Origin of the sequence: Ruminococcus sp. B05 (genome assembly GCF_003628495.1) — a bacterium.
In the GTDB taxonomy this organism is placed as follows: Bacteria; Bacillota; Clostridia; order Lachnospirales; family Lachnospiraceae; genus Schaedlerella; species Schaedlerella hominis.
Window position 1 is genome coordinate 1 of record NZ_RBZR01000012.1, and the last position, 57,671, is coordinate 57,671.

Below are 57,671 nucleotides of genomic sequence, written 5' to 3' on the forward strand. Positions count from 1 at the left end.
AATCAAGATTTGACTTTCAATAAACTGGAGCAAGTGCTAATACAGGGAATGAACATAGAAAAACTGAATAGCGATATATTAAAGACATTGGAGTTATATTCAGATAAAACTGGGTTCAATGTTGCGGCAGAACTTCTTGCGGATAAGAATAGTTTTATGGGAATTGATGTAATACGTTTTGGGGAAAATATAGATGAAATTATGGAACGAAAGGTATTTGAATATATTTCTATTTTAGACGAATTAGAGCAAATGCTTCAAATGTTTCGGAGATATTACCAGTATGAGAAAATAGAAGGGACAGAAAGAAATGTAGTTGATAAGATACCAGAAAAAGCTTTTCGCGAGGCGATTGCAAATGCTTTGGTCCATAGAATGTGGGATGTAAAAGCTTCTATAAAGGTGAGCATGTATTCGGATCGAATTGAAATTAATTCGCCAGGTGGATTACCGGAAGGAATTAATGAGGAAGAATACCTAAATGGACAGATTTCAATATTACGAAATACAATTATAGGAAATGTGTTTTTTAGATTGAAATATATAGAGAAATTCGGAACCGGAATCATGCGAATTAATTACGCATATAAAGATGCAATCGAAAAACCAAAATATAAAGTGTTTTTGAATTCTATTCAGGTAGTACTCCCAGTTTTCACAGATATGAAAGATTTATCAACAGAAGAAAAGATGATTTGGAAGTTACTAAGAGAAAAGGATGAAATGACACGGTCAGAGCTTGCGAAGGCTACAGGTTTGGGAAAAGATAAGACAATAAGAGTTCTCAATGGTCTTCTGGATAAAAATGTAATTACACGAAGAGGAGCAGGACGCGGGGTAAAATATAGGGTGAATTAGAATGTATCAAGGTCTCTAAAATGTGCATAAACACATAAAAAATGCGAAAAATAAAACAAAACATACAATATGTACAAAAAATGATTACGCTTTTTGAATATAAAATCAATAGATAATTGTAAACAAATATAGTATGATTGTATTAAATTAATTAATGCGAATGCTATTATGTATATGCTGGAGATTGGTCCAGTGTTTCTACCAACTACCGTAAAGAGTTGACTACATAATCCTATGTGGTGACTCTTTTTTTATTTGCCTAAAAAGAGTTTTGTTTGATGACCCTTTTTAGGCTAATGTTTTTTATAGGGAGGGGGAATTTTTCATAACAAGAGCCGAACTGCATAGATGGCAGAATTGCAAAATGTGAAAGTGAGGTTATACTAATGGAAAAAAGGGATAGTTTTTTTGAAAGATTTTTTGGGATTTCACAAAGTGGTTCTACAATGAAAATTGAAATTTTAGCGGGAATAACAACATTTATTACAATCGCTTATATTCTCATTCTGAATCCACAGATTTTAGCAGACCCATATGTAATTATGGGAGATACTGTTATGGCAGGAAAGATTTCCAATGGTGTATTTATTGGTACTTGTATTGGTGCATTCATTGGAACAATATTATGTGCTCTGTATGCAAAGGTTCCGTTTGCACAAGCTCCGGGAATGGGACTGAATGCGTTTTTTGCTTATACCGTTGTATTAGCTATGGGATATACCTATAATCAGGCATTAGTAATTGTATTCATATCTGGTATTTTCTTTATTGTTATTACAGCAGTTGGACTTAGAGAAGCAATCATCCGTTCAATTCCGGATGCTGTAAAAATGGCGATAACGCCAGGAATTGGTTTATTTATTACGATTATCGGTTTGAAAAATTCTGGATTAGTTGTAGGAAATTCAGCAACACTTGTAAGTATGGTAGACTTTGCACAGTGGAGAAGTGAAGGTGGAGATGTTTCATTAATTTGTGGAGCACTTGTTGCGCTGATCGGTCTGATTGTAATTGGTGTATTAAATGCACGAAATGTAAAAGGTTCTATTATCATTGGTATTTTAGTGGCAACTGTAGCAGGAATTCCTTTGGGAGTTACACAGTTATCTTCTTTTGATATGAATTTGGGCGCAAAATTCAGTGATTTTGCAGAAGTATCATTATTTAAAATGGACTTTGCAGGTTTATTTGCAGGGGACAATATAGTAAGCACATTCTTTACAGTAGTAATGCTTGTACTTAGTTTTTCTTTGGTTAATATGTTTGATTCTATTGGAACTCTGATGGGTGCTGCAAGACAGTCTGGTATGATTGATGAGAATGGAGAAATCCTTCACATGAAAGAAGCATTGATGTCAGATGCGATTTCAACAGCAGCAGGTGCTATGGTTGGTACATCTACAGTTACAACAGTAGTAGAATCCAGTGCAGGTATTGCTGCAGGTGGAAGAACAGGTATGACAAGTTTAGTAACAGCAGTACTGTTCCTTGCTTCAATCATATTTGCACCAATAGTAAGTATCGTACCGGGTCAGGCAACAGCTCCAGCTCTGATTTTTGTAGGTATTCTGATGCTTAGTAATATTAAAGAAGTTGATTTCAGTGAAATGTCAAATGCATTGCCAGCATTCTGTACAGTTGTATTTATGCCATTTACATATTCTATTGCAAATGGTGTAGCAGTTGGATTAATCACATATTGCTTTATGAAACTGTTTACAGGTAAAGCTCGTGAAATCAAAGCTTTGACATGGATTATTTCAATTATATTTATCTTACGTTATGCCTTTATGACATTGGGATAAAGCGGAAGGACGTTATTATAGGAGGTTTAGTAGATAATGAATGAAAAAACAGATCCTAGAGCTTTAAGGGGGCAGATTGTATATTCTGAATCCTCTAACAAATTAAAGATTGAGATTTCACCTGTTTTAAGAGATTTAATAACTGTTATATTTTGTTATTAAATTCTCCGCAATTCCTTGAAAACACTGGATTTGTCGCAGGTGAGCTTTCCCTTATTGTTTCCCTTGTGTTATATCGTCCTACCAGTGTTTACGAACACTGATAAGGGAAAATACAAGGGCAAAAAAATTATATAAAACAGTATAACACAAAATAAAAGTGACATGGTGAACTGATTGAAATGCTTCTGATTTTTGTAACAGATGATTTATTGATCGATAAGGAGATAAGATACGATGAGAACAATATTTGCAGAATATAATCCCGGACGAAACAGCATTGATGTTTATACCAGTGCAGGCTATATGCTTCGCATTGACTGTTGGGAAGCAGAAAAGGACTTAAAAACCACACCAGGATCAGACTGTGCATTAAACGCACTCGCCATTGATGAACCTCTTGAATATGCAAGATTATATCTTGATGGAAATTTGCAGATGTGGGTAGATGCGGAAGATTCATTAGAATTATAAAATACAAGTAGCCTGTATTCTTTATTTCACATACAGGCTACTTAATCAAAATTACTATAATTGATGGTAAGCAAGTTTCTTAATATACCTTGTTTGAATAATACTGAGCCATTTGCATATTAATTTCAAATGAAAACTTTTTAGTTTTGATTCAGTATTTAATCAATGTTCCTATATTTTAAATATTCTGTGAACTTTTTAACTGCTGGAGTAATTTTGGTCCGATCTTTCATCGCCAATGCAATTTCTCTGAAATATGGTGTTTGAAATGGTCGGATTGCAATCTGATATGGTATACGTCTCAAAATCATTTCAGGAAGTATACCAAATGCGATTATTATTTATAAGTATTTCTTGAAGGTATTTTTCATCTTCAGGGCAACGTCCATCGCCCAATCGAACTGTTCAGACCACTTATCCTTATTTTAAAAATTTGCCGAATAAGATATAAGGATTCTGTTGGCTTTCTTGTCCAGTCATTAGGCTTTTCTACCACTTCAAATTTAACGGCGATATCCGAACTGCCTATTTGGTATAGTTTGATTTCTACCAAGAAGAGCGCAATATTCTCATCGATGTGATTATTCAGCCACTCAATTGCAGAGCGATGTTCTTCTCTGGCTCTCTTGACAACCCAAATTACAATATCGGCAGATTTGCCGGAGGCATATGTAATCAATTTACCAAGGTAATCATGGTCTGTATCTTCAAGCTGATTTTCAATAATGGTTTTTCTGTCCGTTCCTGTTTCAGTTGCATAAATGTCTACATTAAAATCTCCAACGCTGGACTCAGTTTCATCAAAGGTTATCTCCAAGCCAACGGCATCCGCCAGCAACGCAAGATTGTCCTCTTCTGCAAGCCAAAGAGTAAAGTTTATTGCCTAAAAAGTTGCTTGATCAAGAGGTGAGTGCTAATTATTTGAGATTTTTTTTGCACACCTTGATTTTGCTTGGTATGCAGCCATTTTTTCTTTCCAACTGCCAAAGATGGGATTTTACTATAACCGGATTTTTTATTTCGCGCACTCCATAATAACCGCTTCACATCTGCCATATCCAAGCTGTGAACTGTTCAGACACAACGTGTAATTGCTGGCCTTTCCCCACTTCTGCCCGGTATAAAAGTTATAATTTGTCATACGCCTTTTATCTGTATCCTCTATCAGCTTTGCTGCTTTCTGGTCACTGACATTATATAACCAGCTGATACGCTGTATGCATCATCCAGAAGCATTCCCTTGGTCTCAAGCAATTACCTGCAGTGTCTCTCCCGCTCCCTTTTTTAAACATATAATGATTTATAAAGCGTTACTTTTTTTCTCTGCACGGTCAAGATAAATATAAAATCCAACATTTAGCACGATTCCCACCATTGTCGATACTGGTGCCGCAAGACCGATCTTCGTCAGGCTTGCATTCGGCTGGATACTCATCACATAGGCAAATGGAAGACGTACCAGCAATGTCTGGATTAATCCCTGTGTCATTACCCATACCGTCTTGTTATTACCATTGAAATATCCGACCATACTGAACAGAATTGCTGTCACGATTGTTTCCAGTGCGAATCCTTTCAGATATGCATACCCTTTCTGGATAACGGCTACATCCGTTGTGAAGAACCCTGCCAGTATATCGCCTCCAAACATCACCAATAAAAATACTATACATCCCACAACCAGGCCAACACCGATTCCGGTAAACATGGATTTCTTCGCACGCTTTGCCTTGCCTGCTCCGATGTTCTGAGATACAAAGGATGCCATCGACTGCATCAGCGCACTTGGAACCAGCATCGCAAAGTTGACAATCTTACATGCAACACCGTAACCCGAAGAAGCTTCCAGGCCAAGCCGGTTCACAAATGCACAAAGTGCCAGGAAGGACATCTGTGTCAGGAACTCCTGCAGTGCAAGCGGAAGTCCGATCTTTAGGAATTTCTTACACTGACTATTCAACCCGAAATCTTTTCTGGTAATCTTAAATGGAAGTTCCTTTTTGATCAGAATAACAATAGCAAATACTACGCTGAGTGCCTGCGCTGTAACAGTTGCAATCGCCGCACCTGCTGCGTCCATATGAAATCCTGCCACAAGTACTATATCTCCGATCACATTTACAATACATGCAACAAATACAAATAGCAACGGTGATTTACTGTCCCCCAGTCCACGGAAAATTGCTGATAAAAGATTGTATGCAACAATAAAGAAAATACCGCCTCCGCAGATACGCACATATACCGAGGTCAGCTCAACCGCCTCTTTCGGAGCCTGCATCAGGACTGAGATTGGATGTGCAAATCCAACCATAACAATAAATAATCCGACTGCAATCATCGTAAATACAACTGCTGATCCGCCAATGACCGATCCAATCTGCTCTGGTCTCTTTTCACCGAGATATCTCGCAATCAGTACCGTAATACCCATTGCAAACTGTGTCACTACAAAAGTTACAAGATTCAATACCTGACTTCCCGTAGAAACCGCTGAAAGCCCGGATGTAGAACCGAATCTTCCAACTACCAGAAGATCCACTGCACCGTATGCCGCCTGCAGGATCAATGATCCCAGCACCGGTATCATAAATGCAATCAGTTTTTTAAGTATGCTTCCTTGTGTAAAATCTGCCTTATCGTTCATCGTAATGTTTTCTCCTTTCGCACATGATCTGATAAAATTTCTCTATCGTCCGTATCATACATTCTGCATCTTCGTCCGAGATTTCTTCCATGTAAGGGAGCAGACTTTTAAAATATTGTTCGTCATATTTCTGCGAAAGATTTGTTCCCTTTCTTGTAACAGCTATGTATGTGACACGTCCATCTGCTTCAGAAGCCATTTTCTTAAGGTATCCTTTTTCTTCCATCTCTTTGACAGTTCTTGTAACTCCCGGTCTTGGAAGCTCCATTGCATCACTGATATCCGACACCTTTACCTGTACGCCCTGTCCTTCCAAAGACTGTATCGTATCCAGATATTGAATAAAGGATGAACGAACACCTTCGGGCAACGGTGGGAGCATCTCCCGGGTCCGCTTTGCCTGATAACATGCATCGAACATCCTTTTTATTATTTCACTTGTCATATTCTGTCCTCCTTATATATTATCAGTAAAATCACCACTTATACTTTCTTTTGCATTCATGGCACTTCTAGTAATTATCACAGTTAATTACCTTTGATAATTATATAAAAATTTAGAAATTTGTCAAGCTTTTATTCCATTGTTAACAGCTGATCCGCTGAAAATTTATCATCTTCTTAATATCTTCCGGAATTTTTTCCCAGATTTCCGCAGACACATATTCCATATTTTTCCAAATCTACCCTTCCATTTATCACTTCAACTCCATCCGCTCGAAGAAGTTCTGCCTGTACATCCTCTCCACCAAACGCAAATGCCCCGGCCAGTTCACCTTTCGCATTGACCACTCTGAAGCACGGAATATGTTCCGGATCCGGATTCTTATGCAGTGCATTGCCCACGGCTCTTGCCATTCTGTGGTCTCCCGCCATCTCTGCGATCTTCCCATAAGTTGCCACATGTCCTTTCGGAATACGCTTCACTGCTTCATAGATTCTCTTTGTCGGACTGTCCGTAACCAGATCATACCCAGATAATCTGATCTTTCTCTTTATCCGGCAAAGGCTCTTTTTTCTCTAGCTGTTTCAGAATCACTTCTTCCCGTTCTCTGGCTGCCTTGTCTACTTCCAGAAGATGCTCTCCAATGGTGTCCTGCAGAAGCATCACCTGATAAGTTGAATTTCGATGATTCTTCAGATAATCTCTGTGAAGAAAACCATACTTGCCAAGTTGCTCCATCTGCTCACCGGATTTATAGGTGAGATTCGGGATCAGATATCCATTTACATTTGTATACGTTATATAAATAGGACATTCGCAATCCGCTTTCGCTACTTGCTCATGAACGCAGTTGCTTCGCTGCCTGCGTTCATTTTATTATGAGATTCCGACAGGTGTATTAAGAGGTACTGGGCACTCTTTATACCCGGCTATTGCAACTATCATAGGAACCTGTTGTTTTCGTATCCTCTGGATATATACTATTTTCAGGCAGCATTGCCAGTTAAATATTCTGTATTATGCTTTTCCTATTTCATGGATACTAACACTATTTCTTATTATAATTGGCTTTATTATAATAAAACCAATAAAGTAATATCCAAACGAATAAATTTTATTTTTATGCACAAATCGGACAGCTTTAAAAATTTAGCTGTCCGACCTACTCTTAATAATATCCCCGTTCTTCCTGCCAGTCTTTCACATAGCATCGAATTCCAATATAAATCACATGCACCAGTAGCAACAGCGTGATAAGATTTACAGGAATAACAGATTTTATCCATTCTCCAAAGTAAATTACAATAGCTGCACTCGTTATCGCCACTATTATACTGAGGATATCCCAGCAATATTTCCGGTAGATTTTTCCAACCTGATAGCCAATCCCAACTATCAGTAATCCGGTTATTATAAATAAAATTCCCATAACAATAGCTACGATCAGCCAGTACATAAGCCCGGAAAGGATACGGTTAGGTATTCCGCTGCTTAACTGTCCGAAAGAATCTGCACCTATGACAAACTCCCGAAACAAGCTTCCCATTCCTTTTCCTAACACACCGAAAAAGGTGATACAGTCGTTAAGGAAAACTGGCGAAAGAATAGCCGTAAACAGGGTTATTGTTATGCTGTACCATGCCAGTAGGAACAGGATACTTTCATAACCAGTTGTCATATTTTTAAATTTCTTTTCCAGCTGACTTTTGCGGTTATCGCATTTTTCTTTTGCTTTCTGGTAAGCAGTGCGGTCACATTTTTCACATTTCTCATAAGGCACTTTTTTCTCAACAGCTACCTCTACCGTCTTTTGGTGTGTCTGTGCATAAAGTTTCTCCTGTTCTGCTTTTTCATACTTAAATTTCCATGCCACGACTTCTGCGTCGGCTCTTTTCCTTCTGTCTGTCTCGTTGGTCAATCGCTCCTCTGTTTGCCTTAATCTTGTCCGCAATGCTTCGATATTCTCGACTCTGTTTTCGCTGTTCAATTTCTCGTTCAAGGTCAGCGATTCGCTTAGCTGCTTGTTCAGTTCCAAAATTGTCTGGTCTTTCTGATCCAGTTCGTCCTGCATCTGTTCTGTCATCAGCAAAAGTTCTTCCACCTGCCCGACGTTCTCTAAGTCTTTGCATCCGTTCATCAAGCTCCCTCACTTTCTCTATCTGCTGTTTAAGGTCAGCAATTCGGTATTCTGTTTCTGCAATAAGCTGTTCTCGCTGTTCAGCTTCTGCGTTAATTCCTGCCATTGCTGATTCTCGGTTTCCAACTGTTCGATTCTGGTTTTCTGTTGCTCGATCTGTGAGAGCAGTTCTTCTGTATCTGGCAAAAGATTCAGCAGCCCGGATAATTCGCTGTTTAAGTTTTTTAAACTCTGGTTCTGCTCCTGAAAAAACAGAAGCTGCCTGTCCCGTTCCTGTAATTCCTGTATCATCTCTGCCATAAGATTCTGCTGTTCCTCGATCTGGTTTATCATTGTCTCCATCATGGGAATGACTTCCCGGCTTTCTTCTAATGTCATCCAATCGCTCCTTCCATTGTGTCAATGCACCAGATACTTTTCCAAAAGAAATCTTTATTTTACCCAGCAGTGCATTTTGTCTTTTTATGATCTGGTTTTCCTCCACTTTCCATGAAGCGGAGGATGTCTGTCCGTTTTGAAATTTCTCATCAATTTTTCTGGCATCCGCACCCTCATGGATCGTTGGTATCTCAAATTTTCCCTGCCTTGCATAAGAACGGTGGTCAATGTGATTTTCCGTTTTCAAATGTGCATTACAGACATTTGCCCATTCGCTCCGCCATAGTTCACAATTTTTGGGATTGTTCCATCCGGTAGCATCGGTTAATACACGTTTCCACTGTTTACGATTCCTTGCACCGATTTTCGGATTACCGTTTTCGTCCAATACCGGGATTCGGATTCCATGACGGGCAGGGTTCTTTTTATCCTGCCACCAGTCCGGGTGAGACTCATCAACCACGATATTTCCATCATTATCTCTGACAAAATCCCAGTCTTTGACTTCTTTGTTTCCCCATGAATGGTCTGGATTGAATGGACGCATGGTAACAAGTAAATGCACATGTGGGTTTCCATCGCCCTTATCGTGAATGCTCCAATCTGCACACATGCCTTTGTCTACAAAGATTTTCTGAATATAATCCGTTGTATATTCAATCTGTTCCTTTCGGTTCCATTCTTTCGGTAGTGAGAACTCAAACGACCTGCCAAGCTGTGCATCCGCGGTCTTCTCAATCTTCAAAACTTCATTCCACAAACGCTGTTTCTGAAAAGTAAGTTTGAATTTTTCCAGTGCAGCTTCTTTGTTATCTGCTCTTTTATATCGGACTGATTTCTGGAACCGTCTGATAGTTTCAGCAGGTACATTCTGCCATTCCTGTGGTGCATTTTCACACATCATCAGGCTGGTATAAACGACTTCTTTTTTTGAAGTGTAGTAGCTGATCCTGCCTGTTTCTTCATTTTTCATCACATCGCCATTGAGATAAGCAGACGCCGATATGATGGATTTTCCTTTGCTGCGTCCAACAATCTTTACTGTATAATGAAAAATCGCCATGCTCCGTTTCCCCCTTTCTGCCGTATCCGGCTTTGATTTCCAGCAGGTAACCTTTTCCCTAAAAGAAAATGGTATCTGCCGGAACGCCCTCTGCATAAGAGTGCCTCCTGCGGCATGAGCAGGTCTGGCTGAAAGCCCCGCCGACGGAACGAGCCCGGCAAGCGTAAGCGCAGACCGGTTGCCATCTGTGGCAAACTTATACGGACGACCTCTGGTTGTCCATAAGTGCGCCCTTCATAAAAAAGCAATGAAGGGAATGGAAAACCCACTCCCTCCGGCATTACACTTCCTCCGTATTTGCAACTGGCTCTTTCTGCATTGCCTTTGAGAAAAACTTTCCGTTTGCTTCCTGCCTTTTTAAGAAGCCGATCAGCTTCGGGATATCTTCTTCCTCAATCGCAGAACCCAGCACCGATTCCACCGCACCGCCAATCTGGCAGAGCCTGTGTGTCCGCTTTTTGGTTTCCACATCTTTCTGACGTTTCTTCAGTTCCCGTTTCTGTGCTGCATACTGTTTTGCCTTCTCAAGGCTTTCCTGTTCTTTCTTTTCCAACTGGAGCATACGCTCCTCATAACTCTTTGTTGATCTTGCCATAAATATCATCGTCCTTTCATTTTTCTTCCAAACATAAGTTTCCTGTTGTCTATCAGACGAAGTACATGGTATAATCTGCTTGCGTGTAGGTATATCATGGCTCCGGTCTGATAGAACCTTTGGCGGTTTCTTCGGGAACCGCTTTTTTAAGTTGAACCGTTTCTTGTGACTGCTTTCACATTTCCCTTATCCCTCAAGTCCCTGCCCTCGTTGGCTTCCATAAAGAGTTCCAGCATATCTGTTTTGATCAGGACTTTTCTCCCAACCTTCAATACCGGAAGTTTCTTCCACTCTACCAACTTTCGCAGGGTGTTCCTGCCAATTCCCGTATAATCAGCAGCTTCCTCAATAGATAAGGCGATCTTTCTTTGCGTCATATGACCACCTCCTTATTGATTGCATTATGCAATTTCGTTTGTGCTGTCAGTATAGCGTGTTTGCATCTTGTTGTCAAGCATTATGAAATTATATTTCTTTTCTTTAAATTGCATATTGCAATATATGTTGTTACGTGGTATAGTAATGACATACCGAAAAAGGAGGCACATCAGCATGAAAGATAAAGAACTACGCAAGCTGATCGGCAGCAGGGCAAAACAGCGCCGTCTGGAATTAAATCTGACACAGCCTTATGTCGCAGAGAAGATGGGAGTTACCGCTTCCACAATCCTGCGTTATGAGAACGGTTCGATTGACAATACCAAAAAGATGGTACTGGAAGGTCTCTCGGAAGCACTTCATGTATCAATCAAATGGCTCAAAGGGGAAACCGATGAATATGAAACTGATATTACGGATAAGAAAGAATTGCAGATTCGTGATGCGATGGGCAACATTCTCAAACAGTTACCTCTTGACCTCAATAAAACAGAAGACGCTTTTTCTAAAGACTTACTGCTGTTACTGTTAAAGCAATATGAATTGTTTCTGGATTCGTTTCAGTTCGCCTGCAAAAATTACAAAGGCAGTACCAAAGATGCGGACATTGCCAAAGTAATGGGATTTGAATCGAAAGATGAATATAATGAGATTATGTTTCTCAGGGAGATCACGCATACTGTCAACGCATTTAACGATATGGCAGATGTGATAAGGCTCTATTCAAAGAAACCGGAAGCAGCAGAACAAAGGCTTGCCAATCTTTTATCCGAAGTTATGTATGAGGATTCTGAATCGGTATAGTAAGACAACCGGAGTTGTGATATACTTACACGCAAGAAGCATTTCAACAGTTCCGATTGTCTGATATCGAAAGGAGACATACGATTATGGCAAAAGGATCTGTTAGAAAAAAAGGAAAAAAATGGTACTATCGCTTCTATGTAGAAGATGCAAGCGGTAAAATGGTTCAGAAAGAATACGCCGGAACCGAGAGTAAAAGTGAGACGGAAAAGCTTCTCCGCAAGGCACTGGAAGATTACGAAAATAAGAAATTTGTCGCAAAGGCAGATAATCTTACCGTAGGAGAACTTCTGGACATGTGGGCAGAAGAAGAACTAAAAACTGGGACACTCAGCAACGGTACAGTAGAAAATTATCTTGGTGTAATCCGCTATATCAAAAAACACCCGATTGCAGACCGCAAACTGAAAACAGTTACTGCCGAACATTTACAGGCATTTCTTGATCTGCTTACATTCGGTGGTGAGTTTCCAGACGGGAAAGTAAGAAAAGGATACAGCAAAGATTATATCCATTCTTTTTCCGCAGTGTTACAGCAGTCATTCCGTTTTGCAGTATTTCCAAAACAGTTAATCAGTTTCAATCCGATGCAGTATATTAAGCTGAAAAAGCAGGCAGAGGAAGTTGACCTCTTTTCCGATGATGAAGTGGAAGAAGGTACACAGCCGATTTCACATGAGGATTATGAACGGCTTATCCAATATCTGGAAAAGAAAAATCCACCTGCTATTCTGCCGATTCAAATTGCGTATTATGCCGGGCTCCGTATCGGGGAAACCTGTGGTCTTACATGGCAGGACATTAACCTTGAGGAACAATGCCTGACCATAAAACGCAGTATCCGCTACGACGGCATGAAACACAAAAATATTATCGGACCAACGAAACGGAAAAAAGTAAGGATTGTTGATTTTGGAGATACGCTGACTGAAGTACTGAAAGCTGCCAGAAAAGAACAGCTCAAAAACCGGATGCAGTATGGCGAATTATATCACCGCAATTACTACAAAGAAGTGCATGTGAAAAACAGGGTATATTATGAATACTATCATCTTGACGGAACACAGGAAATCCCGACAGATTACAAAGAAATCTCCTTTGTCTGCCTGCGACCAGATGGCTCTTTGGAACTGCCGAGTACACTCAGCATTGTATGCAGATCAGTGGCAAAGAAGCTGGAAGGATTTGAAGATTTCCATTTTCACCAGTTGCGTCACACTTATACCAGCAATCTGCTTTCCAATGGAGCTGCACCGAAAGATGTACAGGAACTGTTAGGACACTCTGATGTCAGTACCACAATGAATATTTACGCTCACTCAACAAGAAAAGCAAAACGGGATTCCGCAAGACTTCTTGATAAAGTAGCGAGCAATGCTTAACTAAAAATTTCCCTTATTTCCCTTGCGGATTCCGCATAAGGGCAAAAATAAGGGAAAATACATATCATTTCACTATCTAAGGGGCTGTAAGCCTTGAAAAATAAGGAAAGTTCAGGAAATCTCTCCACAAATTAAAGATTTGCGAAAATGGATATCTTGTATATAAAGCAAATAAAATTGAAGGAGTGTATTCGATACTTCCGGAAGAATACGAGGGAATACTGGTAGAGAATTATGGAGACAGAATCATCGTTCCTGGATTTGTAGATTTGCATGTACATGCACCACAGTATGCTTTTCGTGGATTAGGTATGGATATGGAACTTTTAGACTGGCTGGAGACAAATACTTTTCCAGAGGAGTCAAAGTATAAAGACATAATTTATGCTCAAAAAGCTTATCAGATGTTTGTAGACAATCTGAAGAAAAGTGCAACAACAAGAGCGTGCATATTTGCAACGATTCATAAAGATTCAACTATTTTATTGATGGATATGCTTGAAAAAGCCGGGCTTGCTACAATGGTTGGTAAGGTGAACATGGATCGCAATTCACCGGATTATCTGCGAGAAGAAACAGAAGAAAGCGTAAATGAAACAATCTCATGGCTTGAAGAAGTGCAAAAGAAACAGTATCAACATACAAGACCGATTTTAACTCCTCGATTTATACCAAGCTGTACAGATGAACTTATGCATAAGTTGAAAGATATTCAAGTAAAATATCAGATTCCAGTACAGTCGCATCTTTCAGAAAATTATGGAGAGATTGCATGGGTACAGGAATTATGTCCAAAATCAGAATTTTATGGAGATGCATATGATCAGTTTGGGCTGTTTGGAAGAGACAGCAAGACGGTTATGGCTCATTGCGTACATTCAGATGAAAATGAGATCAGGAGGATGAAGGAAAATGGTGTGTTTATCGCACACTGTCCGGAATCAAATACGAATTTGTCATCAGGAGTGGCACCTATCAGACAATATTTGGCAGAAGGAATGCATGTAGGCTTAGGAAGTGATGTGGCTGCCGGATCTACGGAAAATATGTTTGTTGCTATGAGGTATGCAGTTCAGGCGTCAAAGTTACGTTGGAGATTGAAAGATGAAAAATTGACTCAATTAACTATGCCTGAAGTATTTTATATGGCTACAAAAGGAGGCGGAGAATTTTTTGGTAAAGTGGGAAGCTTCGAAGCAGGATATGAAATGGATGCAGTAGTGCTCGATGATAAACGATTGATTCATCCACAGGAGATGAATATGGAACAGCGTTTAGAACGAATGATTTATTTGGCGGATGAACGAGAAGTTTATGCTAAATATGTAGCAGGAGAAAAAGTAGCTGATTAAAAAAGAGATTCTTTATAATCAACTAAAGATTGGGGGTCGGCGATAAGAGTTCTCGCAAGAGGCAGCCCCCCAATCTGCCTCTTGCGAGAGAATACCTTTTTTACCTCTTGGATTAGTATTTAATTAATGCAAATCCAAGAGGTTTATTTATGCAATTTATGCGATTTTACAAAGAAGTACTTGACAAGACCTCTTAAAAGTGAGATGAGTTGATATGGCAAATGATATGGTACAAAATCGCAACAGGCGTTGAAATTACAACAGGAACAGAACAAGCAGGAACGCAAAGAAATTATTGCATCGTATGAACGGTGATATATTTTTAGTCAATTTTTAGATAATTTGAAGAACGGAATATAAAAAGGCGTATGGAAGTTTAAAGTGTTCGAATTCGAACACTTTAAGAGTTCCATAATTGGATAAAGGAGTTTTGGAATATGGATAAGAAAACAATATATGCAATGAAAAATGCTTTTGATGAAATTGTAAAGATAATACAAGAAGAAGCTGTTGAATTTTAGTATGTAAGGGATTTGATGGCTCTTCTTGGATATGATCGCTGGGAATATTTTCATAAGGCAATTGAAAGAGCGGTAGATTCTTGTAAGGCTTCTGAAATAGAGCCAGCGGACCATTTTCGCAACGTCACGAAAATGGTTCCAATAGGTAGTGGGGCAGAAAGAGCGGTAAAGGATTACATGTTTACCAGATATGCATGTTATCTTATTGCTCAAAATGGCGATCCTAGAAAAGAAGAGATTGCGTTTGCTCAGAGCTATTTTGTTGTTCAGACAAGAAAGCAGGAGCTGATAGAAGAAAGAGCCATGGACATAATAAAACATGAAAAATCAAAGAATGATAAAAAGGTATTTCAATATATTAAAGAACAGGCTGAAAAGAAATAATTTCATATAGGAGTAAAAAGAGTTCTGTTGGAAATACTTTAATTCAATTGAGGGAATCAATTCAAAACAAAAAGATGAATCGTTGCAATTAATTTGCAACGAAAAATAAAATCGTTGCAAATTAATTGCGACGATTTTATAATATAGAAAAAAGAATTCTTGTAGAATCCTAATTATGAAGGAGGCACAGAAATATGAGAGAAGGAAAACAATTAGAATACAAAGATAATCTAGATTCTAATACCTACATGAAAACAATAAGTGCTTTTGCCAACTATGAGGGGGGACAAATAATTTTTGGTGTCAAAGATAATGGAGAGACAGTGGGTGTTCCAAATACTATAGATGCCTGTTTAAATCTCGAAAATAAGATAAATGATAGTATAAAGCCGGTTCCGGAATATTCAGTGCAAATTCAATCGGATTCAACAATATGTCTTACAGTACAAGAAGGGCGTTATAAACCATATATCTTTAAGGGAAAGGCGTATAAGAGAAATGATTCTGCGACGATAGAAGTTGGAAGGATGGAGTATAATCGATTAGTTCTGGAAGGAGAAAATCAGTCGTTTGAAGAAATTACAGCAAGAAATCAAGATTTGACTTTCAATAAACTGGAGCAAGTGCTAATACAGGGAATGAACATAGAAAAACTGAATAGCGATATATTAAAGACATTGGAGTTATATTCAGATAAAACTGGGTTCAATGTTGCGGCAGAACTTCTTGCGGATAAGAATAGTTTTATGGGAATTGATGTAATACGTTTTGGGGAAAATATAGATGAAATTATGGAACGAAAGGTATTTGAATATATTTCTATTTTAGACGAATTAGAGCAAATGCTTCAAATGTTTCGGAGATATTACCAGTATGAGAAAATAGAAGGGACAGAAAGAAATGTAGTTGATAAGATACCAGAAAAAGCTTTTCGCGAGGCGATTGCAAATGCTTTGGTCCATAGAATGTGGGATGTAAAAGCTTCTATAAAGGTGAGCATGTATTCGGATCGAATTGAAATTAATTCGCCAGGTGGATTACCGGAAGGAATTAATGAGGAAGAATACCTAAACGGACAGATTTCAATATTACGAAATCCAATTATACGGAATGTGTTTTTTAGATTGAAATATATAGAGAAATTCGGAACCGGAATCATGCGAATTAATTACGCATATAAAGATGCAATCGAAAAACCAAAATATAAAGTGTTTTCGAATTCTATTCAGGTAGTACTCCCGGTTTTCACAGATATGAAAGATTTAGCAACAGAAGAAAAGATGATTTGGAAGTTACTAAGAGAGAAGGATGAAATGACACGGTCAGAGCTTGCGAAGGCTACAGGTTTGGGAAAAGATAAGACAATAAGAGTTCTCAACGGCCTTCTGGATAAAAATGTAATTACACGAAGAGGAGCAGGACGTGGGGTAAAATATAGGGTAAATTAGAATGTTATATGTTAAAGAGGCATGTGGAAACTATCTGAGCGGCAGCGAGTTTTTCGCATGCTTCTTTTATTGGATAGAAATCCTAAACCACCTGTTATGCAAGTGATTTAAAAATTAATGGGTGCCTGACACCAATGTGTTATAAGAATAAAAAACAGAATTGAACAATAGATGCCTCAATGATAAACTGATTGTATAAGCATATAATGATAAATATGATGCGCTAATAATAGGGACAACAGTGAAAGAGGTGAAAAATATGTTATCTTTACAGGACAGAGAAGTGAATACAGGTCGACAGCGGGAACTTGATCTGGTAAAAGGTTTCCTAATGATCATGATAGTATTTATACATTCATTTCAGATAATAGCAGGCGTGGAAGCAGCAGAATCGAATGTACATAAAATTATGTTTGCACTGTTTATGCCGACAGGTGCTTGCTTATATTTATTTACTATGGGATTTGGAAGTGTTTTTACACGACATTCTAAGCCAGAAGATATGGTTAAAAATGGTGTGAGACTGTTATTGTATCAGGGATTAAGTAATTTATGTTATGCCGCAGCTTTGTTAATTAGTTTCAATATTAGAAATGTGATTACAGGAGAAGTCGCAGGCAGCAGAGAATTATATGCACAAAACATGTATGCAGCACTTACATTTGTAAATATATTTTTTATATCAGGTATGTGTTATCTTGTGCTTGCGATATATAGAAAATTAAATGTAAAGATCAGTGGATATGTAATCAGTGCTGTAATAGTAGGAATCGTATCACCATTTACAAAGATGTTAGTTTCTGATAATCAGGTACTTAACTGGATTTTGGATATGACATTTGGCGGAAAAGGTGAAACAAGCTTTTGTTTCTTTCCGTATTTGAGTTATGTATTTTTAGGATATGTTTTTGGAAAAGTGATCAGAAGAGTTCCTGAAGATGAAAAAGGAGATTTTTATAAAAAGAGTGGTATAATATGTGGAATTATAGCAGTGATATGGTTTGCATGCTGCATAATGACACACCCTACAGTTGACAGATTTTTTAACTATATGATTGAACAGTACAGAACGCCGGGCCTGGCAAAAGTAGTCGGAAGCTTTTGCAGTATCATGCTTGTATTTGCAATTGCATTTTGGATTATGCCGATGATAGAAAAATGGAAATTTGGATATAACAAATTGTGTTATTATTCAAAACAAATATCTAAGATATATGCAGTGCATATCGGTGTGTATTATGTGATTTGTGGTTTCGCTGCATTTTCCGGATTTAATGTAAAAGAGTGTTTGATATGGTCGGTTATAGTGCTGATAGTAACTGATTTGCTTGTACAAGGATACTTAATAATTATGAATAAGATAAAAAGAGTGTGCTAATAATTGATTATTTTTATATGCTACCCTATTTATTGATATTTTCTATAAGTTGTTTTTTGTTATCAAAATTCACTTACTAGCATAAGTGATAGTGAAATTATGTGGATTTCAACTTATTATAAGTGTAAGATAATAATAGGCGAATTATTCTATGGAAGGAGATATAGGTATGGGACTTATTAAAGCAGTTGCAGGAGCGGTAGGCGGAACAATGGCAGATCAATGGAAAGAGTTTTTCTATTGTGAAGCAATGGATAAAAATGTCATGGTGAGGAAAGGACAGAAGCAGACAAGTTCTCGTTCTTCTAATAAAAAAGGCAATGACAATATTATTACAAATGGTAGTGGAATCGCTGTGGCAGATGGTCAGTGTATGATTATTGTAGAACAGGGAAAAGTAGTAGAGATATGTGCAGAATCCGGACAGTTTACATATGATACATCCACAGAGCCAAGTATCTTCTCCGGTAATCTTGGAGATAGTATTTCAAAGACATTTGAAACAATCGGAAAACGATTTACATTTGGCGGCGATACAGGTAAAGATCAGCGAGTTTATTATTTTAATACAAAAGAGTTGATTGATAATAAATTCGGTACGCCAAATCCGATTCCATTCCGTGTTGTAGATTCTAAGATAGGTCTGGATATTGATGTAGCAGTACGATGTTCAGGTGTTTATTCTTATCGAATCAGTGACCCGTTGTTGTTCTACACAAATGTGTGCGGTAATGTGGAGAATGAGTATACGAGAGAAGAAATTGACAGACAGTTAAAAACAGAGTTTATCAGTGCTTTGCAGCCGGCATTTGGACGGCTTTCTGATATGGAGCTGCGTCCGAATCAAATTGTAAATCATACTACAGAGCTGGAAAATGCTATGAATGAAACACTGTCAGCAAAATGGAGTGAGCTTCGTGGACTGAAGGTAGTAAGTATTGCACTTGGTTCAGTGACACTTCCGGAAGAAGATGCAGAGTTGATCAAACAAGCACAGCGTACAGCAATGCTTCAGAATCCAACAATGGCAGCGGCAACTATGGTAGGCGCTCAGGCAGATGCGATGAAAGCAGCAGCAAGCAACGAAGGCGGTGCTATGAACGGCTTTATCGGTATGGGTATGGCTATGAATGCAGGTGGCGGAATGAATGCCCAGAATTTATTTGCAATGGGAGCCCAGCAAGAGGAAGCAAGACGAAGAGAAGAGCTTGAAAGACAGGCGGCGCAAGCAGCACAGACTCCGCCTTCACAGGCAGCACCGGCAGCAGACAGCTGGCAGTGTACATGTGGTGCAACAGTTACAGGAAAATTCTGTTCGGAATGTGGCAGCCCAAAACCGGTACAGGAAGAGGGATGGACATGTTCGTGCGGAGCAGTAAACAAAGGAAAGTTCTGTTCAGAATGTGGCGCCAAAAAACCGGCAGCGGCACCATTGTATCGTTGTGATAAATGTGGTTGGGAACCTGAAGATCCGAAGAATCCGCCAAAATTCTGCCCAGAGTGCGGAGATCCATTTGATGATGCTGATATTCAGTAGAAAGAGTGCGGGGGATTTGTGCTATTAAAACATATGGTTAAGCAGAAAATGGAAACAATTTTTATTAGAAAAGGGTGGTTTCAATACATAAAAATCATTATAATAAAAGGTACGAATACAATGGAGGACGTAGAAAATGAGTAATGTAATTGAGATGACACACCCACTGATCCAGCACAAGATTTCAAGATTGAGAGATAAGAATACAGGAACAGCAGAATTTCGTGCACTTGTAGAAGAGATTGCAATGCTGATGGGGTATGAGGCATTAAAGGATCTGCCACTTGAAGATGTTGAGGTTGAGACTCCGATTGAAACATGCATGACACCTCAGATTGCCGGAAAGAAATTTGCTATTGTACCGATCTTACGTGCAGGTTTGGGAATGGTAAATGGTATTCAGGCTTTAGTGCCGACAGCAAAGATTGGACATATTGGTCTGTATCGTGACGAGGAGACACACGAGCCACATGAGTATTATTGTAAGCTGCCGGATCCGATTGAAGAGCGTTTGATCGTTGTTACAGATCCGATGCTTGCTACAGGCGGTTCAGCAGTTGCAGCAGTTGATTTTATTAAAAAACATGGCGGTAAGAAGATTAAATTCATGGCTATTATCGCTGCTCCGGAAGGAATTAAACGTCTGATGGATGCACATCCGAATATTCAGTTGTATGTAGGCCATATCGACAGAGAGCTGAATAAAGCTGCTTACATCTGCCCAGGACTCGGAGATGCAGGGGATCGTATTTTTGGTACAAAATAGGGGTAGTTTTTGAAAATAAAATATGCTATTATATAAAATGTTTGATAGAGGCGCGGTGATAAGAGTATCCGTCTGGCAATAGTCAAGGGAAGACTGTCAGTAGGAGAAAGGAGAAGCCGCCGAAGGAATGATATTTCCCTGATATGATTCCTGGGCCGGATGCAGAATATGCTCCGGACTGTCACAGGTGTGGAGAGCTATCGAGGATATATGGATTTTTTGATTTATTTATGCCGCGGGCGACTCACCAACAAAGAGATGCCAGCGGCATTTCTTTGTCTAAAAATGGTTGAAGAAGGAGAAGAAAGAGAAAAAATGAGAAACAAGAGAAAAATGGGCGGGTTGCTCTTGGTTGCAATGAGCATATTATGTTTTAGTTCGATGACAGTATTTGCAGCAGACACATCCAAAGAGTATGTGCCAGCAATGTATGCATCAATCTGGTCGTTAGTACCTCCGGTTATTGCGATTGTATTGGCACTTATTACAAAAGAAGTGTATAGTTCATTGTTTGTTGGAGTTTTGATCGGAGGAGCTTTTTGGGCGGGATTCAAACCGGAAGCCACGATATTACATGTATTTCAGGATGGAGTGGTAGGTGTTCTCACTGACAGCTATAATATGGGTATTCTGATATTTTTGATAATCCTTGGTGTTATGGTATGTATGATGAATAAAGCAGGTGGTTCAGCAGCATTTGGACGTTGGGCTAAAGAGCATATTAAGACAAGGGCAGGTGCACAGCTTACAACAATCGCACTTGGAGTTTTAATTTTTATCGATGATTATTTTAACTGTCTGACAGTTGGAAGCGTTATGCGTCCGGTAACAGATAGTCACAATGTGTCACGTGCAAAACTTGCATATTTAATTGATGCAACAGCAGCGCCGATATGTATTATCGCACCGATTTCATCATGGGCAGCAGCAGTAACAGGATTTGTAAAAGGAGAGGACGGATTTTCAATCTTTATTCGTGCGATTCCATATAACTATTATGCGATCCTTACAATTATTATGATGGTGACTTTAGTTCTGGCAAAAGAAGATTATGGTCCGATGAAAGAACATGAAGATAATGCAATTGCGGGCGATCTTTATACAACGGATGACAGACCGTATGAGAGTGCACAGGAAAATGTTATTTATAACAAGGGAAAGGTAATTGATCTGGTATTCCCAATTATTTCACTTATTATTTGCTGTGTTATAGGAATGATCTATTCAGGCGGGTTCTTCTCGGGAACAGGATTTGTAGAAGCATTTTCAGGAAGTGATGCATCTGTTGGACTGATGCTTGGAAGCTTTTTCGCAATGGTGATTACAATTGTATTTTATGCAGTAAGAAAAGTTCTGCGTTTTTCGGATTCTATGGCTTGTATTCCGGATGGATTTAAAGCTATGGTTCCTGCAATCCTGATTCTTACATTTGCCTGGACATTAAAATCAATGACAGATAGCCTTGGTGCAGCTGAATATGTAGCGTCAATAATGAATTCGGCAGCAGGCGGGTTATTAAATCTTCTTCCTGCAATTATATTCCTTGTAGGATGCTTCCTGGCATTTGCAACAGGTACTTCATGGGGAACATTCGGAATATTGATTCCTATTGTAGTTGCTGTATTTCAGGGAACAAATGAAACAATGATGATCATTTCCATTTCAGCTTGTATGGCAGGAGCTGTATGTGGAGATCATTGTTCGCCAATTTCAGATACAACAATTATGGCTTCAGCAGGAGCACAATGTAATCATGTAAATCACGTATCAACACAGTTGCCATATGCAATAACAGTTGCAGCTGTTTCATGTATCACATATGTAATTGCAGGTGTGATACAGAATGCGGTTATTTGCCTGGCAATCGGAATTGCATTGCAGATTTTGGTGCTTCTTGCAATTCGAAATCATACAAGAAATAAAGAAAATTAAAAAGTAGTAGAAAAGAGACTAACTTTTTGGGTGTTTCCTAAAAACGAGAGTCTCTTTTTCTTTGACTAAATATAAATCTGCGTTATAATTACTTCAAACTAGGTAAAGCAAGCGAAGGGAGAAGAAACGAATGAAACCAATATTTTTTATAGATTATGATAATACAATTTTCAGTCATCAGACATGGCAGATTCCGGAAAGTACACTATGTGCGCTTGAGCAGTTGCAAAAGGACGGATATAAACTAGTTATTGCAAGTGGAAGAGCATTTCGAAATAATTCACTTCCCGAAGAATTTCAAGGACGTATAACTCCGGATTGTCTGGTTAGTGCAAATGGCGCTATTGTTGAGATAGAAGGAAAATTAGTAAAAGAAAAATATTTTGATAAGGATTTACAGAGAAGAATATTAGATTACGTTGTAGAAAAAAATTATTGTCTGTTATCTGGCCAGGGCAATGATTGGTGTACTTCCAGCATTGAGCGATTCAAGGAGACCGCATCTCCAAAACAGCAGCAGTTATTGCCAAAGAGTGGGGACGCATACAAGGCGTTGTATGAAAAACAGATTCCGTCGATGTTTTTAGCAGATACAAAAGAAGCAATTGCTGATGTACAGGAGCATTTCCCAGAGACAAAGCTTTTGTGTATGGGGGATGAGCTTGGTGGTGCAGATATGATTCCGAAAGAGAATGGAAAGGTTAAAGGTGCGGAGTGTGTTATGGACTATTATCATGCATCCTGGGATGATATTATTGCAATCGGGGATAGCATGAATGACATAGAGTTGATTCGGGCAGCCGGATTTGGGATTGCTATGGGAAATGCGATGGATGAGGTGCAGGAAGCGGCAGATTATGTTGCAAAGCATATTGACCAGAACGGATTTGTGGATGCGGTTTCCAAGGCAAGAGAAGTGATAGCCAAAAGATGAATGAATTATCAGAAAAAACAGCATAATTTTGATTCGAAGAAAGAAAATTTAAAATAAAAAACGTAAAATATTGACAAAATAAGATTCGGGTGTTAAACTATAGGCAATTCGAAAGAAGGAAATATTATAGAGTAGGAGGTAGAGGTCCAATGGACGATATTAGTTCGATTACAACTCAATATGTTAGTGGTATGGCGGATGAAAGGTCCAATAATAAGAGATCTTTACAATAATCCAGCAGACATATTGAACATAGATACCACATAAGATAGGATTTCATAAGATGTGTAAAGAAACATCAGATGTAAATCAGATCAAATAGCGAGATACCCGATTATAGATGGAATAATTAAGTAAGTATTTGGAATATCGAAGTAAGGATACTGCAGGTATTGAACAGTTATAGAAAGAATAATCCGGGAGATAACGCGAAAATAAAATAATAAAAAATTGAATAGAGAAAAAGAAATAGAAAATGCATCTGCAATGTCAATTGTGGATGCATTTTTTTGACATTGTGAAGCACTTATGGTAAACTAAGAAATGATTATCGGGGAGTCTACCCTTTGATAATTATAAGTAGGATAAATATAAAAAATATTGAGTTACAAAATCAATAAGAGACACTAAGAAACGGATACATTTTAAGAGAGTATAAATAATTTAGAGAAAGAAACGACAGAGTAAGTTTACGAGGTGAGTACAGTGGACAAGTATGAGTATAAGCTGAAGACAGAACAAATGCTTGAACTGATGGAAGATGGTGCATACAGCAGAGCAGCAGAACTTGCAGATAGTATTGACTGGCGAAGAGTTCGTAATACTACAATGCTGATGAATGTAAGTGACATATATGAAAAAAGCAGAGATTATCATAAGAGTTTCGAAGTCTTGAAAATTGCTTATCATAGGGCAGAAGGAAGTAGAAAGATCGTATATCGCCTGTGTACACTTGCATTGAAAACAAGAAATGTAGATGAGGCAATAGATTATTATGATGAGTTCCTTCATATTGCACCAAAGGATCCAAATCAGTACATTTTAAAATACCAGATTTTAAAAGTACAGAGAGCTCCGATCGAGCAACAGATTGATGCACTCGAATCATTTAAAAAGGCAGAGTATGTGGAAGAGTGGGCATATGAGCTTGCTAAATTATACGAACGGGCAGGCAAGATTACGGAGTGTCTGGAAGAGTGTGATGACCTGATTTTATGGTTCAGCGAAGGAAAATATGTATATCAGGCGATGGAACTGAAGATGCGTTATAAACCGCTGACACCATCACAGCAGGAAAAGTATAATAGAAGATATGAAAAGCCAGGAACTACTACAGAAGAATTGCCTGATTTAAATAATGTAGATGAGAATGGCGTTAAGGTGGCAGCGAAACCTGTTTCGTCAACACAAGAGCAGACTGAGGAAGATGCAGCTAAGACAGCGGAAAAGGCAGAATCAGATAAATCAGCAGAGAGTGAGCCAGATATTAAAATTCCGGTAGTTGAAGAAACTTTAGCAAACAAATTTGTAGATGAGGATGTTGTAAAAGCAGAGGTTCGTGCAAAAGCGAAAGCAGAGATTTTAGGAGAAGCAGATTCTTTTGAACCTACTTCAATTGATTCATTAACAGAGGCGATAAGAAAAGCGGCAGAGACAGAAACTGCGGAGCAAGAGGCGTTAGAGGAAAAAGAAGAACAAGAGCCGGAAGAAATTGCAGAAAAAACAGAATCTTCCGAAGACGTGAAGGAACAGGTACTTGCTTCAAAAGAAGATTCCGTTGATGTAGAAACAGAATCAGAAGTCGAGGAGAAACAGCCAGAGAAGAAAAAAATCGGTAATACAATGCGTTTAGATGAGGCATTGAAGGCTTTATTACACATTGATGGTTCAGATAGCGGTTCTAGAGAAAGTTCAGACGAAGAAGCTGAGAAAAAAGAGGATGATTTGTCGGATTTGAATGATGCAATTGAAGATATTGAAGATGTTGTGGATTTAAGTCTGGTGCAGAAGGTAGAACAGAAGCGAGCACAGAAAAAAGCACTGGAAGCAGTGAAAGATGTCAAGGTTGATTCGGATTTAGAAGAACTTAGTATGAAAAAACTAAAATCTAAATCTGAAACAACAGTAAATCTGGATGATACATTGCCAATGAATCTGGATGATACAGTAGAAATGTCGCCGGAAGAGATAATAGCTATGTATGGTGGAACTGAGGAAACTATCGAGGAAGAATCAGAAGCCGAGGAAATCATCGAACCGGAAGAGGAAGAAATCATCGAGGAAGAACCGGAAGCCGAGGAGATTATCGAACCGGAAGAGGAAGAAATCATCGAGGAAGAACCGGAAGCCGAGGAGATTATCGAACCGGAAGAGGAAGAAATCATCGAGGAAGAACCGGAAGCCGAGGAGATTATGGAACCGGAAGAGGAAGAAATTATCGAGGAAGAACCGGAGGCCGAGGAGATTATCGAACCGGATGAGGAAGAACCGATAGATGAGGATGAAATTCTCGAAGTAGAACAGGTACTTGAGGCAAAATATATTGAGCCGGCAGATGAGGAAGAAGATCAGCTGGATAATCAAGTGACAGCAAGAATGAGCCTTGAAGAATTGTTTGCTGCATGGGATGAAGAAGACGCTTTGGCAGAAGCGGAAGAATTTGAAGAAGCAGAAGCCGAGGAAATCATCGAAGAGAAGCCGGAAGCCGAGGAGATTGTTGAACCGGAGGCTGAAGAAATTATCGAAGAGAAGCCGGAAGCTGAGGAGATTATCGAACCAGAAGAGGAAGAAATCATCGAAGAGGAGCCGGAAGCTGAGGAGATTATTGAACCGGAAGCCGAAGAAATCACCGAAGAGAAGCCGGAAGCTGAGGAGATTATCGAACCGGAAGCTGAAGAAATCATCGAAGAGGAGCCAGAAGCCGAGGAGACTGTTGAACCGGAAGTTGAAGAAATCATCGAAGAGGAGCCAGAAACCGAGGGTATATCAGAAGAAGATATTTTGAATTTAGATTCGGCAGAAGAATGGTCAGATGATGAGATGGCAGATGCATTTGAAGAAAATTCAGATAATAAAGCAGAATCAGTGGAAGAAATAGATGAGGCACTGAATGAAGCTGAGTCTGTAAAGGATATCAAGCAGGCAGAGCCTGAGAAAGAGGAAACAATGAGCGTAGAAAGAAAGACAGGAGAGCCAATCTTGCCACCAGACATACAACGTCTGATAGACGAGATTGAGGGTGTAATTCCAAGAGAAGATGAAGAACCAATGTCAGAAAGCAGCACATCTGCTTCCAAAATACAGGAGCGTATGCCAGAAGATAACATGGAACAGGAAATGGACATGTTAAGGGTAGATGACTCAGATGAATATGAAGATGAATATGCGGATGAATTTCCAGTAGAGGAAGAAGAAAGTCTGGAAGCTGTTCAACCACAGGGAGGTTATACTCAGGAATTTGAAAGAATTATGGATGATCGTTTTGCATCGTTTGAAGCAGAAGAAGATTATTCAGACGAGCTTGGAGATCTTTATCCGGATATGGAAGATGATATTTCGGATGAGGTTGACGCAATTGCTCTGGAAGAAGAGGCTTTTGAACAGGAAACAGAAATTGATTTGCCAGAGTATGAGGATGAAGAATATCCGGAAGATGAATACGAAGACGAGTACGAGGATGAAGAGTATCCGGAAGATGAATACGAAGACGAGTACGAGGACGAAGAGTATCCGGAAGATGAATACGAAGACGAGTACGAGGACGAAGAGTATCCGGAAGATGAATACGAAGACGAGTACGAGGACGAAGAGTATCTGGAAGATGAATACGAAGACGAGTACGAGGACGAAGAATATCCGGAAGATGAATATGAAGACGAGTACGAGGATGAAGAGTATCCGGAAGATGAATATGAAGACGAGTACGAGGATGAAGAGTATCCGGAAGATGAATATGAAGACGAGTACGAGGATGAAGAGTATCCGGAAGATGAATATGAAGACGAGTATGAGGATGAAGAGTATCCGGAAGATGAATACGAAGACGAATATGAATACGAGGATGATGAAGAATATGATGCAGCAGCACAATTCGAAGCAGAATTCCGTCCACAGTCATCAAGTGATGAATATGATGATCGATTAATTGAAGATGAAGATGATGATGATGGTGTTAATTTCCTTTCTAAGACAGCACCGCTTAGTAGAAAAGAAACAGCAAAATTAATTGCTACAGGTAAGACAGCACCGCTTCCATTGGATGAGATTTCTAATGCATTATCTATTTCTGATACAGGATTCCTTGTTCATAACAGACATGAGTTACTCTCAGAGGCAGGAAAGAAAAAAACAGAATTAACAGCAGATCAGAAGAGATTATTCTCTTACTTTGTTCCTGTTAGAGGAATGAGTGAGCAGTTAGTAGATGTTTTGGAACAGGATAAAAATTGCACAAATAGACGTGGAACATCAAGAACAGGAAACTTGTTGATCATTGGTAACAAGGGAAATGGTAAAACTGTTCTGGCAGTAGATGTTGTAAAGGCAATTCAGAGACAGAGAAATATTCATCAGGGTAAAGTTGCTATTGTAACCGGAGAATCGTTGAATAAGAAGAAAATAGGAGAGATTTTCCGTAAGTTATATGGCGGGGCCCTCATTATTGAAAAAGCAGGTAAGCTTAATGAAAGGACAGTTGCAAAATTAAATAAAGTTATGGAACAGGATACAGGAGAACTTCTTATTGTATTAGAAGATCAGAGAAAACCACTGGACAGATTGTTATCTTCTAACCGTGAGTTCCGAAAGAAATTTACAAGCCGCCTGGAAGTGCCGATTTTTATTAATGATGAGTTGGTAACATTTGGCCAGACTTATGCACAGGAAAATGGTTACCGTATTGATGAGATGGGGCTGCTTGCTTTATATAGTCGTATTGATGCATTACAAAGAGAAGACCATTTTGTAACAGTTGCTGAAGTGAAAGAAATTATGGATGAGGCAATGGAGCATTCAAAGAAGGCATCTGCAAGAAAACTTGTAAAACGTGTATTTGGAAAAGGCACAGATGAAGCAGATCGAATTCTGTTGACAGAAAAAGATTTCAATATTTAATATAAGTAATATAGAAGATATTGTTTTATCACTGAAAATGTGATGAAGCAATATCTTTTTTTAATATATTAGGAAAGTTCCTTCCTAATATATTAAAAACGCTCCGCTAGGGATGCCAGATATCCTGTAGAAAAGTAATGGCTTTTAGATATATGACAGCAGCTTGTTTGGTTGTAAAATCAAGTATTTTTATAGTAAAAACAATTAAAGAAAATTGCTAAAAAATTTAGAAAAAACAGACTAAAACTCTTGATTCGACACGCTTTTCTCTTTTATTTTTTTACTATATCAAGTATAATAAGATTATATAAAATACGAGTTGCGAGGTGGCTTTATGGCAAACAATATGACAGAGGAAAAGACAGTTCAGCCATACGAAATTGGGGAGTTGGACCAATATTTGTTTGGAAATGGAACTCACTATGAATTATATAAAAAGATGGGTGCACATCTGGTTACAGCAGATGGAGTCAAGGGTGTGTACTTTGCAGTGTGGGCACCACATGCAAAGAGCGTGTCTGTAATTGGAGAGTTTAATGAGTGGGATTTAAATGCTGACATGATGCAGCGTCATGATCCAATGGGAATTTATACAAAATTTGTACCGGGTGCAAAAGAAGGACAGTTGTACAAATTCTGTATTGAGACACAGAATGGGGCAAAAATTGATAAGGCAGATCCGTTTGCAAATTATGCAGAACTCAGACCGGGGAACGCATCTAGAATCACAGATATTTCGAATTTGAAATGGAGTGATTCTTTATGGATGAAGAAACGGGAAAAGTGGGATGAAAAAACAAATCCAATGTCTATTTATGAAGTGCATATGGGCTCTTGGATGAGACATCCGGGGAGAGAAGATGAAGGATTCTATACATATCGTGAATTTGCAGAGAGAGTCACGGAATATGTGAAGAATATGGGATATACACATGTGGAGCTGATGGGAATTTCAGAGTATCCATATGATGGTTCTTGGGGATATCAGGTGACAGGATATTATGCACCGACTTCTCGTTATGGAACGCCGGAAGATTTTGCGTATATGATTGATTATCTGCACAAGAATGATATAGGTGTTATTCTTGACTGGGTACCGGCGCATTTTCCAAAAGATGCACATGGACTGGCTGAGTTTGACGGACAGGCTTTGTTTGAATATGCAGACCCAAGAAAGGGAGAACATCCTGACTGGGGAACAAAGATTTTCGATTATGAAAAACCAGAAGTACAGAACTTCTTGATTGGAAGTGCATTATTCTGGATAGAGCATTTCCATGTAGATGGATTACGTGTAGATGCGGTAGCATCTATGCTGTACTTGGATTATGGAAAAGAATCCGGACAGTGGGTACCGAATAAATTCGGCGGTAATGAGAATCTGGAAGCAATTCAGTTCTTTAAACATCTGAATTCGGTTGTACTTGGCAGAAATCATGGCAGTGTAATGATTGCAGAAGAGTCTACTGCATGGCCGAAGGTGACAGGAGATCCTGAGGAGGATAGTCTTGGATTTAGCTTAAAATGGAATATGGGCTGGATGCATGATTTCACAGAATATATGAAACTGGATCCGTTATTCCGTAAGAATGCACATTATATGATGACATTCTCAATGGAGTATGCTTATAGTGAAGACTATATTCTTGTATTGTCTCATGATGAAGTTGTTCATTTGAAATGCTCTATGTTGAATAAGATGCCGGGAGAAGGATTGGACAAGTTCCGTAACCTGAAAGTGGCTTATGCATTTATGGCAGGGCATCCTGGTAAGAAGCTATTGTTTATGGGACAGGAATTCGCACAGCTTCGTGAGTGGAGTGAGGAACGTGAACTAGACTGGTATCTGTTGGCGGAAGAACCACATCAGCATATTCAGAACTGGGTACAGGATTTGCTTCATTTGTATAGAGAACAGAAAGCTTTGTATGAATTGGATACGCAGCCAAGTGGCTTCCAGTGGATCAATAAAGACGATGTATTCAGAAGCATTTTCAGTTTTGTAAGATATTCAAAGGATAGAAAGAAGAGCTTATTATTCATATGTAACTTTACTCCTGTAGAACGTCCTGATTATCGTGTCGGAGTACCAAAAGGATGTCAGTATAAATTAATCCTGGATAGTGAAGATCAGAGATATGGTGGACAGGACAAGAAAGTAGGTTCTGTAGTCCGTGCAACGAAACAGGAATGTGATGGACAGGATTATTCATTCGCATACCCATTAGCCGGATATGGGGTGGCAGTGTTTGAGTTTGACGGAAGTGTAAGAACAACGAAAAGGACTCATGGAAAGCCAAGAAAGAAAAGAAAATAACAGATAATTTGAAAAACCAGTAAAAGAAGAAGGGTGGAGCAAATGCTCTAACCCTTCTTTTCTTTCATGCGTTTGATGACTTTTAGCCGAGTGAATTCTTCACGTTCTTTTTCTTCCAATGCATTACTGATCGTATAAACAAGATTTGTATACATCGGAATTGTAATATTCTGAAGTGCGTTTGCACGCTTTTGAGTTTTCTTTATATTCGTTGCAAGACGATAAGCTGCATTTTCGACCATGGATAATTTAACAGTCAAATCTTTTACCTTCTGAAATGCCTTTGTGGCAAGGTCGATGGACTCCCTTGTTGTGCTAAATGAATAGGTTGGCATAACATTGGCAGGAGTGTATTTTACATGGGGAATCTCCGTTCCCATAATACTTCGAGTCTGTATTACGATAGAATTCTCAATCGGAACTGTATATGCAAGCTGGGAAACCAGGTTGATTCCATGTTCGATATTTGCACGCTGCAGACATTGGTATGCATAGGTAAAGGTCGAATCAATCTCGTCCTGAATATCGCGGGCTTCATCGATAAGATCCATCAGTTCCCGAATCAGGATGTTTCGTTTTTTGTCCATCAAATCGTAGCCTTGCTGTGCCAATGCCAAAGAATTTTTGGCAAGCATAAGATTTCCTTTTGTGGGAAATGTACGAGGATCCATGAAATCCCTCCTTTCATCTGAAAAATTGATAGTGCATTGATGTTAAAGATGAAAAGTTATTCTTCCTCAGTCGGCATAGGATGATAGTATTTATCCAGAATTTTAGTATCTACACGGTCCAACTCTTCTTTTGGTAATCTGCCAAGCAGTTCCCAACCAAGGTCTAAGGTTTCTTCTATTGTCCGGTTTTCATTTACGCCTTGTCCGATGTAACGGGTTTCAAATTCTTTACCAAATTCCAAATATTTTTTGTCAATCGGAGAAAGCTCATCCTCGCCGATAACAGAGGCAAGGTTACGGGCATCTCCAACTTTTGCATAAGCAGAGAAGAGCTGATTGGCGAGATCTTGATGATCTTCTCTTGTATATCCTTTACCGATACCATCTTTCATCAGACGTGATAGAGATGGAAGAATATTGATTGGCGGATAAATGGACTGTCCGTGCAATTGTCGCTCTAATACAATCTGCCCTTCGGTGATATATCCGGTCAGGTCAGGAATTGGATGTGTGATATCATCATTTGGCATTGTGAGGATCGGAAGCTGGGTAACAGAACCATTTACACCTTTTACGATTCCGGCACGTTCATAAATAGTTGCCAGCTCACTGTACAAATATCCTGGGAATCCTTTACGGCTTGGGATTTCTCCTTTTGACGATGAAACCTCTCGCATTGCTTCTGCGAAAGAAGTCATGTCGGTAAGGATAACGAGGATATGCATATTTTGCTCAAATGCGAGATATTCGGCAACAGTCAATGCAACCTTCGGTGTGATCAGACGCTCCACTACCGGATCATTTGCCATATTCAAAAACATGGCTACGTGGTCGGCAACTCCGCTGTCTTCAAAAGTGCGGCGGAAGAAATCAGCAACATCATGTTTTACACCCATTGCGGCAAATACAATCGCAAACTGTTCGTCAGAGTTTTCTCCCAGAGAAGCCTGTTTTACAATCTGTGCAGCAAGCTGGTCGTGAGGAAGTCCATTTCCTGAGAAAATCGGAAGCTTTTGTCCACGGATTAAAGTTGTTAATCCATCAATCGCAGAAATACCGGTACGGATATAGTTACGTGGATATTCACGTTCTACCGGATTTAAAGGAAGTCCGTTGACATCTTGTTTTAATGAAGAATGGATTGGACCGAGGTCATCGATTGGCTGTCCGATACCATTGAAGGTGCGGCCAAGCATATCCGGGGATAATGCAATCTCCATCGGATGACCGGTCAGTTTGGTATGTGTATTTTTTAAAGACATATTTTCGGAACCTTCAAAAACCTGAATGACGGCTTTGTCTTCATAAAGTTCAATAATACGTCCGATTTTACGTTCTGTTCCATCTACGACAAATTCTACGATTTCATCATAAAAAGCGTCCTGTATGCCCTCCAGTGCAACAAGAGGACCATTGATACTGCTTAAGCCTAAATATTCAATTGACATAGTATAGTTTCCTCCTTATGCATTCTTTTCCAGTACATGTTGATAGAACGCGTCAATATCACGATGATACTGTTTAAACATTTCAAGCCGGTCATTCGGCACATCATATTTGATGGCGATAACGCGGTCAAATATATTTTCTGATTTGAGAACAGACATTGGATGCCCCATAGTTACAAGAGCTCTTGCCTGTTTGTAAAGATACAAAATCGTATCCATCATAAGAAACTGTTTTTCCAGTGAAACGCAGGTATCATCTTTGTGGAATGCATTTTGCTGCAGGAATCCAAGACGGATAACACGTGCGATTTCAAGAATCAGCTTCTGGTCATCAGGAAGTACATCACTACCAATCAGCTTGACAATCTCCAAAAGACTGCTCTCTGAATTTAAAAGTGCCATCAGGCGGTTGCGGTAGTCCACAAATTTAGGAGAAACATGATCCTGATACCAAGGTGATAAATCTCCCAGATATTCGCTGTAGCTTGTCAGCCAGTGGATTGCCGGGAAATGTCTCGCATAAGCAAGACTTTTATCCAGTCCCCAGAAGCAGCGGACAAATCGTTTGGTATTCTGCGTTACCGGTTCAGAGAAATCACCACCCTGAGGTGATACTGCACCAATGATAGTAACAGAACCATCCGTTCCATTTAAGTTATGCATCATACCGGCACGCTCGTAAAAAGCTGACAGACGGGATGCAAGATAAGCGGGGAAACCTTCCTCGGCAGGCATTTCCTCCAGACGTCCGGAAAGTTCTCTAAGCGCTTCAGCCCAACGAGATGTAGAGTCAGCCATAATCGCTACATCATATCCCATATCGCGATAATATTCAGCCAGTGTCAATCCCGTGTAAATAGAAGCTTCACGTGCGGCTACAGGCATGTTGGAAGTGTTGGCAATCAGTGTGGTACGGTCCATCAAAGGGTTACCGCTTCGAGGATCTACCAACTGGCTGAATTCTTCCAGAACCTGCGTCATTTCGTTGCCTCGTTCGCCACAACCGATATAGATGATGATGTCGGCATTAGACCATTTGGCAATCTGATGCTGAGTCATTGTTTTACCGGTACCAAATCCACCAGGGACAGCAGCAGTTCCGCCTTTTGCAATTGGGAACATCGTATCAATGATTCTCTGTCCTGTAATCAGCGGAGTAGAAGCCGGAAAACGATGATGAGTTGGTCTTGCAACTCGGATAGGCCAGCGTTGTGTCATAGTAAGTTCTTTTGTAGTGCCGTCATTTAATTGCAGAGTAATAAGAGTCTCATCAATTGTGTAAGCTCCGTCGGGAACAACATGGACAACGGTTCCTTCCACTTCCGGTGGAACCATGCATTTATGAACGATGGCACGAGTCTCCGGAACCTCTGCGATAATATCTCCGCCACGAAGAAAATCTCCTTCTTTTACGGTGATGTGTGCTTCCCATTTCTTTTCACGGTCCAGAGAATCAACAGTGACACCGCGAGTGATAAAAGCTCCGCCGCTCTTGGCGATTTCTTCAAGAGGACGTTCGATACCATCAAAAATATTATTTAAGATTCCAGGGGCAAGAGTGACTGATACGGCACTTCCGCTGGCAACGACTTCCTCGCCGGGACGTAGACCGCTGGTCTCTTCATACACCTGGACAGTTGTCATATCTTTTGTCAGGGCAATTACTTCTCCGACAAGTTTTTCCTTTCCTACATAAACCATCTCGGACATGCGAAATCCTGTATTTCCCTTCAGATAAATGACGGGACCATTGATTCCGTAGATTGTAGCAGTATTAAGCAATTCCGTCACCTCCTGAGAATAAGAATTTATCATATTCATCTCGTAATTGTGTTTTAAATGAATGATCGATCAAAATATTTCTGTCGCGGATGACACAGCGGACTCCACCAATAAAATCTTCTGTACTGATTGTAAGCTGTGTGCCCGTAGCTTTCTCCAGAGAGGATTTTAAGGATTCATCTGACGGGTTAATATAAATCGTCATAGAAGATCCGTTCGCAAATGTAAGAGCATCCCGGATACAGCGAATCAAGAAATCCGGATAATCTGCTGAATTCATATAATCATGGACAAGCTCCAGAGTCTCTTTAAAAATCTTATCTTTCAGATTCTGCTGGATTTTGCTCTGCTCACGTTTTAAGTCAAGCTGTGCTTTGGCAAGCGATTGATTGATCTGCTGTTTTGCATTGATCGTCTCTGTTTTAATACGGATCTCAGATTGTCTTTGAGCTTCTACTTTGTGATCCTGTAATACTTTTTCAAGAGCATCCCGGTACGAGTCAATAATCTCATTGCCCTGAGCCCGGGCCTCCTCCATGGAGGTCGCCTGTAAATGTGCAATTTTTTCTTCTAAAGTCAAGGTACTACCTCCCTATAATTTTAATCCGATTGCTTCTGTGATATAAGAAGTGATAAAGTCTTTCTTTCGTCCGGTACCATGTCGGTCAGGAATCTCAATCAAAAGAGGCATCTTTCGCTCCAGACGGAATTGATCAATGATGTCTGGAAATTCCTGACCGAATTTTTCTGTCAGGAGGACGATACCAATTGTTTTGTCGAGCAAGACCTTCTCCAATTCTTCACGAAGTTCGTCACGTTCATGGACAACAACACCATCTACGCCGGCAAGACGCATGCCGGTATAGGTGTCGACGTTGTCACTGATTAAATACATTTTCATAAAATACTCCATTCCGGCTGCTGTATTAAATACCTGCAGCCCAAGCGGTGTTTTACAACTTTCCTAAAATCATGAAGGAGATAATCAGTCCATACAGACAAACACCTTCTGCAAGACCTACGAAAATTAAAGATTTACCAAGTACGCTGGAATCTTCACTGATTGCACCAAGAGCAGCACTTGCAGCACTTGCTACGGCGATACCGCCACCGATACAAGAAAGTCCTGTAACAAGAGCGGCTGCAATATATCCAAGTCCTGTTGCAAGTGAACCGGAAGTAGCTGCTGCATCAGCGGCGTGTACAGTTGGTCCGCCAAGCATCATGATCGATGCGATGGCAAAAGCACCAAAGAAGAAAAATGCGTTGACACCGATAGTACGTTTATAACGTTTTTTGTTTTTTTCTCCGATTAAGTAATATCCAAAAGGAATGATGATGCTCAGTACGAGAGCGACGATAAAAATAAGTTTTGTTGCAGTTGTCATAATAAACGCCTCCTATAAAATGATAATTTATTTCTTTGAGTTTGATTCAGTTTTTTGTGTATATGGTGAAAATGCATGTCCGGAACCACTGTAGAATCGACTGAACATTTCATAATATTCCAGACGAAGAACCTGAATTCCGACGATCAATCCCTCCATACCACACACGAACAAGTTACCGAGTACAATGACGATCCAGTTCGGATTACCCTCTTCGACACCGGCAAGCATCAGTACAACTTCCATCATTGCAGCATGACTGACAGCGAAAGCACCGATACGGACAAAGGACAAGGTGTTGGAGAAGTAGCTGAGCAGTGTTTCAAATAATTCAAAAAATCCCTGAATGAGGAACATTGCTTTGCTTTCTTCCATTTTGTTACTTTTCTTTTCAATCTTCTTTGTGAGTGGCTCACGGAATAAGATTAAAAGAAGAGGAATGCCAAACATAATGGCAATAACCCATCCGGCAGGGGTTTTATGCCCTGTCATAAATAAAACGATAACAGCTACAATGGAAGCATAGAATACAAGTCCTGCAACACCATTGATATCAAACCAGGTAGCTTCTACATCGTGGCTACGAGCCGCATTTATAATATGGAGGATCATAGCAAATATAATGACACCCATACCAAAAGCAACAGCGACAATAAATACGGTGTTTAACTTACCGATAAAAGGTAATGTCGTCATATGGTCGATTGGTCTTAACCAAAGCGGCTGAATGATATCTTCAAATCCGAAAATGCTTCCGAATAAAAATCCAAAAATGGTGGAGAAGAAACCGGCACAGGATACAATTCCTGCCAGAGGAATCTTCTTAAAGTGATATAAAAGTCCGCCTCCGATTAAGAGGAGAAGTCCCTGACCAACATCACCGAACATTGCACCAAAGATGAAGGAATAAGTCAATGCAACGAAAATGGTAGGATCCATTTCATTGTGCGCAGGCAAACCATACATCTGTACATACATTTCAAAAGGTTTAAATAATTTTGGATTTTCCAGTTTCGTTGGCGGTTCTCCAAAATATTTATCCCGTTCTTCCTCTACAACAACAAAGACTTTGTCATCATTTTTAATTTCTTCTGTAAATTTTTCGACATCGTCTTCTGCCATCCATCCGCATAAAATGTAATAATCTTCTTTGTTTTCTTCCATGCGGGCTGCCATCTTACGAACATCAAAGTTATTAGAAAGCTCTTGCAGACGTTTTTGTGCAGCAACCAGCTGAGGACCCTGTTTTGTAAGGAAATCGGCAATCTGTTGATTTAGAGCTTCAATCTCTTTTTGTGATTTATCAATCTCACGTGAAAGTGCTCGATATGCCTGTGAAGGCGTTCCTTTGTACTCATCTGTTAAAGTGATTCGTTCAAAATGAAGCGAACGGAAAATAGCATCCGCTTTCGGGGCTTCACCAGGCGATACGAAGTAAGCTCCGTATACGTAAGTATCATCACGATCGCCTTCTACATAAATAGCATCCAGATCATCGGCCAGATATTTCTGCATTTTATGATAATATTCAATAGGAAGTTTTCCAAAACGGTAAGAGATAAACCGATAATTCAGTACCTCCTGAAGGTTGCAGTCCAATGGCTGGAAAGGGGCAATAATCTGTTGTTTCTGCCGGGAAGCTTCAATTGCCTGCTTCTGTTTTTCTTTTTTCTCTTGCAAATGTTCATACTCCTCATTTGCAGTGCGTACAAGTTCAAACATATCGTTCAGAGCAAGTGTTACATCCGGTTTAATTTTGTCAGGATTGTCCAGATAGCCAACAAATTTATTAGCCATACTAAGAGCATCCCGATATGGATTAAGTTCAACAAATGGTCGAAGATTATCAACTGTTTTTAATTCAGACAATGCCGATTCCAATTGAATTTCATATTTGGAAAGATATGTGTCGGTTACGCGGTCGATATCATTTCGAGGACCTGAAATGTTGATAAATTTCATTTTTACAATCATAGAGTTTTACCTCCAATATACGCTAACGTTTCACCAGGAGATAAATGATAACGCACACATTCCATGGCAGTTGTCAGCTTTCTTAATTCTTCTTCTTTTAAGAACAGATATGTGTTAATCGTGGCAATAGAATAAGGATTTCTGCGTCGGTCTACCGTGTAAAGATGGTAAAGACAATCACGATACATCTGTTCAATTGTTAGTGTTTCATTGAAATCATAGTGTCTCCAGTAAGAAGTTTTTTGGAGAATATGATCAAATTCTTCTATAGAAGGTGCTTCAACCAGTTCTTTAATAAGCTCGGTTGAAAGTTTATAATGAATCGGTACTAATAATGCATAAATGTCTACCGGTTTCATTTCATAATATTTCTTTGCTCGATAAATCCATTGAAGATTCAGCAAATCAATCTTTGAACCATAATCTCGAGTGAGAATCTCAAGCTCTTTTTTCTTTAAAACTTTTTTTCGTTTTTTCCAGATTTTTGCAAATGCATATTGATCCAGAGCAAGGTCATAATCAAAAAGAGTAATGTTGGTTTTTTCCTTTAATCGCTTCAATGGTTCGTAATATTCCGTATCTTTCAAATTCTCAATCAATTCATCCGTTGTACGTGACGTAATTAGTTTATCAATAGAAATCTGAGAATATTTATCAAAGAAATTCTTCTTATAATTTAAATCGAAAGGTTCGGAGTAGTGGTTGATAACAATACGGAAGCAATAATTGATCAAGTCTACTTCATAGCGGGAAACATAAAGTTCCAGAAATTTTCGTTGTTCCAGCCCGCAAAAACGATAGATTTTAGAATAATCATAATATAATTGTCCGATTAAAACTTTCTCAATATTACCGCGATGAAGCTGCTCGTCAGACAAATCATTTAATACAAAGCTGTAAGAAGATTTCTCTTTTAAATAAGAAACAATTTCCGGGACGCTGTGAAGCTCGGCAATTTCTTCGAAATTTTTATCATTCAGAAGCCTTGCTTCCATTGCACGAATCTTAGTTACAATACCACTGTATGCCAGTAAATTTCCCATGTTTGTCACCTCGTTTGCATGAAAATATGTTGTTACTTATAGTAAAATGTAAACAATGATGTGAAAACCTGTGATCTACACGGTCGTAATACGTGCTAAGATTTCCTGTGCATATTGCGAATGCCTTTCTTTATAATTCTTCTGCAAGGCAATGGTTGCAGAATTGTTATCACTGCTTTGTCCGTTCAATACATTTTGTGTATCGGTTTCCAGACGATCACGGATCTTCTGAATCTCGGACATGGTACGACTTTCTAATTCAATATCAAAGAGCCGTCGCTTTTCCTGATATTCTTTATCCAAAACTTCCTTTTGTGCCTCAGCATGCTCCACAATGGAAGAAGCGGCCGATTCGATTTCGGATAGTTTTTTTACAATAGAATCCATAAGAAGCCTCCCTTGTTGATTTTTACTTGTGATGTTTTTATCATACACCTTTTTGAAAAAAATACAATAAAAATAGCGGAAAACAAACGATAAAATTATACAAAATCACCAGAAAAACAGAGGGCAAAAAAATATTATCAAAAATTGACCGGTAGGATTGGTTTATGATATGATGAAAAAAATTAAAAATAAAAATGATAAAAATGATGGAAAAATAGCAGGTCAAACGAAGAATGACCTGATGAATGTTAGATAGTAGGAGGAAACAGTATGAGACTTAGAAATATTCCAAGAGCGGAGAGTACAATAGAGGCACATGATGCGGTAATCAATCAGCCGGAGGCAGAACGAGGAAAGTGGGCAAAGGTATTTGGGAATAGTAAACCAATTCATATTGAGATTGGGATGGGAAAAGGTCAATTTCTGCTAAATATGGCACTGGCTCATCCAGATGTAAACTATATTGGAATCGAACGTTATTCAAGCGTACTGCTTAGAGCAGTGGAAAAATTTGACAGAGATGAATACAGAGAACTTGAAAATATCCGTTTTGTTTGTATGGATGCAAAAGAATTGGATAAAGTATTTGCACCGGAAGAAGTGGATAAAATTTATTTAAACTTTTCAGATCCATGGCCAAAGGCAAGACATGCAAAACGAAGACTGACATCGAAAGAATTTTTAAAAAGATATGAGGGTATCCTTGTTCAGCATGGAAAAGTTGAATTTAAGACAGACAACACAGAGCTGTTTAATTTTTCCTTAGAACAGGTAGAAGAGGCAGAAGGCTGGGAGCTGCTTGCACATACCTTTGATCTGCATCACAATGAAGAGATGAATAAAGGCAATATTATGACAGAGTATGAAGCAAAATTTTCAGCGAAAGGTCAGCCAATCAATAAGTTGATTGCAACAAGGAAATAAAAAGGTAGTTGTTACATATAATATAAAAAGCTTACGTTACTGTTCGCAATCTAAAGTGAACAGTAACGGTGTTTGTGGGGATGTGTAAAATGAAGAAACGCAGAACCTGGAAAGTGGCGTTGAGTCAAAAGCTATATTGTAATGTAAAGTGGAATAAAATTGTGGTGTGTGTGAAGGACTCGTTGGACGAAGTAAGCAAGGTCTTGAATTCTATAGGAAGAAAATGTTAAAGCAGCTTGTTTGAAAATGTAATTATTACCTCTGCAAGGTGCAAAAATTAAAAAAATGTTCGAAATATGAAAAAAATATAAAAAAATACTTGCATTTTTTAAAAGCTTTCGATATAATATCTATTGTGTCACAGATGAGACATACAAATTTAATAAAAGATGCGCGATTAGCTCAGTTGGTAGAGCACCTGACTCTTAATCAGGGTGTCCAGGGTTCGAACCCCTGATCGCGCACTCAGGAATCACTGTTTTTGGCGGCTGCGAACGTTGGGGGCGGTGGTTTTTTTCTGTATTCTTCTTTAGTAGAAACGAAACAGTTTGATGAAAGGAAACGTATGAATAACAAAAGAAAACGAATTATAAAAATAACAATCCCATTAATAATTGCATTATTATCTGTTTTTGTATTCGCCCGATTCACAACGTCTACAGAATATCATGCCAAAACAATACAGTCTTTGGATGAAAAGAAGACAACGGTTATGGAATTGACAGCGGCTTCCACGGCAGCTTCAGCGGCAATCACGTTGATTCCGGGAGATACCGGAACTCCGATTGCGGAAAAATTAGCAGATTTGAGTTCATATTTTTTGATTGTATTATGTGCGTTGTTTTTAGAAAAATATTTGTTGACGATAATGGGCTATGCGGCATTTATGATATTAATACCAATTGCCTGTGCATTATATTCGGCGAGTGAGATATTTAAACGGAACATATGGAAGCGGTTTTCCTATAAGTTGATATTGTTTGGACTTGGTATCTATCTGATTGTGCCAGTCAGCGTAAAGGTATCGGATATGATAGAGACAACATATCAGACATCCATCGAGCAAACAATCGATTCGGCAAAACAGACGACAGAAGAAATCAAAGATAGTAGCGACGAAGAGGAAAGTAGTGGTGTGAGTGGATTTATTTCCAAAGTGAAAGATAGAGTATCTACGACAACATCTAAGATTGAGAATGTACTGAATGACTTTATCGAAGCGCTGGCGGTTATGATTGTAACTTCATGTTTGATTCCAATATTGGTAATGATATTCTTGGTGTGGATTATTAAGAGTATGCTGGGAATGGATATGACCGGGTGGAAGCGGATTGAGAGAATATAAGGGACCAGATAGGGACGGAGTTTCATGGTTCTTTTGCTGAGCAAAAGGCCATTAAACTCCGTCCCTGTTTGGTTAGTTATCCAACAACCATTTCCAAATAGGAATTACCTCAATATTGATTCCATCGCAATCAATAACAGCCTCTTCGCTATTAGTAATGAGAATACATTTGGCGTTGGGGATAAAATTATTTAGCTTCACAAAGGCTCTGGTTTCACGTTCTCTTGTATCTATGTTATCCAGAACCTGCATACTGACCTGGATAGCAAGATTGTCTAATGGTACATAAAAGTCAATTTCTACATTATTCTCAAAGAAATAGACATTTTCGGTACCATAACGTCGCATCAGTTCGATTGCAACAAGATTTTCCAGTTGAGCAGATTTGCAGTCTAGCAGCATAAGTCCTAGAAGTCCGGTATCCATAAAGTAATACTTAGGAGAAGTCTCTTTTTCTACAAGTTTGGCGGCATAGTTTTGCAGAGTAAAGAGCAGGTAAGAGTTTGTCATATAATTGACATAGTTTATTACGGTTTGTTTACCGATAGACATTCCACGACTTTTTAATATATTAGTCAGTCGGTTATACGATAAAGGTTTTGTGACAGATTCTGAAATTTTCTTTAAAATCAGCCTTATTGCGAAATCGTTGGTGATTTTATTTCTGGTTATAATATCACCAAGATATACGGTTTGATAGATGCTGTTCAAAAAAGTCCTTTTGTTCTTTATTTCAACTAATTCAGGAAATGCTCCATAAGTTACGTATTCGTTATATTGATTTTGGACATCTGCCCTGTCTTTGGTGCTAATAACATCCAGATAATTCTTTGTCATATTATTTGCAATTAGATATTCAGAGAAAGAATATGGATAAACATTCATAATAACAAAGCGCCCACCTAAAGTAGAAGCTATTTCGTTACTTAGCATTTTACTATTACTGCTAGTAATATTGATTCGATACTTCATATCCGCAATTCTGCGAACGAACTTTTCCCATCCGTCCCTATCTGGCTCCCCTATCTGGTGGATTTACGATAAAGAGGAAAATGTAGTTGATAATATTCTGGTAAAACGTAAAATTTGTTGCGCGCCAGAGGTTGATTTTCCTTAGTGTAATGAATCGATTCTAATAAAAGTGCCGGAGTTTGCTCAGGAACTTTTAGAAAGTCAGTTTCCATATGATTAACATAAATTAATTTAATCGTTGTGTCCATTCGTTCTGTATGTGTAAATAATGTCTTCAATATAACTTCACGAATAGAGTCTTCTTGAGCAGTGTCCAAAAGAAGCAAATCAAAAAAAGTTGCCGGAATCTGTGTGAAGGAATAACTTAAGACAGTTTGATCGGAATGGAATACACAGTTGCATGCTAAAACTAAATCACAGGTTGTGAGTTCTAGTTTATCTCTTGCAATATCCGTTGGAGCACCGTAATTATAAGATAGTATCGTATCTGTTATAGGAAGCTTACATTGGGTTAGAAGCGGATGTTCCAAAAGATTTGTAGGGGAGGATGGAGAATGGGGAGCTATTAAAGTTCCTTTTCCTTGAGATTTAATAATCATACCATCTTCTTGCAAAATAGCAAGAGCTTGCCGAAGAGTATTTCTGCTGACACCATATTTCTGAGATAGAGCAGTTTCTCCAGGGAGATATTCTCCAGGTGGATAAGTTCCGTCCATAATATCCTTATATAGAGAATTGTACACATCTAAATATACGGGAATATTATCGGTATATAGTCGTGTTTGCATTATTCGACCTCCTTTGTTCAATCTTGATGAACAAGTTAATCATATCATGTTTTTTTTGTCTGTGCAATTATAATTCTGATAAGTAGGAAATGAAAAGAGACTGGAAATACAAAATGCACAAGATTGTATGTTAAACCTTGTGAGAAAGTTATAAAAATTAAAAAAGTATGGAGGAAATGTTGACAAACAGATAAAAACAATGCTAATCTTTGGACAAGATGAACATGTTCAACAAGATAAGAGGGGGAGGATACATGATACGTCTTTGCGAAGAAAAAGACAGAGGGCAATTATTAAACTATTTGCAAGAAAATCCGATTTATCATACATTTTTGCTTGCAGATATGGAACAATATGGATTTAATCATTCATTTCAACAGATTTATGTGCAGGAAGAAAATGGAGAATGTCAAGGTGTTTACTTGCGGTATTATCATAATTTGATTCTTGCAGGTGAACCGGACTACATAGATGGCAGGGCGGTTGCACAGTTAGTAAATGGAGAAATTAGAACCATAATGGGAAGAGGGGAACTTGTCAAACAAGTTTTAGATTATTTGGATAGTACATGGAACATGGTAGAAAGTAATTTGTATGTACAGCCTATTCCAGTACAAATTTTGGAAAAACCAATGGCAAATCTGAGAATTGCAAAATTGGATGATGTAGATGCTATTTATCAGTTTTTGATGAGTTTTCCAGAGTTTGTAGCACCATATGGTGAAAAGGCAATGATTGTAAATCGTATTACAAATAATGAAGGAATTCATGTGCTGCTTGAAGAAAATGGGAAAATTATTGCACACGGAAATAGTGCAGCAAAAACAGAAAAATCCTGTATGCTGGGAGGAATTTGTGTAGATCACGCATATAGAGGAAATGGGTATGCACAGAAGGTTTTATCTGTATTAAGTGAATATATACATCAAGAAGGAAAAATGCCTTGCATTTTTGCACCAGCAGATTCAGAATACTCAATTTTCGAAAAGACTGGATTTGAGATTTATGGGACATGGGCGGTTGTAAACCGCATTAAGTAGGAGGGACTCATGGAAACGATAAATAAGAAATTGAAAACAAAGGATATTTTAGGTTATACGATAGGATCTATTGGTGATAGTACATCATACAATTTTATTTTATCATTTTTATCTTTTTTTATGACAACAGTTGCAGGGGTGAGTCCAGCAGTAGCTGGAGCTATTATTTCAATTGCAATTGCATGGGATGCTATTACTGATCCGATTATTGGGTATATTGTAGATAATTCTAGAAGTAGCAAGGGAAAACGTCGCCCTTGGATTTTGCGATCAGTAGTTCCGCTCGGTGCTTCTATGGTACTATTATTTTTAAAAGTGGACTTTCCGGCTGCACAAAAAAACTTGTATTATTTGATTTTAGTCCTTGTTTTCTGGACAGCGTATACAGCATTTAATATTCCATACTATTCTTTTGGATCAGTACTTACAGATGTTGATAGCGAGCGTGTAAAATTGGCAGCTTTTCGTGAAGTACTTGGATATGTTGGAATTTTTTGTGCAAGTTCTGTTCCTACTTTTATTGTTGGGAAAATGGTGGCAAGTGGTTTCTCAGATGCAAATTCATGGTTCACAGTAGGTGTGATCACAGCAGTTATTTCTGTCATTACAATTTCATTAATGTGGTGGATGACTAAAGGTAAAGAGTCAATTGAAGAGGTCGCTGAGACTGAGAAGATGAATATAAAAGGATTTTTCGTACAGATTTGGAGTCTGATGAAAATGAAACCGTATGTGCTTGTAATTCTTTGTGCACTTTTAACTAATGTGTACATGACATTATTTAACTCTAGTCTGATGTATTATGTAACGTACAATATGGGGTTGGCTGAAACACAAGCATCACTGATGTTTACAGCTATGAATATCGTATCAATTGTATTTATTCCATTTGTAACAAAAGGGGTGGAAATTTTTAGTAAAAGTAAGGTGTATGTTGGTTGTGCTATTTTCAGTGGAAGTATTATGATACTTACAATGTTTACTGGTATTCCTAATATTGCAATGGGATGTGTTTATGTAGTACTGGTTGGTGTAGGAACTTGTGCTTATTGGATGTGTATTTTTAACTTTTTATATGACGTTGTAGATTATGATGAATTTCAGCGAGGAAAAAAACGTGACGGAATTATCATGTCCTATTATTCGTTTTTGTTAAAACTTGGTGGTTCTGTTGCTGCAGCGGTACAGGGCATAATGTTGGAACAGAGTGGATTCGATCCAGCTTTAGCTGTGCAGGGAGAAAATGCACTGAATATGATAAAAATAATGTTTACTATTCTTCCAGGGGTATGTTTATTTGGAGCTGGTGTAGTTATGGCAGTGACTCCATTAAAAGATAAGAGAATGAGTGCATTAAGAACAGCCTTAGAGAAGAAACGATTAGGAGAAAGTTATTCAGTAGAAGGCTTTAAAGAATTATTAGATAATCAACAATAGACTGATATAAAATTTAAAATTGAGGAGGAAAACAATGAATTCGAAAGCAGCAATTGTAATGCAAACAGATTTTACAAAAGATATTTCCGTCTGTACTATGCAGGGCGTGTGTATGATGGTGGATCCGACATTACGTGTTTTTGATAATACACATGATATTAAGAGTTTTGATACATATCAGGCTTCTACGTGTTTAAGTTACGTAGTTGATTTCTGGCCAGCAGGCACAGTTTTTGTTTCTGTTGTAGATCCAGGTGTAGGAACAGATCGAAGAGCGTGTGTCGCAAAATTAAAAAATGGTAGTTATGTTATAACTCCGGATAATGGGACTCTTACACATGTGGCAAAATATATCGGTGTAGAAGCTGTTCGTGTAATTAATGAAGAAGCTCATCGGTTAAAAACCACAGCACAGTGTAACATTTTTCATGGAAGAGATGTATTTGCATACTGTGCTGCAAAACTGGCGGCAGGAATTATTACTTATGAAGAAGTTGGGCCAGAGTATCCGATTGAGGAAATTGTTTTACATGAGATTATTCCGTATCAGTGGGAAGGAAATAAATTTTTGGGAATGATTGATACTGCGGATTATCATTTTGGATTAATTTGTAGTAACATTCCGGCAGATGTATTTGAAAAAGCAGGAGTTTCCTATGGAGATTTATTAAATGTTAAAATAAGAAAACAAGGACAAGAAGAGCCGGTATTTTCTGGAAAAGTGCCATTCTGCGATTCGTTTGGTTCAGTAGCCGAAGGGGAACCACTTTTAATGGTTAGTGAGACACTTCAGATACAAATTGCAATTAATTATGAAAATATGTCAGAAAAATATGGAATTCAAGTAGGTCCAAACTGGACAATAGAGATGGAGCTCTGTGAAAAAGGGGGGAAATAGGCATGAAAAAACCAACAATAGTTATGCAATCGGATTTTGGGATTGATTCAGGATTAGTTGCGTGTATGCATGGAATGTGCCGTTTGGTAGATTCAGAATTGGAAACACATGATATTACTCATTTAATTCCAGCTTTTGATATTGAAGCAGCTTCTTATTGTTTGCAATATACAGTTCCGTTTTGGCCAGATGGTACGGTTTTTGTATCGGTAGTAGATCCGGGAGTTGGGACAAGTCGCAAGGCATCTGTTGCAAAATTAAAAAATGGAAGTTATGTTGTGACTCCAGATAATGGAACATTGACTTATCTGAAAAAAAGAATTGGAGTAGAAGAAATACGAGAAATTAATGAGGAAATAAATCGTTATCCATTAACAAAAGATGTGCATACTTTCCATGGAAGAGATTTATTTGCATATTGTGCAGCAAGACTTGCATCAGGAGTGATTTCCTTTGAAGAAGTCGGACCGGCATATCCAGTTGAAGAAATTGTATGTCATGAGTTAAAATGTGCGAAAATTTCAGAAGGTTTGGTGGAGACAGAAATTAAGAGTTATGACCCATTCGGAAGTGCTGAATTAACTGTTGAAAATAAAGAATTTCAAGAAGCTGGATTCCGAATAGGAGACAAAGTAAGAATGGTTCTTTTAGATGGAGAAGAACAGATACTTGATACAGTGATACCATATGAAAAATCTTTTGGATATGTAGAAAAAGGTGAAGATGTTATCTTTAATGATTTAGCTTCATATGTTACTATTGCAGCTAATGAAGCCTACTTTATGAAAAAATATAAGTTGGATCCAGAAAAAACATACCAGGTACGTTTGATAAAAGAATATTAACCCAGATAGGGGAGCCAGACAGGGACGGAGTTTAGTGGCTTTTTGCTATGCAAAAAAGCCACTAAACTCCGTCCCTGTCTGGCTCCCTATCTGGTTCTCTGTCTGCTTACTTATATATTTTTATAAGTAATAATTATAAATAGTATAAAAAATGTTGTTGAAGAATTGTTATAACCATGATATATTAAATTTGTAATAGATAAGAGGTATTACCTTATACCTCGAAGAACGAAAATATATTTTAAAAGGAGTAAAATAATATGAAACAGTCACATGAATACTATTTAGAGCGTTGTATCGAAGTTTCAAAACATTCACGCGAAGCAGGGAACACACCATTTGGAGCATTACTTGTTGATGCGGAAGGAAACATTTTGATGGAACAGGAGAATGTAGAAATTTCAACACACAAAGCAACAGGACATGCGGAGACTCAGTTGATTGAGAGAGCGTCTATGGAATATAGCAAAGAATTTTTATGGAATTGTACATTATATACAACAGCAGAGCCATGTGCAATGTGTGCAGGAGCAATGTACTGGGCAAATATCGGAACTGTTGTATATGCAATGACAGAAAAAGATTTGTTGGCGCTTACAGGTTCAGATGAGCAGAATCCGACGTTTGATCTTCCATGTCGCGAAGTATTTGCCCGTGGACAGAAAGATATTACTGTTATCGGACCTTTCCCAGAGTTGGCACCGAAGGTAGCAGAGGTTCATAAGGATTACTGGAACAACTAAACAGCAAAAATAAAAGACAATAGAATGAAGACGTGAGGGCAGAAGAATGGAAAAAGAAAAGCAGATAGATAAAGAATATTCACTTTCTACCGTACCACAGGAAGAACGTAAAAGTTACGCCAGCTTGACAATTATCTGGATGGGATTTGTATTTGTAGTAACAAGTATGATGGCCGGAGGAGGTTTGGCAGAAGGATTAGACTTCCAACATATTTTGTTAGCTACTTTAATAGGAAATGTTTTCCTTTGCCTGATTGCATGTTTGGTAAGTTATATTGCATGCAAGACGGGATTAACATTTGCACTGATGACAAGATACAGTTTTGGTGAAAAAGGATCACGAATCGCATCCTTCTTTGTACCAATCGTAAACCTTGGCTGGTATACGATACAGGCTGCAACTTATGGACACTTTGTTGCAACAGTTCTTCACTGTGGACAAGTTGGAGAGTACATCTGTATGGCATTAAGTGCAGTAATCATGGGAATTTTCTCATTTAAAGGAATCAAAGCAATTACAATCCTTGGATATGTTGCTATTCCGGCAATCATTTTCCTTTCTCTTGGAACATCACTTAAAGGAATCAATATGGTTGGTCTGGCAGGAGTAATCGGATTCACACCGGAAGGAAGCATTTCACTCGGAAGCGGAATCACAGCAATTATCGGAACATGGATTCTTTCTACAGCAACATGTATTGCAGACATCATGCGTTATGCAAAATCGACAAAAGCTGCAGTAGGAGCAACTTTGACAGGGCTTTTGATTGGTAATGTATTTATGATTTTGTGTGGAGCAATTACAACAATTGCTGTTGGAACCAGTGATTTGACAGAAGTTCTTCTTGCTATGGGACTTGTTATTCCAAGTTTAATTCTGATGACAACAAACATTTTTACAACAAATGCATCAAACCTGTATTCAACATCATTGAACTTGTCAAATGCGTTGAAAACAGACAGAAAGAAGATTATTGTTGTATTGCTTGTTCTTTCTGCATTAGCTACACTGACAAAACCATATCAGATTGGCTTCCTGTTCAGTTTTCTTGATCTGCTCGGAACAGTTGTGCCACCACTTGCAGGAATAATCCTGGTAGATTTTTATTTGCTTCATAAAAAGAACTATCCAATGCTCGAAGAAACAGAGTTTAAGAACTTTAACGTAATGACTTGGATTTCATGGGTTGTTTCTATTGTTTTAGCAAATGTTCTTCCTATTGGATTACCATCTTTGACAGGACTGGTTCTCGGCGGAATTATTTACTTCATTTTAATGAAATTAACAGGCAAAAAAGTATTCAGAAAAATAGGAGAATAAGCCAATGAAAAATATGTTGAAATATAAGATTGCAGCTTTGATCGGAATTATATTAATGGGATGTGGATCTTTTATGACATGTCTTTCTACATCCGCAGGTGTTGTCATGGCAGGAAATGTATTATTGGTGATTAGTATGGTTATCACAATCTATGCATTCAATGTGTGGCAGCCGTAGAGGCAATGTTTAGTGTAATACAGTAGAATAAAAAGATAATCAAAATTGTTACTGTTCAGTTGATGGACAGTAACAATTTTTTGCGATTTAAAATGGCGAGATGCGTTGCGGGTCACAGGTAATGTAAATAGTAACCTATTAGGGGTATAAAAAGCATGATTCAACTGGAAATGCTTGACGATATGTATTAGATGCGAGTATGATTTTAAGTAGGAGAGGAAACGGTATGGCGATAAAAAAAGTAAAGAAATTAGATTTAAAACAGACAGTAAAGGACATGCTGCTGGATCATATTTCGCAGATGGATCTTTCTGTAGAAACAAAGCTTCCAAGAGAAGAAGAGTTGGCACTTATGTTTGGTGTCAGCCGTATTACAATCCGTAGTGTTCTGGATGATCTTGCAAATGAAGGAATAATTACAAGAAAACATGGAAAAGGGACCTTCGTAAATCCTGTATCGGCAGGGATTCAAGTTAGTTTTAACCCAGTTATGCATTTCTCAGATATGATTCGAAACAGTGGATATACACCGTCTGTCAAGATTATTGAATGTCGTACGGAAGCTGCCTCTAAAGAAGTAGCACTGGCATTGAAAATAAAAGAAGGGCAGGATGTGATCGTCTGTGTAAAGGCATTTTTCGCAGATGATAAGTTATGTTCTATTGTGCAGGATTATGTAGATATAGAATTGCTGCCGAATTATGAAGATATGACAACAGAGGATATGGATTCCTTGTTTTATTATATTTATCATAAAACCGGACATACGATTCAATGGGACAAGACAGAGATTCAGGTAATCTACAGTAAGGAAATTCCGGAAATACATCATATTGTAAAAAAATATGGCGGGGATGATAAATCTTATCTTCTGCTCAAGGGTATTAATTATGATGAAAGAGACAGAGAAACATTGTATGCATTGGAGTATGTGGATACGGATTTGATTAAGTTTAATCAGATACGGAAGAAGGTAATTACGTATTCATAGAACGGGGAGCCGATTGGGGACGGAGTTTAGTGGCTTTTTTGCGAGCAAAAAAGCCACTAAACTCCGTCCCCAATCGGCTCCCCTATCCGGCTCAAAAAAAGAAACATTTTTTGAATTTCGTGAAAAAATAAGGCTAAACAATTTTAAAATTCGTTAAATATATAGATAAAACAATTTTGAAATTCGTTAAAAATATAGATAAAACATTTTCAAATTTCGTGAAAAAGGTATAAATTAGAGAAGGATATGTTATAATAGTCTTAGTGAAATGGAAAAGAGGAATGCAGAATGGTTTTTAAAAGAAAGGTTTACGATAAACTGGCAGAATGGAAAGCTTTATCATCAGGTAAATCAGCCATATTACTTGAAGGTGCAAGACGTATAGGGAAAAGTACAATTGTTGAAGAATTTGCAAAGAATGAATATGATGATTACATGATTTTAGACTTTGCAAGAGAAAACAAAGATATAAAAAATAATTTCATTGAAAATATGAATGATTTGGATACATTTTTTCGAAATCTGTTTCTTTTAAAAGGGAGAAGTTTAAAAGGAAGAACATGTGCGCTGATTTTTGATGAAGTACAATTGTTTCCACAGGCGCGACAGGCAATAAAATATTTGGTTGCTGACGGTCGGTACGAATATATTGAAACAGGTTCTTTGATATCAATTCGAAAAAATGTAAAAGATATATTAATTCCTTCAGAAGAGTATCGGATAAAGATGTATCCAATGGATTTCGAAGAGTATTTATGGGCAATAGGTGATGAAGTTACGATTCCGATGATAAAGGATGCTTTTCAGAAAAGAAAAGCACTTGGAGATGCGATACACCGAAAGATTATGAAAAATTTTCGTACTTATATGGTTGTTGGTGGGATGCCGCAGGCGATAGATGCATATGTTGCAGGAAAAAGTTATGAACAGATCGATTTTGTGAAACGGAATATTTTGAGTCTTTATGAAGAGGATTTGGCAAAATACGATACGGAAAATCGAGAAAAAGCATCCATTGTTTATCGAACAATTCCAGAGCAACTCGAGAATAAAAACTCACATTTTAAATTATCGAAGGTTGATAAAAATGCTCGTTATAAGAATTATGTAGATGCCGTCAGTTTTATTTCAGAAGCAATGATAGGAAATGAATGTATTAACGTTACAAAGCCGGAAATTGCATTAGAATTATTTGCAGATCGAAGTAATTTTAAATTATATATGGGCGACACGGGGCTATTAGTCACGCAGATTATGAAAAATCGTGACAGCACGGATGAAGACTTATATAAAGCCTTGATTATAGATAATCTAGGGATTAATCAAGGTATGATAATGGAAAATATTGTTGCACAAATGTTAAGAGCTGCCGGACATGAATTGTATTTCCATGAGTATCTTTATACTCCAGAAGGAGCATCAAAAGAAAAGAAATATGAGATAGATTTTATGATTGTGAAAAAGAAAAAAATATGTCCGATTGAAGTGAAATCATCAAGCTATATGTCACATAAATCGTTTGATTATCTGATTCGGAAATATCAATTAAAATCGGAAGATAGATATATAATATACACAAAAGATTTAAGATACCAGGATGGCATTATGTATATTCCAATATATATGACAATGTTACTGTAATAGGGAAGCCGGATAGGGACGGAGTTTGATGGCTTTTTTGCGAGCAAAAAAGCCATCAAACTCTCCGTCCCTAATCGGCTCATCTCGCAAAAAAGCCACTAAACTCCGTCCCCAATCGGCTCTAGTACGTTAAAGCGAGAAATTCAATTGTAGACTCTTTAGAAAATCTTTCGAATTTCTGCATGCTGTTTTTTAAGATTACATTTTATGCTATTTACAACATAAAAAGAAAAGCAAAAAGGAGGTGCCGGATATGGTATACTTGGAAAGGCAGCGAAAGTATGGGAAAGTGAGAGGTAGTATATAAGAGTATGGAAATGAATCATGTGCTGATCGTTGAAGACGATAAGGAAATCCGAGAGGGTGTTGAAATATATTTGAAAAGCCAGGGATATGTAGTGTTCCAGGCAGCAGACGGAGTTGAGGGACTGGAAGTAATTGAGAAGGAAGAAATCCATCTGGCAATTGTGGATGTGATGATGCCAAGAATGGACGGAATCCAGATGACGGTAAAGCTTCGGGAAAAATACGATTTTCCGGTAATTTTTTTGTCTGCAAAATCAGAAGAAGTCGATAAAATCATGGGGCTTAATATGGGAGCTGATGATTATGTGACAAAACCATTTACTCCATTGGAACTGCTTGCAAGAGTAAATTCACAGCTTCGCAGATACCGAAGATTTATGGAAAAATTAGGCGATAAAGAAAAGACGCAGAACATTCACGTTATCGGAGGGCTTGAATTAGATGAAGACCGCGTGGAAGTCCGTGTGGACGGGGAACTTGTAAAAGTGACTCCGATGGAATATAAAATTTTATTATTGTTAATGAAAAATCCTGGAAGGGTGTTTTCAGCGGACGAGATTTATGAACGTGTGTGGAATGAACGTGCAGTCAACACAGATACGATCATGGTGCATGTGCGAAATATTCGTGAAAAGATTGAGATTAACCCGAAGGAACCAAAATATTTGAAGGTGGTGTGGGGAGTTGGATACAAAATTGAAAAACAGGCATAAATTAGCTATATTTTTTATCATGATTACAATATTGATCCCGTCATTGGCAATGATGACCGGGTATTTTAGCTGGTATCAAATGAGAACTGAGACGAAGACAAAAGCATTTAAAAATGCAGAGAAATCGTCAGATTTTCTGGGACATTTTCTGGAGAGTACATATCTGCTCTATAATACAGAAAGTGGAAGAAAGTACGCAGATGATGTTGAAAAATCTCTGTATGATTCCTACAATGCAGAAATGTCAAAGTATTCACATTTTAATTCTTATCTGGACTATCGGGTGCTTGATGAAAATGGCGGTGATATTGAAAAAAGTACGGTCAGTTCAGGGAAGAATCTGACAGAAAGCAATCTAAAAAATTATGCCCTTGGAATGATTATTTCCTATGATGCAAATGGGAAACCGAGTGTCAACATTAAGCAAAGCGATTATGCAAAAGAACAGACAGTAACCATGCGAAAGCTTATCGGGAATTATTTCCAGGACAGCTGGATGTCTTATTGTGAAGTGACGATTTATCCTGATACGGATGAGGGTTATAAGGATGTATCCTTGCAGACACCGAAGAATCGAACATACTTGTTTGCAATGTCAACGGAGAATCTGAAGGAGTATATCAATGATTATAAAATCGCAAATCCGGATTCGTATTACGCACCAGATGAAATGAATGATACAATTTTGTTGTGGATGCTGGTTGTAGCGGCTGCAGCATGGCTATATCCTTGCTTTAAGACTTTTCAGACCGGAAATGAAAAAATCTTCCATGCTCCGTTGGAGGTGACTGTGATCGCAGCTCTTGTGCTGATTGAAGTCTTGATGAATCAAAGCGGAGCATTGTTAAGCCGAACGAAAGGGTATCCAGATTTCTTAGACTGGATGGTGTGGCTTGGAACGTTTACAGCCGCATATTGGATCGCGGCGAGCCTTAGAAGAGTCATACCGCTGGGAATAAAAGGATACTTGAAACAGCAGACCATGGTCGGACGCCACTGGGAGAAAATCAAAACGATAGGGAGTAACGGAGAAGATACTGCAAAATCCCTTGGGAAAAAATTTAAAGCATTTGTTGCAAAAGTATGGAAATCACTGCAGGAAGTAGATCTGACGGATAAGAGCAACAAGATTTTACTCAGAATTGTTATTTGCAACTTTGCCGTATTATTTTTAGTAAGTCTTTTCTGGGACTATCGCATACAGGCACTTGTCATATATTCCGTTATATTATTCTTCATTTTGCGGAAATATTATAAAGATATAAAGCGAAAATACGCCAGACTTTTAGAAGCAACCGGAGAATTGGCAAAAGGCAACATGAATGTGGAAATCAAGGAAGATCTTGGCATGTTCAATCCATTTAAACCAGAGATTGAAAAGATTCGGGAAGGTTACAAAAAAGCAGTTGAAGAGGAAATAAAAAGCCAGCGTATGAAGACCGAACTCATTACAAATGTATCCCACGATTTGAAAACACCACTGACAGCAATCATTACCTATGTTAATCTTTTGAAAGAAGAAAAAGACGAAGAGAAAAAGAAAGAGTATGTCGATGTGCTGGAACGAAAATCCATGCGTCTGAAGGTATTGATTGAAGATTTGTTCGATATTAGTAAGGCAAGCAGCAAAAATGTAACATTGAATCTGACGGACGTTGATGTTGTGAACCTGTTTAAACAGGTGAAACTGGAACTGGATGAAAAGATTGAAAAAACAGATCTGGAATTTAAATGCAATTATCCGGAAGAAAAGATGACGGCTGTTTTGGATGGACAAAAGACATACCGGATCTTTGAAAACCTGATCGTGAACGCCACAAAATATGCAATGCCGCATACAAGGGTATTTGTGGATATTTTCAGAGAAGAAAATGAAATCGTAGTACAGATGAAAAATGTTTCGAAAGATGAGTTGACATTCAATCCACAGGAGATTACCGAGCGTTTTGTACGCGGTGATGAATCAAGAAATTCCGAGGGCTCCGGTCTGGGACTTGCGATTGTAAGAAGCTTTACAGAATTGCAAGGTGGACACTTCCATGTTGAGACAGAGGCAGATCTGTTTAAGGCAGAGATACGGTGGCCGTGGAAAAAATAGGATGATTTAAATACAAGGAAAATGAGCCGATCCGTTTGTGGGGGCGACTATTTCTGATACTTACTTTCCGGTGACACCTCTACATGAGGGCATTCGATTTTTTCTTTAATCGGAGCAGCAGGTGCAGCCCAACGGATTGCATTTTTGATAATCTGTAGAACATGTGGGTTATGATAAGTAGGATTTGTCTCGTGCCCAGGCTGGAAATAGAACACTTTACCATAACCTCTTGTCCATGTACAGCCAGAACGGAAGACTTCTCCTCCACGGAACCAGCCAGTGAAGATAACATCATCCGGTTTTGGAATATCAAAGTATTCTCCGTACATTTCTTCCACATCTAATTCGAAACTTGCAGGTATACCCTGTGCAATCGGATGAGTCGGTGAGGTTGTGAAAATGCGTTCAAAATCACCCTCACGCCACTGTAAAGTGCAGCTTGTACCAAGCAGGAAACGAAGTGGCTTACAAAGGTGGGCAGAATGCAGGGCGATAAATCCCATTCCGCGAAGCACACGCTCCTGAATCTTATGGGCGAGTTCATCCGGTACTGCATCATGTCCGACATGAGCCCACCAGATTAAAACATCGGTTTTTTTCAGAAGTTCATCAGGCATCCCGAATTCCGGCATATCCAGAGTGACAAGTGTCACAGATACATCGTCCATCTGTGAAATATAATCTTTTAATGTTCCACCAAGGCCGAGAGGATAAGCTTCTTTGATTGCCTTGGAACCTTTTGCGTGATATTGTTCTACTTCTGCACGTTTATCTTCCGGAATCTGAACAAAACGATAATCCGGAGTCGTCATCTCCTGAAGCTTTTCATACCAAATTGTAACGTTTATCATGGAATAATAACCTCACTTTCTAAAAACTAATCTTATTATAACAGATTTATAGATAAATTCACGTATAAATCTGTTATAAAAATGTAAATGGGTTGCCTGAAAACTCAGAATATGATATTGTTTTTCTGGCTGAAATAACAAATGCTAAGCTCAAAAATACTTTGCTAAGTGTTTAAAGTAGGGAGTGAATCCGTTGGAAAATACAAAGAAAAAATATAGAAAAAAAACAAACAAAAAAGAACAGGCAAAAGAAACTCTTGTTGTAAGAGATATTTTAAAGGAAGAAACAGTTGCCTTTCTGGATACAGAATTTCTTACGTCTCAGCGTAAAGGTGGTGCACCATCAAAACTAGTATCAATAGGATTTGTAATCTGCCGCAAGGATTTTAAAGAAGTGGACAGATTTCATTCGTATATCTATATGGATGATGAATTGCATAATCGTTTCCGAGAAGTGACAGGAATTACGGAAGAAGATTTGCTAAATGCACCAGAATATGAAATGGTGATGGAAGAAGCTGCACAGCGTATGGCCATCTGGAATGTAACGAGAATTTTTGTCTGGGGGCCGGATCAGACGGTTATTCAGAGAGACCTTCAGGCATATCGGGGGGATATTTCTAAACGAGCAAGAAAATCGGTCAATCGAATGATACGTATGATCAAGGATATCGAAGGCATTTATTCCAAAAAGTTAAAAATACACAATATAGGAATCGCTAATTTGAAATTACTCTGTGGACTTGGTTCGGAAGTGAGTCATGATGCATTAGATGATTCAATTGATTTGAAAGAAGTAGTACAATATCTTGATACAAAGGGATGTCCGGATTATATGGTACAGGCAATGAAAACGTACTTATCGGACAAGGAATTGTATTGCCGTTATCGCAGATTTCATGAGAAATGGGATGAAGTACCTGAAAATCTGCTTGAAAAAAGTAAGGAATTGCTGTTGGAGTTAGAGAAGATCAATTCGATGGAAGCGAAAGCACTGCGAGATGATATTCATGTAATATGTACAGGGAAAGATACTATATTTCCTACACCGGAAGAATATCTGGAACAAGAGTTGTTATAA

At 38.4% G+C, this 57,671-nt stretch carries 53 protein-coding genes, 1 tRNA gene and 2 riboswitches; of the genes, 31 read left to right on the top strand and 23 right to left on the bottom strand.

Features of this window, described 5'->3' with window-relative positions; genetic code table 11:
- The 4 genes from D8Q48_RS10015 to D8Q48_RS10025 form a co-directional block, all read left to right on the top strand.
- Positions 1–858, top strand: an 858-nt coding sequence (locus D8Q48_RS10015) for an ATP-binding protein (protein ID WP_121056398.1), incomplete at its 5' end; no start/stop codon positions are given.
- 148 nt (positions 859–1,006) lie between these two features.
- Positions 1,007–1,103, top strand: a riboswitch (purine riboswitch).
- A 141-nt stretch (positions 1,104–1,244) separates the two neighbouring features.
- Positions 1,245–2,663, top strand: coding sequence for an NCS2 family permease (locus D8Q48_RS10020; RefSeq protein ID WP_121056399.1), 1,419 nt, complete (start codon positions 1,245–1,247; stop codon positions 2,661–2,663).
- Between the two features lie 36 nt (positions 2,664–2,699).
- On the top strand, positions 2,700–2,825 hold the full coding sequence (locus D8Q48_RS17800; RefSeq protein WP_279230734.1) for a hypothetical protein: 126 nt from the start codon (positions 2,700–2,702) through the stop codon (positions 2,823–2,825).
- A gap of 234 nt (positions 2,826–3,059) precedes the next feature.
- Entirely contained in the window at positions 3,060–3,296 is a 237-nt protein-coding gene (locus D8Q48_RS10025) for a DUF6061 family protein (protein ID WP_054703081.1), read from the top strand.
- Positions 3,297–3,669: 373 nt separating this feature from the next.
- On the opposite strand, the gene D8Q48_RS10030 is transcribed toward D8Q48_RS10025, so the two are convergent.
- The 11 genes from D8Q48_RS10030 to D8Q48_RS10080 all read right to left on the bottom strand — a co-directional run bounded on the left by D8Q48_RS10030 (position 3,670) and on the right by D8Q48_RS10080 (position 10,938).
- A complete protein-coding gene (locus tag D8Q48_RS10030; RefSeq protein WP_243116276.1) occupies positions 3,670–4,134 on the bottom strand; it encodes a hypothetical protein in 465 nt (154 codons plus the stop codon).
- A 177-nt stretch (positions 4,135–4,311) separates the two neighbouring features.
- Complete coding sequence (locus D8Q48_RS10035) at positions 4,312–4,515, bottom strand: cytidylate kinase family protein (protein ID WP_330426652.1); 204 nt, start codon at positions 4,513–4,515, stop codon at positions 4,312–4,314.
- Positions 4,516–4,596: 81 nt separating this feature from the next.
- Positions 4,597–5,943: an MATE family efflux transporter gene (locus D8Q48_RS10040; RefSeq protein ID WP_054703079.1), complete on the bottom strand. Its 1,347-nt coding sequence runs from the start codon at positions 5,941–5,943 to the stop codon at positions 4,597–4,599.
- A complete protein-coding gene (locus D8Q48_RS10045; RefSeq protein WP_022046904.1) occupies positions 5,933–6,388 on the bottom strand; it encodes a MarR family transcriptional regulator in 456 nt (151 codons plus the stop codon). The genes D8Q48_RS10040 and D8Q48_RS10045 overlap by 11 nt, the downstream gene beginning before the upstream one ends.
- A 176-nt stretch (positions 6,389–6,564) precedes the next feature.
- Positions 6,565–6,942, bottom strand: a complete 378-nt coding sequence (locus D8Q48_RS10050; RefSeq protein ID WP_330514584.1) for an MGMT family protein — start codon at positions 6,940–6,942, stop codon at positions 6,565–6,567.
- The gene (locus tag D8Q48_RS10055; protein WP_243116277.1) at positions 6,911–7,126 is read right to left on the bottom strand and encodes a TnpV protein; all 216 of its coding nucleotides are present in this window, start codon (positions 7,124–7,126) and stop codon (positions 6,911–6,913) included. Before D8Q48_RS10055 ends, D8Q48_RS10050 begins: the two co-directional genes overlap by 32 nt.
- Positions 7,127–7,556: 430 nt before the next feature.
- A complete protein-coding gene (locus tag D8Q48_RS10060; RefSeq protein ID WP_242915125.1) occupies positions 7,557–8,306 on the bottom strand; it encodes a DUF6040 family protein in 750 nt (249 codons plus the stop codon).
- On the bottom strand, positions 8,245–9,966 hold the full coding sequence (locus D8Q48_RS10065) for a MobA/MobL family protein (RefSeq protein ID WP_118006327.1): 1,722 nt from the start codon (positions 9,964–9,966) through the stop codon (positions 8,245–8,247). The genes D8Q48_RS10060 and D8Q48_RS10065 overlap by 62 nt, the downstream gene beginning before the upstream one ends.
- On the bottom strand, positions 9,942–10,247 hold the full coding sequence (locus D8Q48_RS17890; protein ID WP_083460726.1) for a hypothetical protein: 306 nt from the start codon (positions 10,245–10,247) through the stop codon (positions 9,942–9,944). Before D8Q48_RS17890 ends, D8Q48_RS10065 begins: the two co-directional genes overlap by 25 nt.
- A complete protein-coding gene (locus D8Q48_RS10075; protein WP_055219036.1) occupies positions 10,247–10,561 on the bottom strand; it encodes a hypothetical protein in 315 nt (104 codons plus the stop codon). Before D8Q48_RS10075 ends, D8Q48_RS17890 begins: the two co-directional genes overlap by 1 nt.
- 146 nt (positions 10,562–10,707) lie before the next feature.
- Positions 10,708–10,938 carry a helix-turn-helix domain-containing protein gene (locus D8Q48_RS10080; RefSeq protein WP_002578307.1) on the bottom strand — a complete coding sequence of 77 codons (231 nt, stop codon included), beginning with the start codon at positions 10,936–10,938 and terminating at the stop codon, positions 10,708–10,710.
- Positions 10,939–11,113: 175 nt separating this feature from the next.
- Between D8Q48_RS10080 and D8Q48_RS10085 the strand changes: the two genes are divergently transcribed.
- From D8Q48_RS10085 to glgB, 12 genes are all read left to right on the top strand, one after another.
- Positions 11,114–11,743: a helix-turn-helix transcriptional regulator gene (locus D8Q48_RS10085; protein ID WP_054703076.1), complete on the top strand. Its 630-nt coding sequence runs from the start codon at positions 11,114–11,116 to the stop codon at positions 11,741–11,743.
- Positions 11,744–11,829: 86 nt separating this feature from the next.
- Positions 11,830–13,125 carry a tyrosine-type recombinase/integrase gene (locus D8Q48_RS10090; RefSeq protein ID WP_054703075.1) on the top strand — a complete coding sequence of 432 codons (1,296 nt, stop codon included), beginning with the start codon at positions 11,830–11,832 and terminating at the stop codon, positions 13,123–13,125.
- Between the two features lie 137 nt (positions 13,126–13,262).
- A complete protein-coding gene (guaD, locus tag D8Q48_RS10095) occupies positions 13,263–14,477 on the top strand; it encodes a guanine deaminase (protein ID WP_121056400.1) in 1,215 nt (404 codons plus the stop codon).
- A 536-nt stretch (positions 14,478–15,013) separates the two neighbouring features.
- Complete coding sequence (locus D8Q48_RS10105) at positions 15,014–15,382, top strand: hypothetical protein (RefSeq protein ID WP_191855123.1); 369 nt, start codon at positions 15,014–15,016, stop codon at positions 15,380–15,382.
- Positions 15,383–15,576: 194 nt separating this feature from the next.
- Entirely contained in the window at positions 15,577–16,830 is a 1,254-nt protein-coding gene (locus D8Q48_RS10110; RefSeq protein ID WP_121056401.1) for an RNA-binding domain-containing protein, read from the top strand.
- Between the two features lie 259 nt (positions 16,831–17,089).
- Complete coding sequence (locus D8Q48_RS10115; RefSeq protein WP_121056402.1) at positions 17,090–18,208, top strand: heparan-alpha-glucosaminide N-acetyltransferase domain-containing protein; 1,119 nt, start codon at positions 17,090–17,092, stop codon at positions 18,206–18,208.
- Between the two features lie 169 nt (positions 18,209–18,377).
- Positions 18,378–19,745: an SPFH domain-containing protein gene (locus tag D8Q48_RS10120; protein ID WP_121056403.1), complete on the top strand. Its 1,368-nt coding sequence runs from the start codon at positions 18,378–18,380 to the stop codon at positions 19,743–19,745.
- A gap of 136 nt (positions 19,746–19,881) precedes the next feature.
- Entirely contained in the window at positions 19,882–20,511 is a 630-nt protein-coding gene (gene upp, locus D8Q48_RS10125) for a uracil phosphoribosyltransferase (protein WP_121056404.1), read from the top strand.
- 37 nt (positions 20,512–20,548) lie between these two features.
- Positions 20,549–20,719: riboswitch (Lysine riboswitch) on the top strand.
- Between the two features lie 173 nt (positions 20,720–20,892).
- Positions 20,893–22,443 carry a Na+/H+ antiporter NhaC family protein gene (locus D8Q48_RS10130; RefSeq protein ID WP_347562299.1) on the top strand — a complete coding sequence of 517 codons (1,551 nt, stop codon included), beginning with the start codon at positions 20,893–20,895 and terminating at the stop codon, positions 22,441–22,443.
- Positions 22,444–22,573: 130 nt separating this feature from the next.
- Positions 22,574–23,377: an HAD family hydrolase gene (locus tag D8Q48_RS10135; protein WP_121056405.1), complete on the top strand. Its 804-nt coding sequence runs from the start codon at positions 22,574–22,576 to the stop codon at positions 23,375–23,377.
- 705 nt (positions 23,378–24,082) lie between these two features.
- The gene (locus D8Q48_RS17560; RefSeq protein WP_243116278.1) at positions 24,083–28,489 is read left to right on the top strand and encodes a hypothetical protein; all 4,407 of its coding nucleotides are present in this window, start codon (positions 24,083–24,085) and stop codon (positions 28,487–28,489) included.
- 334 nt (positions 28,490–28,823) lie between these two features.
- A complete protein-coding gene (gene glgB, locus D8Q48_RS10145) occupies positions 28,824–30,806 on the top strand; it encodes a 1,4-alpha-glucan branching protein GlgB (RefSeq protein WP_121056406.1) in 1,983 nt (660 codons plus the stop codon).
- A 47-nt stretch (positions 30,807–30,853) separates the two neighbouring features.
- Here the strand turns inward: glgB and D8Q48_RS10150 are convergent, their stop codons facing one another.
- The 9 genes from D8Q48_RS10150 to D8Q48_RS10190 form a co-directional block, all read right to left on the bottom strand.
- Positions 30,854–31,477, bottom strand: a complete 624-nt coding sequence (locus D8Q48_RS10150; RefSeq protein ID WP_022075715.1) for a V-type ATP synthase subunit D — start codon at positions 31,475–31,477, stop codon at positions 30,854–30,856.
- 56 nt (positions 31,478–31,533) lie between these two features.
- Positions 31,534–32,925: a V-type ATP synthase subunit B gene (locus D8Q48_RS10155; RefSeq protein ID WP_121056407.1), complete on the bottom strand. Its 1,392-nt coding sequence runs from the start codon at positions 32,923–32,925 to the stop codon at positions 31,534–31,536.
- A gap of 15 nt (positions 32,926–32,940) precedes the next feature.
- Positions 32,941–34,707, bottom strand: coding sequence for a V-type ATP synthase subunit A (locus D8Q48_RS10160; protein ID WP_118724486.1), 1,767 nt, complete (start codon positions 34,705–34,707; stop codon positions 32,941–32,943).
- On the bottom strand, positions 34,700–35,287 hold the full coding sequence (locus D8Q48_RS10165; RefSeq protein ID WP_172696981.1) for a V-type ATP synthase subunit E: 588 nt from the start codon (positions 35,285–35,287) through the stop codon (positions 34,700–34,702). The genes D8Q48_RS10160 and D8Q48_RS10165 overlap by 8 nt, the downstream gene beginning before the upstream one ends.
- A 12-nt stretch (positions 35,288–35,299) precedes the next feature.
- Positions 35,300–35,608 (bottom strand): V-type ATP synthase subunit F, encoded by a 309-nt coding sequence (locus D8Q48_RS10170; RefSeq protein WP_022075711.1) that lies wholly within the window; start codon positions 35,606–35,608, stop codon positions 35,300–35,302.
- A 52-nt stretch (positions 35,609–35,660) separates the two neighbouring features.
- The gene (locus D8Q48_RS10175) at positions 35,661–36,095 is read right to left on the bottom strand and encodes an ATP synthase subunit C (RefSeq protein ID WP_022075710.1); all 435 of its coding nucleotides are present in this window, start codon (positions 36,093–36,095) and stop codon (positions 35,661–35,663) included.
- 27 nt (positions 36,096–36,122) lie between these two features.
- Positions 36,123–38,069, bottom strand: a complete 1,947-nt coding sequence (locus D8Q48_RS10180; RefSeq protein ID WP_121056408.1) for a V-type ATPase 116kDa subunit family protein — start codon at positions 38,067–38,069, stop codon at positions 36,123–36,125.
- Entirely contained in the window at positions 38,066–39,112 is a 1,047-nt protein-coding gene (locus tag D8Q48_RS10185; protein ID WP_121056409.1) for a V-type ATPase subunit, read from the bottom strand. The genes D8Q48_RS10180 and D8Q48_RS10185 overlap by 4 nt, the downstream gene beginning before the upstream one ends.
- Before the next feature lie 75 nt (positions 39,113–39,187).
- Positions 39,188–39,499 carry a hypothetical protein gene (locus D8Q48_RS10190; protein WP_121056410.1) on the bottom strand — a complete coding sequence of 104 codons (312 nt, stop codon included), beginning with the start codon at positions 39,497–39,499 and terminating at the stop codon, positions 39,188–39,190.
- 270 nt (positions 39,500–39,769) lie between these two features.
- Here D8Q48_RS10190 and trmB point away from each other — a divergent pair, with 270 nt between their 5' ends.
- The 3 genes from trmB (at position 39,770) to D8Q48_RS10205 (ending at position 41,768) form a co-directional block, all read left to right on the top strand.
- Positions 39,770–40,423 (top strand): tRNA (guanosine(46)-N7)-methyltransferase TrmB, encoded by a 654-nt coding sequence (gene trmB, locus D8Q48_RS10195; protein WP_121056411.1) that lies wholly within the window; start codon positions 39,770–39,772, stop codon positions 40,421–40,423.
- A 391-nt stretch (positions 40,424–40,814) separates the two neighbouring features.
- Positions 40,815–40,887: transfer RNA gene (locus tag D8Q48_RS10200), tRNA-Lys, on the top strand.
- Positions 40,888–40,988: 101 nt separating this feature from the next.
- The gene (locus tag D8Q48_RS10205; protein ID WP_121056426.1) at positions 40,989–41,768 is read left to right on the top strand and encodes a hypothetical protein; all 780 of its coding nucleotides are present in this window, start codon (positions 40,989–40,991) and stop codon (positions 41,766–41,768) included.
- A 72-nt stretch (positions 41,769–41,840) separates the two neighbouring features.
- Here the strand turns inward: D8Q48_RS10205 and D8Q48_RS10210 are convergent, their stop codons facing one another.
- Positions 41,841–42,803, bottom strand: coding sequence for an ATP-binding protein (locus D8Q48_RS10210; RefSeq protein WP_330514589.1), 963 nt, complete (start codon positions 42,801–42,803; stop codon positions 41,841–41,843).
- A complete protein-coding gene (locus tag D8Q48_RS10215) occupies positions 42,791–43,528 on the bottom strand; it encodes a GntR family transcriptional regulator (protein ID WP_117990524.1) in 738 nt (245 codons plus the stop codon). Before D8Q48_RS10215 ends, D8Q48_RS10210 begins: the two co-directional genes overlap by 13 nt.
- A gap of 254 nt (positions 43,529–43,782) precedes the next feature.
- Here D8Q48_RS10215 and D8Q48_RS10220 point away from each other — a divergent pair, with 254 nt between their 5' ends.
- The 11 genes from D8Q48_RS10220 (at position 43,783) to D8Q48_RS10265 (ending at position 55,739) form a co-directional block, all read left to right on the top strand.
- Positions 43,783–44,568 (top strand): GNAT family N-acetyltransferase, encoded by a 786-nt coding sequence (locus D8Q48_RS10220; RefSeq protein ID WP_172696982.1) that lies wholly within the window; start codon positions 43,783–43,785, stop codon positions 44,566–44,568.
- A gap of 9 nt (positions 44,569–44,577) precedes the next feature.
- The gene (locus tag D8Q48_RS10225; protein ID WP_117990519.1) at positions 44,578–46,005 is read left to right on the top strand and encodes a glycoside-pentoside-hexuronide (GPH):cation symporter; all 1,428 of its coding nucleotides are present in this window, start codon (positions 44,578–44,580) and stop codon (positions 46,003–46,005) included.
- 34 nt (positions 46,006–46,039) lie between these two features.
- The gene (locus D8Q48_RS10230; RefSeq protein WP_121056412.1) at positions 46,040–46,903 is read left to right on the top strand and encodes an SAM-dependent chlorinase/fluorinase; all 864 of its coding nucleotides are present in this window, start codon (positions 46,040–46,042) and stop codon (positions 46,901–46,903) included.
- 2 nt (positions 46,904–46,905) lie between these two features.
- Positions 46,906–47,748: an SAM-dependent chlorinase/fluorinase gene (locus tag D8Q48_RS10235; RefSeq protein WP_121056413.1), complete on the top strand. Its 843-nt coding sequence runs from the start codon at positions 46,906–46,908 to the stop codon at positions 47,746–47,748.
- Positions 47,749–48,008: 260 nt separating this feature from the next.
- The gene (locus tag D8Q48_RS10240; RefSeq protein ID WP_121056414.1) at positions 48,009–48,491 is read left to right on the top strand and encodes a nucleoside deaminase; all 483 of its coding nucleotides are present in this window, start codon (positions 48,009–48,011) and stop codon (positions 48,489–48,491) included.
- A 46-nt stretch (positions 48,492–48,537) separates the two neighbouring features.
- Complete coding sequence (locus tag D8Q48_RS10245; RefSeq protein ID WP_118689238.1) at positions 48,538–49,812, top strand: cytosine permease; 1,275 nt, start codon at positions 48,538–48,540, stop codon at positions 49,810–49,812.
- A gap of 4 nt (positions 49,813–49,816) precedes the next feature.
- The gene (locus D8Q48_RS17195) at positions 49,817–49,990 is read left to right on the top strand and encodes a hypothetical protein (protein ID WP_172696980.1); all 174 of its coding nucleotides are present in this window, start codon (positions 49,817–49,819) and stop codon (positions 49,988–49,990) included.
- A gap of 226 nt (positions 49,991–50,216) precedes the next feature.
- Positions 50,217–50,981: a GntR family transcriptional regulator gene (locus tag D8Q48_RS10250; RefSeq protein ID WP_172696983.1), complete on the top strand. Its 765-nt coding sequence runs from the start codon at positions 50,217–50,219 to the stop codon at positions 50,979–50,981.
- 288 nt (positions 50,982–51,269) lie between these two features.
- On the top strand, positions 51,270–52,622 hold the full coding sequence (locus D8Q48_RS10255; protein ID WP_117991096.1) for an AAA family ATPase: 1,353 nt from the start codon (positions 51,270–51,272) through the stop codon (positions 52,620–52,622).
- Between the two features lie 311 nt (positions 52,623–52,933).
- Positions 52,934–53,641, top strand: coding sequence for a response regulator transcription factor (locus D8Q48_RS10260; RefSeq protein WP_022075207.1), 708 nt, complete (start codon positions 52,934–52,936; stop codon positions 53,639–53,641).
- Positions 53,613–55,739, top strand: coding sequence for a HAMP domain-containing sensor histidine kinase (locus D8Q48_RS10265; protein ID WP_121056415.1), 2,127 nt, complete (start codon positions 53,613–53,615; stop codon positions 55,737–55,739). The genes D8Q48_RS10260 and D8Q48_RS10265 overlap by 29 nt, the downstream gene beginning before the upstream one ends.
- Positions 55,740–55,786: 47 nt before the next feature.
- On the opposite strand, the gene D8Q48_RS10270 is transcribed toward D8Q48_RS10265, so the two are convergent.
- Entirely contained in the window at positions 55,787–56,590 is an 804-nt protein-coding gene (locus tag D8Q48_RS10270) for a ThuA domain-containing protein (RefSeq protein ID WP_118689091.1), read from the bottom strand.
- A gap of 193 nt (positions 56,591–56,783) precedes the next feature.
- On the opposite strand from D8Q48_RS10270, the gene D8Q48_RS10275 reads away from it, so the two are divergent.
- A complete protein-coding gene (locus D8Q48_RS10275) occupies positions 56,784–57,671 on the top strand; it encodes an exonuclease domain-containing protein (protein WP_172696985.1) in 888 nt (295 codons plus the stop codon).

Bases quoted from the DNA above. Each gene is read 5' to 3' on its own strand.
- D8Q48_RS10020 (WP_121056399.1), top strand. From the start codon at position 1,245: ATGGAAAAAAGGGATAGTTTTTTTGAAAGATTTTTTGGGATTTCACAA.
- D8Q48_RS17800 (WP_279230734.1), top strand. From the start codon at position 2,700: ATGAATGAAAAAACAGATCCTAGAGCTTTAAGGGGGCAGATTGTATAT.
- D8Q48_RS10025 (WP_054703081.1), top strand. From the start codon at position 3,060: ATGAGAACAATATTTGCAGAATATAATCCCGGACGAAACAGCATTGAT.
- D8Q48_RS10040 (WP_054703079.1), bottom strand. From the start codon at position 5,943: ATGAACGATAAGGCAGATTTTACACAAGGAAGCATACTTAAAAAACTG.
- D8Q48_RS10045 (WP_022046904.1), bottom strand. From the start codon at position 6,388: ATGACAAGTGAAATAATAAAAAGGATGTTCGATGCATGTTATCAGGCA.
- D8Q48_RS10055 (WP_243116277.1), bottom strand. From the start codon at position 7,126: ATGGAGCAACTTGGCAAGTATGGTTTTCTTCACAGAGATTATCTGAAG.
- D8Q48_RS10065 (WP_118006327.1), bottom strand. From the start codon at position 9,966: ATGGCGATTTTTCATTATACAGTAAAGATTGTTGGACGCAGCAAAGGA.
- D8Q48_RS17890 (WP_083460726.1), bottom strand. From the start codon at position 10,247: ATGCCGGAGGGAGTGGGTTTTCCATTCCCTTCATTGCTTTTTTATGAA.
- D8Q48_RS10075 (WP_055219036.1), bottom strand. From the start codon at position 10,561: ATGGCAAGATCAACAAAGAGTTATGAGGAGCGTATGCTCCAGTTGGAA.
- D8Q48_RS10080 (WP_002578307.1), bottom strand. From the start codon at position 10,938: ATGACGCAAAGAAAGATCGCCTTATCTATTGAGGAAGCTGCTGATTAT.
- D8Q48_RS10085 (WP_054703076.1), top strand. From the start codon at position 11,114: ATGAAAGATAAAGAACTACGCAAGCTGATCGGCAGCAGGGCAAAACAG.
- D8Q48_RS10090 (WP_054703075.1), top strand. From the start codon at position 11,830: ATGGCAAAAGGATCTGTTAGAAAAAAAGGAAAAAAATGGTACTATCGC.
- D8Q48_RS10105 (WP_191855123.1), top strand. From the start codon at position 15,014: ATGGCTCTTCTTGGATATGATCGCTGGGAATATTTTCATAAGGCAATT.
- D8Q48_RS10110 (WP_121056401.1), top strand. From the start codon at position 15,577: ATGAGAGAAGGAAAACAATTAGAATACAAAGATAATCTAGATTCTAAT.
- D8Q48_RS10115 (WP_121056402.1), top strand. From the start codon at position 17,090: ATGTTATCTTTACAGGACAGAGAAGTGAATACAGGTCGACAGCGGGAA.
- D8Q48_RS10120 (WP_121056403.1), top strand. From the start codon at position 18,378: ATGGGACTTATTAAAGCAGTTGCAGGAGCGGTAGGCGGAACAATGGCA.
- upp (WP_121056404.1), top strand. From the start codon at position 19,882: ATGAGTAATGTAATTGAGATGACACACCCACTGATCCAGCACAAGATT.
- D8Q48_RS10130 (WP_347562299.1), top strand. From the start codon at position 20,893: ATGACAGTATTTGCAGCAGACACATCCAAAGAGTATGTGCCAGCAATG.
- D8Q48_RS10135 (WP_121056405.1), top strand. From the start codon at position 22,574: ATGAAACCAATATTTTTTATAGATTATGATAATACAATTTTCAGTCAT.
- glgB (WP_121056406.1), top strand. From the start codon at position 28,824: ATGGCAAACAATATGACAGAGGAAAAGACAGTTCAGCCATACGAAATT.
- D8Q48_RS10150 (WP_022075715.1), bottom strand. From the start codon at position 31,477: ATGGATCCTCGTACATTTCCCACAAAAGGAAATCTTATGCTTGCCAAA.
- D8Q48_RS10155 (WP_121056407.1), bottom strand. From the start codon at position 32,925: ATGTCAATTGAATATTTAGGCTTAAGCAGTATCAATGGTCCTCTTGTT.
- D8Q48_RS10170 (WP_022075711.1), bottom strand. From the start codon at position 35,608: ATGAAAATGTATTTAATCAGTGACAACGTCGACACCTATACCGGCATG.
- D8Q48_RS10175 (WP_022075710.1), bottom strand. From the start codon at position 36,095: ATGACAACTGCAACAAAACTTATTTTTATCGTCGCTCTCGTACTGAGC.
- D8Q48_RS10180 (WP_121056408.1), bottom strand. From the start codon at position 38,069: ATGATTGTAAAAATGAAATTTATCAACATTTCAGGTCCTCGAAATGAT.
- D8Q48_RS10185 (WP_121056409.1), bottom strand. From the start codon at position 39,112: ATGGGAAATTTACTGGCATACAGTGGTATTGTAACTAAGATTCGTGCA.
- D8Q48_RS10190 (WP_121056410.1), bottom strand. From the start codon at position 39,499: ATGGATTCTATTGTAAAAAAACTATCCGAAATCGAATCGGCCGCTTCT.
- trmB (WP_121056411.1), top strand. From the start codon at position 39,770: ATGAGACTTAGAAATATTCCAAGAGCGGAGAGTACAATAGAGGCACAT.
- D8Q48_RS10205 (WP_121056426.1), top strand. From the start codon at position 40,989: ATGAATAACAAAAGAAAACGAATTATAAAAATAACAATCCCATTAATA.
- D8Q48_RS10215 (WP_117990524.1), bottom strand. From the start codon at position 43,528: ATGCAAACACGACTATATACCGATAATATTCCCGTATATTTAGATGTG.
- D8Q48_RS10220 (WP_172696982.1), top strand. From the start codon at position 43,783: ATGATACGTCTTTGCGAAGAAAAAGACAGAGGGCAATTATTAAACTAT.
- D8Q48_RS10225 (WP_117990519.1), top strand. From the start codon at position 44,578: ATGGAAACGATAAATAAGAAATTGAAAACAAAGGATATTTTAGGTTAT.
- D8Q48_RS10230 (WP_121056412.1), top strand. From the start codon at position 46,040: ATGAATTCGAAAGCAGCAATTGTAATGCAAACAGATTTTACAAAAGAT.
- D8Q48_RS10235 (WP_121056413.1), top strand. From the start codon at position 46,906: ATGAAAAAACCAACAATAGTTATGCAATCGGATTTTGGGATTGATTCA.
- D8Q48_RS10240 (WP_121056414.1), top strand. From the start codon at position 48,009: ATGAAACAGTCACATGAATACTATTTAGAGCGTTGTATCGAAGTTTCA.
- D8Q48_RS10245 (WP_118689238.1), top strand. From the start codon at position 48,538: ATGGAAAAAGAAAAGCAGATAGATAAAGAATATTCACTTTCTACCGTA.
- D8Q48_RS17195 (WP_172696980.1), top strand. From the start codon at position 49,817: ATGAAAAATATGTTGAAATATAAGATTGCAGCTTTGATCGGAATTATA.
- D8Q48_RS10250 (WP_172696983.1), top strand. From the start codon at position 50,217: ATGGCGATAAAAAAAGTAAAGAAATTAGATTTAAAACAGACAGTAAAG.
- D8Q48_RS10255 (WP_117991096.1), top strand. From the start codon at position 51,270: ATGGTTTTTAAAAGAAAGGTTTACGATAAACTGGCAGAATGGAAAGCT.
- D8Q48_RS10260 (WP_022075207.1), top strand. From the start codon at position 52,934: ATGGAAATGAATCATGTGCTGATCGTTGAAGACGATAAGGAAATCCGA.
- D8Q48_RS10270 (WP_118689091.1), bottom strand. From the start codon at position 56,590: ATGATAAACGTTACAATTTGGTATGAAAAGCTTCAGGAGATGACGACT.